Raw genomic sequence first — 55,624 nt, 5'->3', positions numbered from 1 at the left:
GATGCCAGGGCGAACATCAACATGACAACGGACAAAAGCACCATTGCACCTGGATTGCCCGACTGCGGATCGGCACCACCCGTCGCCAGCCTGATCAGCATCATCAGCGCGAATTGCAGTACGAACCAGCTGCCGCAAACCTTGAACACAGTCTCAAGGTTCCCAAAAACGAGGGAGACCGAGTCGCCCAGCAATCGCTTCAACATACAAAAGTCCTCAAGCCTTCATGAAGCCCCGACAATTGCGGCTCCTTGCCATTGCGTTTAATTGCTAAAATCTGCAATTGCAACGACGCCACCCGCACCCTGAACGCCCCATGATACGGTCAAGGATTGCCGTTTTTCGACGCAGAACCAAATCATTCGCTGGAAAGTTGGGACAATATCCCTCATATGGTGGGCAAAAGCGTGTAACCGGTTGGTTCCTGTCATGATTGATGATTTCGCAAAAGCCCTGCCCCGCCGCAAGTCCGTTGGAGTTCCGGTCGGCAACGTCATGGTCGGTGGCGATGCGCCGATTGTCGTCCAGTCGATGACCAATACCGACACTGCCGATGCGGATGCGACCGTTGCGCAGGTCGCGGCCCTTGCGCGTGCGGGGTCCGAGATCGTGCGCATTACCGTGGACCGGCCGGAAGCGGCGGCGCAGGTGGCCCGCATCAAGGAGCGGCTGGACCGTATTGGCATCAATGTGCCCCTCGTCGGCGACTTCCACTATATCGGCCACAAGCTCCTGACCGATTACCCGGACTGCGCCGCAGCACTGGACAAATACCGGATCAATCCCGGCAATGTCGGCTTCAAGGCCAAGCGCGACACACAGTTTTCCCAGATCATCGATATCGCGCTCAAACACGACAAGCCGGTGCGGATCGGCGTTAACTGGGGCTCGCTCGACCAGGAGCTCCTGACCAAGCTGATGGATGAAAACGCCGGGAGCGAAAAGCCTGTTTCCGCCGCAGCCGTGATGCGTGAAGCGATCATCCAGTCCGGCCTCCTTTCCGCCGAGCGGGCTGAAGGTCTCGGCATGGGCCGGGACAAAATCATCCTGTCTGCCAAGGTCAGTCAGGTGCAGGACCTGATTGCAGTCTATGCCGATCTTGCACGCCGCTGCGATTACGCCCTGCATCTGGGCCTGACCGAAGCCGGCATGGGCACAAAGGGCATCGTCTCATCCTCGGCCTCCATGGGCATATTGCTGCAGCAGGGCATTGGAGACACAGTTCGCGTCTCGTTGACACCGGAACCGGGCGGTGACCGCACACGCGAAGTTCAGGTGGCCCAGGAACTGCTCCAGGTCATGGGGTTCCGTGCGTTCGTACCGGTTGTTGCAGCCTGTCCCGGATGCGGCCGGACCACGTCCACCGTCTTCCAGGAACTGGCCAGCGAGATCCAGGACCATATCCGCGAATCGATGCCGATCTGGCGCGAGCAGTATCCGGGCGTGGAAAGTCTCAACGTTGCCGTTATGGGCTGTATCGTCAACGGTCCGGGTGAATCCAAACATGCCGACATCGGCATTTCCCTGCCAGGCACCGGCGAGACACCGTCGGCACCTGTCTTTGTCGACGGCGAAAAAGTGACTACTCTCCGCGGCCCTGGCATTGCCGACGAGTTCAAGCAAATGGTTTTGGACTATATCGAAAAGCGCTACGGGACCGGTTCCTCTTCTTCCGACGCCGCCTGAACCAGCTGAGGGGCTTTCACAATGATGCAGCAGCCGGGTGCACCCGAGCCACGTAAGAAGCCGATCCTGGTGATCACGTCACAGGTGGTACGGGGCGGCATCAGTGGCCGCGGCCTGACTTTTGCGCTGGAACGGATTGGTCATGACGTCTGGTTTTTGCCCACGATCCTCCTGCCCTGGCATCCGGGCCACGGAAAAGGTACTCGGATCGTCGCCTCTTCCGAAGATTTCGCGGCAATTGTGAACGATCTTGTGACGTCACCAAAGCTGGAAGAGCTTGGTGGCATCATCTCCGGCTATCTTGGAAATGCGGAACAGGCGCACGCCATTGCCAAACTGGTAAAGGCCGTCAAAACGGTAAATCCCGAAGCGCCTTATCTTTGCGATCCGGTCATGGGAGATCATGTCAGCGCGTCCGGTGGTGGACTTTACGTGCCAAAGGCAACGGCAGAAGCCATACGGGACGAACTGGTCCCGTTGGCCGATATCGTGACACCCAATGCCTTTGAACTTGGCTGGCTGACACAGCGCGAAGTTGAAAGCGAACTTCAGGCCCTCTCTGCCGCCCGTGCCCTTGGCAACAAACGCGTGCTGATCACGTCTTCGCCGGCGCTGCGCCGCAATGCCATTGCAAATCTTCTGGCGGGCCCGCGCGGAGCGGTTGCCGCCGAACATGCCGCGATTACCAATCCACCACACGGCACCGGTGACCTGATCGCAGGTCTTTTCCTGTCAAATCACCTTCAAGGCTTCGATGACGAAGAAGCCCTGAAACGGGCATCCGCATCGGTGTTCGAACTTGTTGCGCGCAGCGTCAAAAAGGGCGCGGATGAGCTGCTGTTTGCCGAGGAACAGCAATCGGTGGTCAAGGCGATGGCGCTGGTAACCTCCCGCCGGGTTCTGGAAACCAAGGTTCGTGCCTGAGGACATCGATATCTGGGTCGCCGGAGCCGATGGCTGCAAGGCCGGCTGGGCAACCGTCCTTCGAAACCTGAGCAAGCCGGGCGATGTACGACTCGAGATCTTTCCCGGATTTGCGGATTTGCTCGGTTTTGTTCCGCTTCTTTCCATCATTGCGGTCGACATGCCGATCGGATTACCTGATCGGATTCCTCCCGAAGGTCGTGGCCCAGAAAAAGCAGTGCGCAAACATCTGGGCATGCGTCAGTCATCTGTCTTCACAGTTCCGTCCCGTGCCGCGGTCCATGAAGACGACTACAGGCAGGCTTGCTCCACGGCGCTTCGCACGTCCGAACCGGCAAGGAAAGTTTCCAAGCAGTGCTTTTATCTGTTTCCGAAGATCCGCGAAATCGATGCGCTGATGACCCCGGAACTGGAAACCCGCGTATTTGAAGTTCACCCGGAACTCGCTTTCTGGCGGCTGAACGGCGAACGGGAAATGAGCCTGCCGAAAAAAATCAAGAGCCGGGCCAACCCGGAAGGCCTCGATCAACGCAGGGATCTTCTGGTGTCAAAAGGTCTGCCGCACGACTTTCTGGACCAGAAGCCTCCGAAGGGCTGCGGACGCGACGACCTGCTGGATGCCGCCGCCAACAGCCTCATTGCCGAGCGTATCTTGGAAGGTTGGGCGGAACCGTTTCCCAAGAAGTATCGAAGAGACGGCAAGGGCCTCAGAATGGCGATCTGGGCGTGAATAAAAGTTTCAGAAAGGGCAAACGGGATATCATCGGGAAACCAATCGACGGGAAGCAGCTGGAACATAGATGAAGATTGCTTTTCACATCTTGGTTGTTTTGGCCCTGACACTTTTGAGTCAGCTCGGTGGTATCGCCTGGATTGTTGCCCTATTCTTCAAACGAAGATTTGTAGTCTTTTTCATCTCCTACGTATTTTTGAGTTTCGCGGCAGTTTGGCTTGCCCCGGTAACAAGCGGCAGAGTTGCCTTGTCCTGTTTCGAGCGCGGTTCTCTGGAGATGCAGTCCTGGATCTTCTGCGCTCTGAACAGAAATTATGTCTCTCCGAACGTCAAGAATGTTCTGAAAGACCTTGCGACTGCGACGGATGCAGCGTTTCCCGGAAGCAAAACTCTTGTTCTGGATGGAAATTTTCCTTTCATTGAGGGCTTTCCGCTGATACCGCACCTGTCCCACGACGATGGAGACAAAGTGGATCTTGCTCTTTTTTACCGAAAGGACAGCAAGTACCTGCCGGGCGCAACTCGATCGCCCATAGGCTATTTTGCTTTTGAGCAAGGCACCACCGAGTGCCCGCAGGAACCGATTTCACTTCGATGGGATCTCGACGTGTTGCAGCCCCTTTGGCGCAATCTTGAACTGGACCCGAAACGAACACGCTACGCCGTTAATTGGCTCGCCTCTGATCCTCGCGTGAGCAAAGTTTTCTTGGAGCCCCATCTGAAAAGGCTCCTGAGCATTTCAGGATCGAAAGTTCGCTTTCAAGGGTGCCGGGCAGCGCGCCACGACGATCACATCCACTTTCAGCTCTAACTGCTGTTGCTGGTGGAAGCTGGCCTGATCCTGTGTGTAGGCAAACACCTTGCTGAATCTCAATCTACCAAGGGTGATTTCCACCAACTTTCAGTTTCACGCAAGACTCGCAAAACTTCCCTTACGTAAGTTATGGTGACCAAGTACCCTATTGGTCACAAGACCACTTCGCAGGTCTCCTTGCAGAGGATTAATGTCATGCGATTGAAATTTGTTTTTGCATTCATGGTCGCCTTCGGCCTCTCCTATTCAGGACCGATTGATTTCAAAGAACTTTCTGCCGGAACTTCGATGTTTCTGGGAATCGGATCAGCCAAAGCCCAGAACCCGACACGCAACACGGCACGGCGCACTGCGCGCCGAACTACACGACGGGTCAATTACCGCCAATCGGTCGCGGGTTGCACGCCCTACAACGCCTATTACAACTGCGGCGGTGTCTATTACCAAGCCGTGGTTCAGGACGGTGCCACCGTCTACATCGTTGTAAATCCCTGATTTTTTAACATGGAGTTTCCAATGAATATTGCCCGTTTGTTGGCCTTCACCGTCGGCATCTTTCTGCTTGGCTCTGTTTCCCAGGCGCAAGGTCCGGTGCAAGGCGTTCTGGAAGCCTGCGAAACCGAAATTACGACCTACTGCGATCAGGTTACTCCGGGTCACGGCCGTATCCTGTCCTGCATGTACGCCCACGAAGACAAGATCAGCGACACATGCGCGGCGTCGATCGTTGATCTCGCCGACGCGCTCGACTTCATGTTCGCCAATGTCACCAATGCGGTTGCCCTGTGCGCTGCTGATATCGAAGCCAATTGCTCTTCGGTCGAATTTGGTGGCGGGCGCGTCCTGTCCTGTCTGAAAGAGAATGCGGACAAGGTATCCCCTGAGTGCCAGCCGGTCGTAAATGCGTTCAGCGAGAAGTTCGGCCTGGAAGACTGACTGAAAGAGAGCCTTATTCCGCTAGGCGTCAGGGTGGCGCAGCTGTTTAAGCGCTGCGTCACCGACTTGGCCGAAATCTGAGTAAGTTGCTTGAAATGGCGCCTAAAGCTGGTCCAGCAATGCAGCAATGTCAGATTTGAGATCTCCTCTTCTGACGGCATTGCCGTGACAGGGCACGACGAGCGTCGGAGCGTCTTCCTCAACACGCTCTCGAACCCAGGCAGAAAAACGGTCAGCATTCTGAATTCCGTATTTGGGAAAAGTCTTCAGAAAACCGAGGGCGCCACTTTCATTGTCACCGCTGTCCAGACCGCAAAACGCATCCGTGACGACCCAGGCTACTCCGGCTTCTCCCTCAACCCTTAACCAGATCTCTCCCGTCTTGAGACCGTCGGGTTCCAGGAACGAAGCATTTTCAGGCAAGGCCGCCTTCAACACGTCGAGCCCCTGGAACTCGCGTGAAGTGATCTTTTCCAGCCTTGGCCTTGCCAATTCACCACTGATCAGCCCTGCATCAGGGTAAGCCTCGGTAAATTCCGCAATCGCCTTGTTGTGATAGTGGTTCGGGGCGAACAGAAACTTTACCGGTGCCATCTCTTCAAACCGGGAGCTTGTATTTTCGACCGGGCTGTAAAGACAAACTCCCCCCGCCCGCAAACTGACAGCGATACAACTCAGATTTCCCCGCCGGGTGGTCCACAGGTCCGAGAACCCCTGCACTCGCGTGGGTGGCTCCTGCATTTTGCTCATGGTCTTTCCAGGCTCTTCAGCTGATTACAGAGAATTTCGACCAGATGCGTTCCGGCATCATGCCGGCGCTCCACCCGGTTTTTCGTGTGAACACCCATGACGCCTGAAACCAGGCCGTTGGCCATCGCATCAATGTCGATTGTCGGATCAATTCGCTTGACGGCCCGGGCGTTGCGAAGGCTCGCCGCGAAACGATCCTCAAGCGTGTTCCAGTACTTTGATACTGCCTCCTCCAGCCTGGGGCTTTTGACGCGCGCATTTTCGATCCCCGTGTTGACGACAAGACAGCCGAATTGACTGGATGTCATCGATCCTTTCGTCACGAGCGACTGTAAAAAGGCGACTATCTCCGGAATACCACCGTTGATCATCGGTGCCATCGCAGATGAAATTGCCCTGTCGGAGTACATTTCCAACGCCGCCAGATAGAGGCCTTCCTTGCCACCAAATTCGGTCCGGATGGCATATTGATTGAGACCAGTCAGCTCTTCGAGTTCACGAACGCCAAGTGCCTGGTAGCCATGTTGCCAGAATGCGAAAACGACGCGTTCAACAACGTCATCGACTGAATAGTTTTTTGGGCGTGCCATGGCCAATCACAATTTCCATACGAGTGTATTGAAATAATACCTATACACTCGTATGGAAATGTCAATCCGGGAATGTTCAAATTTTTCCGATTGCCCTTCCCTTTTCGTCAGAACCTGCTAAAACCCGCGCCGCTCGCCTGACAGCGGGCCACCGGTCGCAGCCTACCCGGTGACGAACGTCTCAACGGGCGTTCACAGCGAAAACAAGGGACCACATCGTTGAAAGCACTTGTCATCTGTTCTGGCGGAATGGATTCCGTCACCCTTGCGCACAAAATTGCGCAGGATCATGAGCTCACCGGTCTGATCTCCTTTGATTATGGCCAGCGGCACAAAAAGGAATTGGACTACGCCAAGGCCTGTGCCGAAGAGCTGAAAACCGAGCATATCCTGATGGACATCTCCAATATCGGCCGCCAGCTGACCGGCTCGGCGCTGACCGATGACGTGGATGTTCCCGACGGGCACTATGCCGAGGACACCATGAAGATCACCGTTGTGCCGAACCGCAACGCGATCATGCTCACCATCGCCTATGGAATTGCCGCATCCCGCGGAGCGGATGCCGTTGCAACCGCAGTTCACGGCGGTGACCACTTCATCTATCCGGATTGTCGCCCGAGCTTCACCCAAAGTTTCGAAGCGATGCAACGGCACGCTCTCGAAGGTGTCGCAGACATCCGGCTCTACACACCCTACGTCCATATCAGCAAGGCTGACATTGCAGCCGAAGGCCTGAAGCTTGGCGTCGACTATCGCAAGACTTGGTCCTGCTACAAGGGCGGCGACATTCATTGTGGCCGCTGCGGAACCTGCGTCGAGCGGCGAGAGGCTTTCCACCTGGCCGGCGGGATCGATCCGACCGAATACGCGGATCCGGACTTCTGGAAGGCGGCCTGCAATGTTTAGGATCACCAAAGAGTTCCACTTTTCCGCCTCGCACCAGCTGAAGGGGCTTGGCGACGACCATCCTTGCTCACGCTTTCACGGCCACAACTACGTGGTCGAGGTTGAACTGGCCTCCAACGAGCTTAACACCATCGGCTTCGTGCGCGACTACAACGAACTCAAGACGCTGAAAGCCTATATCGACGACACGCTGGACCATCGTCACCTAAACGATGTCCTGGGCGACGACTGTGTCACCGCCGAACGCCTTGCAAAGCACCTGTACGACTGGTGCAAGGCCGAATGGCCGGAAACGATGGCTGTCAGCGTCAGGGAAACCCCGAAAACCTGCGCCGAATACCGGCCACTTCTGTATGTTCCGGTGGAGGCACGGTCATGACCCTGGAAACCATTCGCGTAAACGAGATTTTCGGACCCACCATTCAGGGAGAAGGTGCCCTGATTGGCCAACCGACCGTGTTCGTGCGCACGGGCGGCTGCGACTATCGCTGCAGCTGGTGCGACACGCTCCACGCCGTTGACAGTGCGTATCGGGACGAATGGCACCCGATGACATCACAGGCGATCATGATGCAGGTTGAGATCCTTTCCGGCGGCCAGCCACTGACGATCTCCTTGTCCGGCGGCAATCCGGCCATTCAACCGCTCGGAGGTCTGATCGAACTGGGCCGCAAGGAAGGATACCGGTTTGCCCTGGAAACCCAGGGCAGTCTCGGCAAGGACTGGTTCGAAATGCTGGACGTGCTGACACTCAGTCCGAAGCCACCCTCAAGCGGCATGGAAACCGACTGGCAGAAACTGGCCGAATGTGTCGAGGCCGCGGGCTCTGAAACCAAGACGGTCATGAAAGTTGTGATCTTCGACGATGAGGATTACGCCTATGCCAGGGACGTCGCCGCGCGCTATCCGGAATTGCAGCTCTATCTGCAGCCGGGCAACCACACACCACCGCAACCAGAAGAAGCCGACAGCGCCATCGACATGGCGGGCATCATGGAGCGTATGCGCTGGCTGGTGGAGAAGGTCACGTCCGACAAACTCTACACCGCCACGGTTCTTCCTCAATTGCACACCCTGATCTGGGGCAACCTGAGAGGCGTTTGACACCATGTCTGACAAAAGCATCTACGAAAACCTGACCCAGCTCGGCTCTTCCACCGAAATTCCGGACGATCCGGAAAAGGCGGTTCTGGAAAAAGTGCCGAATCCACAAGCCGGAACCAAATACATGGTCCGGTTCGTGGCTCCGGAATTCACATCGCTTTGCCCGATCACCGGCGCACCCGACTTCGCGCATCTGGTTATCGACTACGTGCCGCGCGACTTTCTGGTAGAAAGCAAGTCCCTGAAGCTGTTTCTCGGCTCCTTCCGCAATCACGGCGCCTTTCACGAAGACTGCACGGTGTCCATCGGCAAGCGTCTTGTCGACCTGTTGGATCCCGAGTGGTTGCGCATCGGCGGCTACTGGTATCCGCGCGGCGGCATTCCGATAGACGTCTTCTACCAGACCGGCCCGGCACCGGAAGGCGTCTGGATACCCGAACAGGGCGTCGCGCCCTATAGAGGCAGGGGTTAACTCGGCGCGGTCGGCAAGCGTTGCACGACCGCAACAAAAGCTGGACGGTCAACCTAGGGCCTCTTGTTCAAGGTTGCGACCTTTGGCCCGATAAAGTGGAAAATTACCTCTTTCAAGAGGGGCCCGGGACAAGATATCTAAAGCGCCAATCGGCTGACTGAGTTCGTATTCGCGACAGATTAGCCGGATTGGATCACAGCAGAACGCCAAACCGATAGACAGACGACCGCCGTATTGAACCTGTGAGGTTTCAAACGCCGGAACACTGCAGCCGGGATTGGTCAGATTGCATCGGGAAAGGGTTGTCATGTCCAAGACGGGCATCATGATTTGCGGCCATGGTAGCCGCGCCAAGTCTGCCGAAGAAGAATTCGCCCTGCTGGCGAAAGGTGTCCGCGAGCGTTACCCGGATACGCCAGTGGAATACGGCTTTCTGGAGTATTCGGCGCCCAACATCCACATGGGCCTCAATGCCCTGCGGGATGCCGGAGTGACCAACATCATTGCCGTACCCGGCATGCTGTTTGCCGCGACCCACGCCAAGAACGACATTCCTTCCGTGCTGACGACCTATCAGGACAAGAACCCGGGTCTGACGGTTCAGTATGGCCGCGAGCTCGGCCTGCACCCCAAGATGGTCGCCGCTTTTGAAGCGCGCATTCTGGAAACACTTGGCGTCGATCATGTACATGACGGCGATCTTTACGACACGATGCTGGTTGTCGTCGGCCGCGGAACATCAGACACGCTCGCCAACGCGGAAGCTGCACGACTGACCCGCATCGTCGCGGAAAACCTCGGTTTCGGCTGGTCCGAAACCGTCTATTCCGGTGTCACCTATCCGTCAGTCGGTCGCGGCCTGGAGATGGCCCTGAAGCTCGGCTACAAGAAGATCGTCGTTGCGCCCTACTTCCTGTTCTCCGGCAAGCTGATCGACCGGATCTACAATTATGTCGACCGGGTCGCCGGAACGGCCCCTGATGTGACCTTCTACAAGGCGCATTATCTTGCCGATCAGGACCATGTCATCGACACGTTCGTTGAGCGGATCGAAGAGGCCGGTTCCGGAACGATCGTCGAAACCCAGGACTTGATGGCGTCCTTCAAGGATCGGCTGGCCAAGGGTGAAGTGGAAATCCACCATCACCACGCCGAATTCCGTGATCCCCTGGATGACGAAAACCCTGACGCCCATGATCACGATCACAGCCATGGCCATCACCACCACCATCATGGCCACGATCACCATCACCACGGGCATGACCATCACCATGGCCACAGCCACGGCATCTACCGTCATATCGGTCACCCGAATGGCCCGCGCACCATGATCGACCAGGGAGTCTGCTGCTGCTTCATGAGCCAGTTCCCCCAGGAAGTGATCGATGAGGAGCGTGCATTGAGGAATCAGGCAAAGTCGGTTTAACACGCCTGAGCCAACCTGGATCCAGTCAGCCCTCCACGATATCTGAGGTCATCCCGGACTGGATCCGGGATCCGTTCCCCAAGCCAAGGTGAGTGCAACACAAGCATTTTGCAACCAAACCAAAGAGTTGACCGCAGCACTCGGCCAATCACCCGACGCGTTCCGGACAAGCGCACCTGAGAGTGCGCGCTGATCCGGAAGCCGGATCTCAGTCGCGCTTCAGCGCGTCATCTCTCTCGATAAAAAACGTGCTCGTTTCATGCGCGTTTTAACGCTGGATTCCGGATCGGCGCGCCGCTTCACAACTCTCGTCCGGAATGACGGAAGTGGACGCTGAATTATGCCTCAGCTCTATCCAGATGCTCCCCGAACAGCAGCACATTGCCGTCCGGATCGACGGTCTCGAACTCACGCATCTGCCAGGGCTGGTCGGCGATGTCCTCGGTGATGTTTGCACCGGCCTTCTTCGCCAGTGCGTAGTAACCGTCGATGCCATCGACAAAACAATACGCCGTTGCCTGACGTGCCTGGTCGCTCTGAGTCAGATGCAGTCCCACGTTCTCGCGTCCAAGAACGGCGTAGCGCACCGGCTCTCCCTCCTTGTCCGCCCATTCGAACCGCACCTCGAACAGAAGCTTGTCACGGTAATAGGCAATTGACGCTGCAATATCCGTCACCGGGAAAACCGGTGCCATGTGAGAGAGTTGGGAAGGCTTCGCATCTGACATGTTCGGTCCTTTCATGGAACTGACCTTGAAGGCTGATCCTCAGCCAAAGAGTAGCGTATGCAACCAATTTGTCATACCTGCGAGAAAAGAAGTCCTGGATCTTGCAAGAGCTACGTTCAATCTAATTACTTCTCACATTCCCGGGTTCAAGCGACACCATCCTGCATCGAGAACGAAGAAACTTATTCTCACATACAAAGAAACGGGCCCCAAAGGGCCCGTTCCAATGTCATTTGCAAAGTCTTAGGTGCTTAGCTCGTCACAAGGTTCCTGAGCACATATTGCAGGATGCCGCCGGCCTTGATGTATTCCAGCTCGTCCTCGGTATCGACGCGGCACAGGCACTCGATGATCTTGGTCGTGCCGTCCTCGTAGGTGACTTCCACATCCATCATCTGGCGCGGCTTTATGTCCGCGATGCCCTTGATGGTCACGCGCTCCTTGCCGGTGATGCCATGGGACTGCCAGCTCTCGCCTTCCTTGAAGGTGAGCGGAATGACGCCCATGCCGACAAGGTTGGAACGGTGAATACGCTCAAAGGACTGGGCGATGACGGCGCGCACGCCGAGCAGGTTGGTGCCCTTCGCGGCCCAGTCACGCGATGACCCGGTGCCGTATTCCTTGCCGGCAAAGACAACCAGCGGCGTGCCGGCGGCCTTGTATTCCATGCAGGCGTCGTAGATCCACTCCTTCTTGCCATCCTTCATGGTGACACCGCCTTCAACACCCGGAACCATCTGGTTCTTGATGCGAATATTGGCGAAGGTACCGCGCATCATGACTTCATGGTTGCCACGGCGTGAGCCGTAGGAGTTGAAGTCTTTCTGGGCAACCTGATGTTCGCTGAGATACTTGCCTGCCGGGCTGTCCAGCTTGATGGCACCGGCGGGCGAAATGTGGTCGGTGGTGATGGAATCGAGGAACAAACCCATGACCGCGGCATCATTGATGTCCTGAAGCGGCTTCGGCTCCATGGTCATGCCTTCGAAATAGGGCGGATTTCGCACATAGGTGGAGGAGACCGGCCATCCGTAGGTCAGGCCGCCTTCAACCTTGATCGACTGCCAGTGCGCATCACCCTTGAAGACGTCACCATAGCGCTCGCGGAACATTTCCTCGGTGATCGAGGACCGTATGAGGTCGGTGATCTCTTCCGTGGTCGGCCAGATATCCTTGAGGTAGACCGGGTTGCCATCCTGGTCTTCACCAAGCGGGTCCTTGGTGATGTCGACATTGAGGTTGCCGGCGATGGCATAGGCGACGACCAGTGGCGGCGAAGCCAGGTAGTTCGCGCGCACATCCGGGTTGACGCGGCCCTCGAAGTTCCGGTTGCCCGAAAGAACCGAACAGGCAATCAGGTCGTTGTCATTGATCGCAGCGGAATATGCCGGATCCAGCGGACCGGAGTTACCGATACAGGTGGTGCAGCCGTAACCGGCAAGCGTGAAGCCAAGCGCATCGAGGTCCTCCTGAACGCCGGCTTTGTCCAGATAGTCGGTCACCACCTGGGAGCCTGGTGCAAGCGAGGTTTTCACCCACGGCTTGACCTTCAGGCCTTTATTAAGAGCGTTGCGGGCAACAAGACCAGCACCGATCAGGACGGAAGGGTTGGAAGTGTTGGTACAGGAGGTGATCGCGGCAATCACGACATCGCCGTTGCCAAGATCGTGGTCTTTGCCTTCAACCGCAACACGCTTGTGAAGTTCGTCTGCCTTCTTGAACTCATCCGCCATGGTTTTTGCAAAACCGGTCGCGGCGTCAGAAAGGTTGATGCGGTCCTGCGGACGCTTCGGTCCTGAAATCGCCGGGACGACCGTGGAAATGTCGAGTTCCAACGTGTCGGTGAATTCCGGCTCTTCACCACCGGTGCGGAACATGCCCTGAGCCCTGGAATATTCTTCGACCAGCGCTACGCGATCCTTGTCGCGGCCTGTGGCTTCCAGATATTTCAGCGTGTCGCGGTCAACCGGGAAGAAGCCACAGGTCGCGCCATATTCGGGAGCCATGTTGGCGATCGTTGCTTCGTCTTCCAGCGACAGGCTGTCGAGGCCCGGACCATAAAATTCGACGAACTTGCCGACCACACCTTTCTGGCGCAGCATTTCAACAACGCGCAGAACCAGATCGGTCGCGGTGATGCCGTCATTCAGTTCGCCAGTCAGCTTGAACCCGACGACTTCAGGAATCAGCATGGAAATCGGCTGGCCGAGCATCGCCGCTTCCGCTTCAATGCCGCCAACACCCCAACCGAGAACGGCAAGACCGTTGATCATGGTTGTGTGACTGTCGGTACCAACCAGCGTATCCGGGTAGGCGATGGTTTCGCCGTTCTCTTCCTTGGTCCACACAGTTTGGGCCAGATACTCCAGGTTCACCTGGTGGCAGATACCGGTTCCCGGAGGCACAGCGCGGAAATTGTCAAACGCGGACTGCCCCCAACGCAGAAACTCGTACCGCTCCTTGTTGCGCTCATACTCCAGTTCGACGTTTTTCTTGAACGCGTCCTTGGTGCCAAAGAAATCGATCATGACCGAGTGGTCGATGACGAGGTCGACCGAAACCTGCGGATTGACCTTCTTCGGGTCTCCGCCGAGCTTCACGGCTGCATCGCGCATTGCCGCCAGATCGACCACTGCAGGAACGCCCGTGAAGTCCTGCATCAGAACACGGGCGGGACGATAGGAAATCTCATGGGACGACTTGCGGGTCTTCAGCCATTCGGCGCAAGCGACAATGTCTTCTTTGGTGACCGTACGCCCGTCTTCGAAGCGCAGCAGGTTTTCCAGAACGACCTTCAGCGAGAACGGCAGTCTGGAAACACCTTCCAGGCCGTTCTTTTCCGCTTCGGGTATTGAGAAATAAGTATAAGTCTTGTCGCCGACCTGAAGGGTCTTTTTGGCTTTGAAACTGTCGAGGGACTGGGTCACGACGCGCGATCTCCTTAAAGGTCCGTGGCAGCCGGGCCGCATCTGACAGGCTGCCGGTCAAAGTATCTCTGGCTGGTTCCTTTTCGGAACCGAATGCGCCCTTTCCGGGCTCTTTGTGTTTACGCTGCTTTGTTTTGCAGCCGGATTTGGGTCCGACCTTTTCTTAGCACCGCCTGGTCGCTCCTGTACAAAACTTTGGTTGCGATCACCAGCAATGACACACATGGGCTTTCTTTCGGCGAAAGCAAATGCGCATTGAAATTCCATGATCGAAACGAAGGCTTTAGGGCATTCATCTATATTATATACATTTGTATACAATATTCAAACCTCTTGCTTGAAGGCTTTTGGAATCGACCCAAAGGGCAGCAGGAATTCCGATGAGCCATATCCTTTCGGGCACCGGGAAACGCACAGAATTGCAACCGCTGATCCGATCATCCAGGAAGTGCAGCCCATTATTGCGCACGCAGGAGCTTCCCGCTATTAAAACGATCATGCACCGCTTTTTTTTGATGTTCGTTTTCATAGGTTTCCTGGCGTCGCTTTCCTCATCGCACGCACAGGAACCGGTGCACGAACCATTCGAAATCGGTGAATCGGGCGAGGAATATCTTCGTTCGCTGCCCTGGCGTGGAATAGAGACCGATGTTGTCTATTTCGACCCGTCCGGACCGCCTCCCGAACTGGATACAAAACAAAGACTTGAATCGACACCGTCCGGCGGAACCGGTCAGAACCAGGACCTCAACGCCCGTCTGACCACAGGCCTGATCGCCGGTGCCATCCTCGTGTTGATCGCCTACCTGTTCTTGCGTTTCGGAGGGGGCATTGCCGTTTCGCTGAAGCGGGATGCAGTCAATCCCAGCAGCCGCCGCGCCGCGAAGCAGGACTCTGCCCCGCCCTGGGCAGAAAAGCTGAGTACCTTTGACGAAATCTTGCGAACCTCGGACCGGCGACGGGCTCTGGTGCTGTTGACCCAAAAGGTTCTGGCAACAGCGATCAATGCCAACGGAATCCTGATGCAACGCAGCTGGACCGCGCGCGAGGCTCTTCTGCACCTTCCGCAGGAACAGCGCAAGCTCGACGCGCTCCGCTCACTGGTTTTGACAAGCGAACGGGTGCAGTTCGGCGGGCGCGATGTCACTGAAGACGAATTCCGGGACCATTTTGCAAATAGCAGACAGATCGTCGGACCGGGTGTTTCATGAGCAGTACCGCCAACATCTCGACATTGAAAGCACCACGGCTCGAGACCGTGGTCATAGCGGTAATCTGCGTAATTGTTCTGGCCGTCGGCGCCTATCTTGTTTCGCAACGACAGCAGGCCCTGCGAAGCTCACCTGCCGGTCACGACGGATTGCAGGTCTGGCTAACGTCCAGCGGACTGAGTGCACGGAACTTTATTGGTGGCTGGCCCATGGATCAGACCGCGGTCGGCCTGCTGGTCGTGCCGCTCTACGATACGGCGCTCGACAAGGATCGTGCCCTTGCCTCGTCCAAGGAAGAACTCCTGCAGCAACAGGATGAGTACGACCTTGATCTCGCCCCCATTTTGGAAAAGGCGCAAAGGGCACAGACGCTCGTCATTTTGCCGAAATGGCGAACCGGCATGCGCCTGACCGGCCGTGCTCATCCCGTTTTAAGAGCCGAGCCGAACAGACTGGCCGGGACACTCGGCAAGCTGCTCGACGACAACCAGCCTGAACTGATTTTCCCAGAAGTCCCTTTCACGGAATTCGATTATCAATCAGCGAACGGGGATATGCTTCAGGCAAAGATCTATGCCGCGCAACTGTTCAAGGCACGAGGTTGCACACCGCTGATTGGCGCTGAAGAAGCGATGCTGCTCGGCGATTGCGCGCTCGGTGAAACTGCGGCGAACGGCAACGAACGGGTTCTCGTGTTGTCGGATCCCGATCTTCTGAACAATCACGGCCTCCGTCTCGGCGACAATGCAAGGATCGCGGTGGATTTCCTCGGCGCGAAAGCAGGCGACCGCAATATCATCATCGACTACAGCCGGGCGTCCTGGCTGCGCGATCCGGCCCGGGAACCCGAACGGGAACGAACCTGGGCCGACCTGCTGCGTTTTTTCGACCAGCCCTTTCTGACACTCTGGATCGGTTCTGCCACCTTGTTCCTGCTGTTTCTCTGGCGCGCGGCCTTCAGATACGGCCCGATCAGTCCCGATACAGCAAAGCCGGGCGCCAGCAAGTCGCTTGCGATCCGCGCAAGGGCGCGCCTCATGCGCCTGTCGGGTCAGGACGGTGCCTTGACGGCCGAGTATGCCGCGGCACGAATTGCGGCCACTGCAGAGAGCCTGTTCGGCGTCGCCCATGCCCGCCATTTCACGAACGAAGACGAATTCCTCAAATATGTGGAGCGGCGGCATGCACCATATGCCCCGCGCCTGAAGGCTGTATTGTCAGAAATTCGGAAGTTGCCCGCTCATTTGCCCGCTCACGAGGCAATCCACCATATCGATGAACTGGAACAGGTTTTGGAGCAAATCACTCATGACGCTTGAGGCTCTTCGCGAACGGACGGACGCCCTGAGGATGGAGATTGGCCGCACCGTTCTCGGCCAGAACGAAACAGTTGATCTTCTACTCACCGCCCTCTTCGCCCGAGGACATATTCTGCTCGAAGGACCGCCGGGAACAGCCAAGACGTTGCTGGCCCGCAGTTTCGCCGCCGCCCTGGCGCTAGATTTCGGCCGCATCCAGTTCACTCCGGACCTGATGCCCGGTGACGTGTTGGGAACGTCGATTTTCGACTTCCGCACCAATGCTTTCGTATTGACCAAGGGCCCCGTCTTTTCGCAGGTTCTGCTGGCCGACGAGATCAATCGCGCACCACCAAAAACCCAGGCAGCTCTTCTTCAGGCGATGAACGAGCGAACAGTCAGCATCGACGGAACCGATCATTCTCTCGGCAGCGAATTCATCGTCGTCGCCACTCAGAACCCGATCGAACAGCAGGGAACCTACCCCCTTCCCGAGGCTCAGCTGGACAGATTCCTGTTCAAGCTTGTGATTGATTTTCCACCCGAAGACATCGAGATGGCCATTCTTCGCCAACATGCCGCCGAGCCCATCGAGGCAGGGCTGGAAACCAATACGCTGACCAGGGTTCTGGATGCAGCAGCACTGGCGGACACCCGGTCTCTGGTCGACAGCATCATTCTGAAGGACGACATTCTCGCCTACATTCTGCGTCTGGTACGAGCCACCAGGGAAAGCTCTGAAATTGCATATGGTGCCTCGACGCGCGCAGCCGATGCGCTTGCCAGCGCGGCCCGGGCAACGGCGGCGCTCAACGGGCGCGACTTTGCCATCCCCGATGACGTCAAACGGCTCTTTGTGCCTGCACTGCGTCACCGCATCGTCCTGGGCCCCGCCGCGGAGATTGAAGGCCGAAGTCCTGAACAGGTTCTGGAGAACATTCTCAACCAGATCGAGGCCCCACGCTGATACGGCCATCCAAAAGATTGCTTGCACTCGGCTCTGCCGCGCTGTGCCTTTCGGTCATCGCTGTGGTGGTTGGCGATGCCTGGCGCGAGTTGGTGTTGCTGCCCTGGATCCTGCTTGCCGTAGTGGTCCTGATTGACTTTGCCGTCTCCTTCAGGCGGCCGAGGGCACTGGCATTCGAAGCGCCGCCGGAAATCTTTGTCGGCGAAACCGCTTCGCTAAAACTGGAGCTGGATCGGGCGCCGAAAACGCTGACGGCAAAACTCGACTGGCCTGATGGTCTGAAAGGTGGTGAAGAGTTTGCGTTTCAAACCAACCCGCAAAATACCGCACACGCAGACGTAAGCTGCCGTGCCGTCCGCCGGGGGCTTTGGCACCTTGAACATCTCTGGCTGTTTTGGCGCTCGCGCCTGAAGTTGCTGGAATTCGTCCCGCGCCTCAACATTGGCGCTGAGGTCCGGGTCGTGCCGAACATTCGCCTCGTCCAGTCAGGGCAGATCACCACGACGGTTCTGTCAACGCTCTACGGCGTCAAGGAAAACCGCGCCATCGGCGAAGGGTCGGAGTTTCACCAACTCCGCGATTTCGTTTCCGGCATGGACATCAGGTCGATCGACTGGAAACGCTCGGCCCGGCGCCGGTCGCTTGTCGCCAAGGAGCTGCGCGCGGAACGGAACCACCATGTCATCGTTGCACTCGACAACGGGTATCTGATGCGCGAGGAGATCGGCGGACTGCCGAAGATCGATCACGCGGTCACTGCTGCGCTGGCAACGGCTTGGGCCGCGGCAATCGGCGGCGACCTGGTCGGCTATTATTCCTACGATGTGCGCCCGCGTACATTCGCCGCCCCGGCTCCCGGACGCACAGCCTTTGCCCGCTTGCGCAACTGGACGGCATGTCTTTCCTATGTCAGCCGCGAGACCAATCACACACTCGCCTTGACGGAGTTGAACGCCCGCACCCCGAAACGAAGTCTCATCATCATCTTCACGGATTTTATCGACACGACTTCGGCGGAGCTTCTGATTGAGAACATCGGCATCCTCGCCAAGCGCCACCTGCTCATTTTCGTCGCCATCCGGGACCCGGATCTTGAAACCCTGGTGGAATCCGCGCCCGGCGACCTGGACGGCGCAGCCACCCTTGTGGCGGCCAACCAGTCCATCAACGAGCGCCGCCTGGTCCTGGAGCGCCTTGCCCGCAAGGGCGTGACGATTGTTGACGCCAAGCCCGATGCGATCACCGCACGGCTGATTTCCGCCTATCTGGAAATCAAGGCACGGGAGCAGATCTAGATGACTTCCGTTCCTCTTCACCCATCCGGCTCCGGGCAGACTGTGACAGACGCTCATATGCTCTCGCCCGCCGGCACGCGAACGGTGGACAGCAGCGAACTCATGCGTTCGGCGCGGTTCCGCAAGGAACGGGAAGCCGATTGGCAACGACTTGAAACCCTGGTTCTGCGGGCGGAACGCAAGGGGCTTCAAAAAATGAGTTTCGCCGAAACGAGAGACCTTGCGTCTCTCTATCGCCAGGCGACCACATCACTCGCCATCGCTCGCGAGATCTCTCTGGACAAGGCTCTGCTGGGTTATCTGGAAGCCCTGACGGCACGCGCCTATCTTTGCGTCTATGCGCCTCAGCAACGACTGGGTGGCCTGTTTCAAAGATTCATGTCCGCAGGCGCGCCACAAGCCATGCGAAGATCCTGGCTTTATATCCTGCTGGGATTTCTATGCCTGGGGATGGGTGCACTCGCAGGTTATCTGCTCTACTTTGAAAATGCTGACTGGTTCTATGTGTTCATGCCGGGCGAATTGGCCGACGGCCGGGGACCGGACACCCCGACCGGGGACTTGAGGTCTGTCATCTACGGACATGACACAGGCACAACCGGGCTCGGTGCTTTCGCCACATATCTCTTTTCCCACAACACCCGGATCGCGATCTTCGTCTTCGGACTGGGTGTCTTTGCGTGTGCCCCGGCCATTCTCCTCACTTTTTACAACGGGCTCATTCTGGGAGCCTTTTTTGCGCTCCACGTAGATCGCGGCCTGGGTCTGGATATCGCCGGCTGGCTTTCGGTGCATGGAGTAACGGAGCTTTCGGCGATCTGCATCGCATGCGGCGGCGGCTTGAAACTGGGAACAGCAGTGCTCTTTCCCGGCAACAAATCGCGTGTGGCAGCCTTGCGGCGTGCCGGACATGATGCGGTGAAGCTGGCGCTTGTTGCAGCGCTCATGCTTGTGGTCGCTGCACTTCTTGAAGGGTTCGCCCGTCAGCTGGTCCAGGACATGTCAGCCCGTTTTCTCATAGGCTGGGGCGTCGGCGCACTCTGGCTCACCTGGTTTGCCCTTGGCGGCAGGAGGCGCACGTGATCCTCCAACGCTGGAAAAAGCGCAAGAAACTGCGCCCCTCACCCGATCAGGTCATGCCGCCCGAAGGCGTTGCCCTGAACCTGCCTGTTACCGGGGTCGGAATACGCCTTGCTGCACAGATCACCGATTTGCTCCTGACCACGATTGGCGCAGTCTGCCTCATGGTTCTGCTCTTTGCGATCGGTTTGACCGAACCCCAGACCATGGTCGCCATCGGTGCCATGGTCTTCTTTCTGATCCGCATTCCCTACTATGTCCTGAGCGAAATTGGCTGGAACGGCCAGACCCTCGGCAAGCGCCTGATGAAGATCAAGGTGGTGTCCCACGACGGCGGTTCGCTGACCGCACACGCACTCGTTCTGCGCAACCTCATGAAAGAAGCGGAAGTCTTTCTGCCGGCGACCCTTCTTCTGACGCTGGATACGGCTTCGCCGATAGCTTCGCTCGCCTCTCTTGGCTGGGTCTCGATCTGCCTTATCATACCGGTGCTTGACCGTTACCGTCGCCGGCTCGGTGACATGATGGCCGGAACGCATGTGATCCACCTTCCCGTACCCGTCCTTCTCAAGGACCTGGCGGGAGAAACGCGAATGCTGACCGCGAACCTCAAACAATTTGTCTTTCTTTCGCATCAACTCGATCACTATGGCGCTTATGAACTGCAGACCCTCGAAGCGCTGCTGCGCGCACAGAGCACGCCGATTTCATCAGATGCAGCCAAGAAAAGAAACGCAACCATCGAGGCCATCATCGACAAGATCCGAAAGAAGATCGGCTATGCCGATCCGGTACCTTCGGCAGACCGATTGCGTTTTCTGCAAGCTTTCTACAACGCCCAGCGTGAACATCTCGAGCAGCGCCAATTGTTTGGCGACAGGCGCGAAAACAAGCACTATGCGAATGAAGTTTCAGATAACGCCCAGGCACCCACGACACGCGATGCTTGAGGCACACAATCAGACAATCTAAGGTGTAGACGACTTAGTAACTTCAATAAACGGCAAGCGGGCTAGGGCAATTGCAAAATCTGGACAGTCATCCTGCTGAGAAAACCGATGAAGCACCTGACATTCAGGAATATGGAACACCAGCTGGTTCTTCCAAACTCTCTCTCGGAGTGGGTACGCTCCTCGGGGAAAGCTTTTCGGTGATCTTCAGGCATATCGTGCTGGTGGTTCTGCTCGGTTTCGTGCCGGTTCTTCTCGGTCAGATCGTGACGGGACTGTTGGCCGGATATGAGATCCAGGTCGGCTCGGCGGATTATCAGTCCAGTGGTCTCGACAACGGATTGGCGACGTTTCTGGCGGCGTTGATCAGCATTGCGGCTTACACCATCACCATAGCCCTCCTGGTTCAGCTGGCCTATGACGCCAAGCTTCGGCGGCGGATACGGGTCAGACATTACTTCACGAACGCCGTCAGAACCGTTGTGCCCATCGCCGTTCTCAATATCGTCATTGTCGCAATCCTGGCCACTGCCGGCTTTGCGATTGTCTATCCGGGAGGCGTCGCCGGAATTTCCCCCTTGATGACATTGCCGGTTCTTTTCGCCTTGCTGGCGTGGATCTATTCCCTGTTCTCCGTGACGGCGCCAGCAGTCGTGATTGAAAACGCAGGCTTTCGGGGACTGGGCCGCAGCCTAGCGCTTACCAAAGACTATCGCTGGCCAATCGTGGGCTGTCTGTTTCTGGCGATGATTTTTGCCGTGATCATTTTCTTTGTCGGCGGGCTCATCGTCGCGCTCCTTGCAGCAGTGGGCGGCATCCCCGGTACAATCCTGGCCCTCATTGGACTATCGGTCCTTTACGCTGTGGGCACGGGCCTGTTCAGCATCCTGACCGCACTCATCTATGCGCGTCTACGAGAGATCAAGGAAGGTATCGGCATTGAGGAGATAGCAGCGGTTTTCGATTGACCGAATGGGGCCTCGAAGTTTCAGCCGTGAGATGGAAGGAAAGCCCCACGCATCGTTTCATGGTAAGTTTTCACGAGGAGTATCGGGGCCGCAATTGTTTGTGCCCTGTCGAATTTCACCACTCCACACATCTTTACTTTGTCATTTGACCAAAACGGAGAAACTGAATGTCAGACACGACCGCAGGCCAGATCAAGCCGCCCCTGGGTGTTGGCGCACTGGTGAGTGACAGCTTCTCGATCTTCTTCGGGAAGTTTTTCAAGGTGTTCCTGATTGCCTATGGCCCCACTTTCATCGGCTTGCTGATTTCCGGAGCACTGATGGGATTTGGCACAATCACCGGCACGGCAACACCTGATCTCGACGGCTCGATAAGCTTTGTCGCAATCATTCTCACCATTCTCGTCCAGCTGGTCGTCTATGCGGTGACCACGGCGCTCCTGGTTCAATTGGCGTATGACGCGAAACTGGGACGGCACATACGGCTTGGTAAATACGTGGGCCCGGCTTTCGCGGCCGTGGTGCCAATCATCCTTCTCGGCATTGTCGCGGCTATTCTTTTCATGATCGGCTTCGCCATTTTTGTGGTTCCCGGATTGTGGATTTACGCCGTGTTCTGCGTCATGGTCCCGGCCGTTGTGATCGAAAGAGCCGGTTTCAGCGGACTGGGTCGAAGCGCCAGCCTGACCAAGGAATATCGCTGGCCGATCGTTGGTGCGATTTGCCTGCTCATCATCATCGCAATTGTGATTAACGTCGCTGCCAGCTTCCTGGTCGACATCATCTCGTCGATTTTCGGCAGCGTTGCCCTGGACATCATCCTGACCGCAGCTGTTTCAACGATCAGCGCCAGTATCGGCAGCATCCTGATCGCCCTCATCTATGCGCGCCTGCGCGAGATAAAGGAAGGCGTCAGCGTCGACCAGATTGCAGCGGTTTTCGACTGAGAAACATTTCGGAACGCGGGTGCACCATCCGCGTTCCCGATTCCGGGACGAGGGAAATTCAAAGTGGACGCCATTTGACAAATATTAAGGCAGCTGAATTCGCTTGCATGATAGCTGTCCGGCTGACTAGGGTCCGACCCCTGACAAGGTGACCATCCACTTTCCTTCGGAGCACTCCCCTGAAACTGATTGCAAAAAACCTGACTATCGACCGCGGCGGACGCCGGGTGTTTCAGGATCTGTCCTTTTCACTGGAACACTCCACGGCACTTGTGGTGACCGGCGCCAACGGCATCGGCAAATCCTCGCTGCTGCGAACATTGGCCGGTCTCGTTCCGCTTTCAGCCGGAGAATTCCGCCTGGAAGGCGGTGAGGAAGAAAAACTCCCACAGGAACAGACACACTATTTCGGCCATCAGGACGCCGTAAAACCGGCTCTGTCAGTTCTGGAAAACCTCCGCTTCTGGCAAAGCTTCGCAGCCGCATCTGTCACCGGCGCTTTCTCCGGTGAGGTCATGTCTCCGATTGAAGCTCTCGAGACGCTTGGCATTGCTCATACAGCGCATTTGCCGGCGGCCTATCTTTCCGCCGGTCAGAAACGCCGTTTGTCGCTGTCGCGCCTGCTGGTCACGCCCCGTCCGATCTGGCTCATGGACGAGCCGACCTCCGCACTCGACAAGGCTTCCGAAGCGCAATTGCTGGGCTTGATGAACGCCCATCTGGCATCCGGCGGCTTGATCGTCACGGCGACGCACACGGATCTCGCGCTCGACAATATCAAGGTCCTTCACCTGCAGGCGAACGATCCGGTATCGCAAACACCAGAGGAGGCGATGATATGACCGGCTGGGCCCTCGCTCTGTTCCAGCGCGACCTGCGCCTCTCCGTTCGTGTCGGCGGCAGCGCGCTTGTCGGGGTGCTGTTCTTCCTCGCGGTGGTCACCGTCATTCCTTTCGGCGTAGGGCCGGATCTCAATCTGCTTGCTCGTATCGGTCCCGCGATCCTCTGGATCGGCGCGTTGCTGGCAACGCTGCTCGGACTTGACCGCCTGTTTCAGGCCGACAGGGACGATGGCACGCTGGATCTTATGCTGATGGCCGGCCGCCCACTTGAGCTGGTGGTCCTGATCAAATGCCTGGCCCACTGGATCGCAACCGGTTTGCCCTTGGTTGTAGCGGCTCCGCTTCTGGCAATTTTTCTCAACCTCGACCCGATCGCCATGGGGGCGGTCACGCTCACCCTGCTGGTCGGCACTCCGGCACTCACGCTGATCGGTGCGATCGGCGCTTCACTTACCGTCTCGTTGCGCCGCGGCGGATTGCTGCTCGCCGTTCTGGTCATACCGTTGGCAATTCCGGTTCTGATTTTCGGAGTTAGCGCCGCTGACGCGGCGATTCACGATCCGGTACCGTTCATGACGCCGTTCCTGATCCTGTGCGCTTTGTCGCTGATCGCTGCCGTGATCGGTCCGATCGCGTCCGCTACAGCACTCAGATTCGCGGCGGACTAGCCACAATCGGATATTGCGGAGGCATCGCGCCTCCGCCGCTTTCCTTCTCATCAAATCTGCATATGACAATGCTCAGTTTCGACTTCCGAGTGCGAGCCGACAAGCCAGGCCGACAAAAACCGTGGCAAGCAGGTATCTCGGCAAGCCGGAGAAGCGGCCCTTCGCCGCAAAAAAGGACCGGATGTGCCCGCCGAGGAGTATGACGGCGCCATTCACGAGAAAGCCTATGGCGTTGATAACGGTGGCAAGTACCAGCATCTGTAGCATGATCGAACCGTTTGCCGGACTGACGAACTGCGGAAACAGGGCAAGCACGAAAAGAACCATTTTCGGATTGAGAAGATTGGTCAAAAGACCTTCGGTAAAGATGCGCCGACCGCCCAGATCCGCCAGAGCGGTATTGGTGCCAGTCGAATTGTCCGGTGACCGCAATGTCTTGAAGGCCAGATAGATCAGATAGGCGCAGCCCGCCCAACGAACGACCTCAAAGGCAGCCGGAATTGCTGCAAACAACTGCGACAATCCAAACGCGGCAGCCAGTGCATGGCAGTATGTGCCCGCCGCTATTCCAAAATAGGTCAGAAATCCGGCACCGCGCCCCTGGCTGACCGATCGCGATGCGATTAGCAACATGTCAGGTCCCGGTGTCGCGGTCAGCACAAGCGACGCGGAAGCAAAAAGCACAATCGTGGAGAGGTCCGGCATATTCAATCCTTCAGGGTTATGGCCGGGAATTCTGTTTATCACGATTTCTTCAGGCGACAATCCTGGTTCTCGGGAGGAGGGAAATACCCACAATTTCAAACCGAAGCAGAGATTTTCCTGTATCTTCAAACATCCGACGACAGTCGCTGAGGGAGGGAATTCGTTTCCGTGTTTGACCAAACGCAAGGCATTCTGCGACCCTTCGGTGCATTGATGAGCAAAGAAGACTGAAGTAAAAGGCTCCCATGGCATTCTGGGACTACGCAAATCCGACGCGATTTCTGAGACTGGTGCAGGTGGTCCTGCCCTGGCTCATCGGCTTGTGCATCATTGCTTTTGCGGCCGGGCTTTACATGGCCTTCTTCACGGCGCCGCAAGACTATCAGCAGGGCAACACGGTCCGGATCATGTACATTCATGTTCCCGCCGCTTGGCTGTGCATGATGTGCTACTCCATCATGTCCATCTCCTCCATCGGCACTCTGGTGTGGAAGCACCCGCTTGCTGATGTTTCAGCCAAGGCGGCTGCACCCATCGGCGCGGCATTCACGTTCATGGCTCTGGTGACCGGGTCCCTGTGGGGTAAACCCATGTGGGGTACCTACTGGGTCTGGGACGCGCGGCTGACATCGGTTCTTGTGCTGCTGATCATGTATCTGGGTCTCATGACCCTGTGGCGGACGATGGATGACCCGATCAAGGCCGGCAAGGCAGCCGCAGTTCTGACACTTGTCGGCGCGCTCAACCTGCCGGTGATCAAGTTCTCGGTCGATTGGTGGAACACGCTTCATCAGCCGGCCAGTGTCGTGCGCATGGACGGTCCGACCATTCACCCGGACATTCTGTGGCCGCTGCTGATCATGGCGACCGCCTTCACCTTGCTGTTCTTCGTTCTGCACCTGATGGCGATGCGCAACGAGATCCTGCGCCGCCGGGTCCGCGCCCTGCGCTTGCGCGCGGCAAGTGTCTCTCACCCCGGAACCGCCGCCGCGACGGCCCAGCCTGCGGAGTAAACTCATGGATTTTGGTCCACACGCCGGTTTCATCATGGCTTCCTACGGCCTGTGCCTGTTTACCGTTCTTGCGCTGATCGCATGGGTCAGGATCGACAAGGCCAATCAGGAACGCGCCCTCAGAGAGCTGGCAGAACAGGGTTTCTCCCGCGCGCGTCCGGGTAGCAGGAGCAATTAGTCAAGATGAGCGCCTCTCATTTCGAAGCTGATAGCGGCAAACCGCAAAAACGTGGCTTCCCTGTTCTCGTTCTGCTGCCGCTTGTCGTGTTCACGGGCCTGGCAGCGTTGTTTCTCTTCCAGCTGACGCTTGGAGGCGACCCCAAGAAAATCCCGTCCGCGCTGATCAACAAACCCGCTCCCGAATTCGCTCTTGGACCGGTAGAAGGCCTGACCAGGGACGGCAACGGCATACCCGGCTTCTCCCGGGAAGATCTTCTCGGCAAGATTTCTGTGGTGAACGTATTTGCCTCCTGGTGCGTGCCTTGCCGGCAGGAGCATCCGATCATGGAAGAGCTGGGAACGCTGGACGACATCCAGCTCATCGGCATCAACTACAAGGACAAGCCGGAAAATGCCCGCCGTTTCCTCGGCAGCCTCGGCAATCCGTATGACCTGATCGGCGCGGACGATGCCGGACGCGCGGCGATCGAATGGGGTGTGTATGGTGTCCCGGAAACCTTCGTCGTCGATGAGAAAGGCATGATCCGCTACAAGTTCATCGGTCCGTTGAGCCCAAGCACCTACAAGGACACTTTCCTGCCCGAACTGAAAAAGGTGATGGACGGCGCCTGAAGCTCCGAGCCTTTGGTCACGGGACCTCCATTTGAAGTCACATTCCCGCGAAATCTCAGGATAGCGGCCAAAGTCACCGGCTCGTGACTCGCGATTGAAAGCCCGATTGCATATTTTATGGTCGAGCAAATAAGGAATTGAACCAAATGGTGGGTCTTCACTCCCGGAAGGCAGGTCAGGCTTTCCGGACGAGCGCGATTGTCATCGCCGGATTACTTGTTGCTATCACGTCGTGGGACGGCGTCATGGCCGCATCACAGCCGCAGAAAGTCGTTGAGCTGTTTACCAGTCAGGGTTGTTCCTCCTGCCCGCCCGCCGATGAGTTGGCTGAGCGGCTGGTGGAGGAAAACGAAAACGTTCTGACAGTTCTCATGCCTGTCGACTATTGGGACTACCTAGGCTGGAAGGACACTCTGGCCAGCCCGATCTATTCTCAACGCCAGCGCGCCTATGCAGCGCGGCGCGGAGACAGGTCTGTCTACACGCCGCAAATGGTCATCAACGGTGAGGAGCACGTGGTCGGCAGTCGCGAAGGCCAGGTCCGCTCCGCGCTCGAGCGAACGGAACCGTTCACGGCCGATGTTGACCTGAAAATTTCCGATATGGTGGTTCAGGCAACCGTCGACGGCGCATTGCCACGCGGCGCCAAGATGGCGACCGTCTATTTCCTGCGCATTGACGACGAAGCGACCGTCGATATCGGTCGCGGAGAAAATGCGGGCCGCAAGATCAAGTACGTCAATGTTGTCCGTAACCTGCAGCCGATTGGGATGTGGTCCGGGGGAAGTGAAACCTTCCGCATGACCAAGTCACAATTGGATCTCAAAGGCGACGCCAGATGTGCCATTCTCATCCAGATCGAAGATCAGGATGGGCCCGGCAGGATCATCGGCGCTGCCGTCATGGACTGGCGCGGCGGCTTCTAAAGGGCTCGAGACCGAGTTAAAGAGATTGGTCAACAGCTCTTTGGATCTGCCCCAAAAGCCGCCGCGCACTTTTTGCAGCTATTGAACAGCCTGCCCACATGCAGGTTTGACGGCCAACGGGCCGTCAACTGCAGTCAACTCCTTGCCGCTTCGCGACTGGCGTCTGGCAATGTTCTGTTCACGCAAAAGCCGCAGTTTTTTATTGCCAGTCGAGCTCATGCATAACTTGATAATGTTTCATTCGCTTCGATGAAGAGGCATTTTGCCAATCGGTGCGCACTTTCGACAGACGCCCCTCCAAGCAGCGGCCAGCTCTGGGTCAGACCTTCAAAGATAAACAGAATATCCGCTGACCGCTCCTCAACCCCGGCGACAGCTGCCGCCCTCTCGGCAACACAGGTCTTGTGCCGGCTCAATAGCTCCTTGAGGTTTTCGTCTTGTGGAGCCGCTGCTACAGCCGCATGAAACAAGCACCCCTGGGGCGCTTCCTGCGTCATCCAGCCCGCAATGCGATCGATGATGCCGCCGAGAGCGACTGGGCCATTTTCTGGAACGTCGCTGAAGATGTGATCCATATACCGGCGATGGCGGTATTCCAGGGCACTCAGCACCATGTCATCTCGAGATGGTGTGTACTTGTACAGGGTCCGGAGACTTACCCCTGCAGCCTCCCGCAATGTTTCAACATTCGGCTCGGCAAATCCGTGAATGACAAAGGCTTCTTCCAGCCCGGCGGCAATCTTTGTTCCAGTGTCCATCATGGTTGACAAAGTAGAATGATCATTCTACCAAGACAAGTAGAAAGATCATTCTACCTGGAGGCGTTCCGGCATGACTCAAGACGACAAGATGGTTGGCGTGGTCCTGACAGGACATGGCGGCCCGGAAAAGCTGGAGTGGCGGTCTGACTTGCCGAAGCCGCAACCGGGACCCTGGGATGTGATCGTCCGGGTGCGCGCTGCGGCCGTCAACAACACCGACATCAACACCCGGATCGCCTGGTATTCGAAAAGCGACCGTAAGGACGATGATGCAACATGGTCTGGCAAGCCGCTGGACTTTCCGCGCATTCAGGGTGCCGACGTCTGCGGCGAGATCGTGGCTGTTGGCCGGGAAATAAGCCCGGAGAGAATCGGTGAACGCGTATTGATAGAACCGTGCCTGCGCGAAGCGGACGGCAAAGAACAGAAGATGCCCTGGTACTTCGGCTCGGAAACCGATGGCGGATTTGCTCAGTTTACTCGTGTTGCATCCCGACATGCCATTCGGATCAACAGCGATCTGACAGATGTGGAGCTCGCATCATTTCCGTGTTCGTACTCAACCGCGGAGAATATGTTGACCCGTGCAAGGGTCGAAAAAGGAGACACCGTTCTCGTTACAGGCGCGTCGGGCGGAGTTGGTACGGCAGCTGTACAGCTGGCCAAGGCCAGGGGTGCAGATGTGATCGCCATTACCAGCCCCTCGAAATCCGATGCACTGCACGAGCTTGGCGCAGCAACAACGCTTGGCCGGGAAGACGATGTTGTGTTGAAGCTCGGCGCAAACAGCGTCGACGTGGTGATCGACCTGGTCGCCGGACCCAAATGGCCAGCCCTTTTGAACGTCTTGCGCCCCGGTGGGCGCTATGCCGTGGCAGGTGCCATCGGCGGGGCAATGGTCGAGTTGGACGTCCGCACGCTCTATCTGAAGGATCTCAGCTTATACGGCTGCACGGTTCTCGAACCCGAGGTTTTCGAAAATCTGGTTGGGAGGATTGAGCGGAATGAGATCAAACCATTGGTCGCGGAAACCTATGCCCTAGAAGATATTGGAGAAGCTCAAGCGAGTTTTGGCAGGAAAGGTCATATCGGAAAGATTGTTCTTCAGGTTCCATGAGCTGCAACTCTAAAAAGCCCGTCAGTTGATGGTCAAACCGAAGAGACCATACTGAACTCATCCGAAATACCCCGAAGGGGCTTTGCTGCCTGCATCTCGCTGAGTCACGGCGAAAAACAGCGGGAATAAAGCCCCGCCCCTGTTTGTAACCTCGTCAAAAACTGCTACCCCTTGCGCCACGAGATCGGTCCCGCCAGGCGCGCTTTTTGGAAAATCGCTGCCACGTTTCTGAGACAGACCGGTCGACCAGCGCCGCCGCTGTCATGCTTTTTTGATGGCAGTTGACCCCGGGGGATTGGCATGAACCTTAAATCGAGGCTCCGCATCGCCTTTGCCAGCATTTTTGTCGGGGTCCTCGTTCTGGGGCTCAAGGTCGGCGCTTATCTTCTGACCGGCTCTGTTGCGCTTTATTCCGACGCTCTTGAGACCACGGTCAATATTGCTTCGTCAGTCGCGGCTTTAGCGGCTGTCTGGTTCGCGTCCAAGCCCGCCGACAGCAATCACCCTTACGGCCACGACAAGGCGGAGTATTTTGCCGCCGTTCTGGTCGGGGTCATGATTGTTCTGGCGGCAATCTCCATTTTCCACGCAGCCTGGATCGGCTTCATCCAGGGCGACAGCCCCGAGTATTCCCTCGAAGGGATCGCAATGAACCTGGCCGCAGCGTTCATCAACGGTGCCTGGGCACGGTACCTGATGGCATATGGCCGGAAGGAGCGGTCACCTGCGCTGATGGCTGACGGCAAGCACCTCATGACCGACGTCTTCAGTTCTCTCGGCGTTCTTGCCGGAGTGATCCTGGTGCTGGTTACGGGATGGAAGATCCTGGATCCCGTCCTCGCTGTCATAGTCGGCCTTCTCGTCCTGTGGTCGGGCTGGGAGCTGGTCAAGGAATCCGTCGGGGGATTGATGGACGAGGCCGCCTCCGCCGATGTTCTTGCCAAGATCCGGTTGTTGATATCCGAACACGGTGAAGGTGCGCTGGAGGCCCATGACCTCAGAACACGGATCGCCGGCAAGTCTACCTTCGTTGATTTTCATCTTGTGGTTCCCGGAACAATGCCGGTCGAGACGGCGCATGACATCTGCGACCGGATTGAAGAGGCGATCTCAGAAGACGTGCCGGGTGCCCACATCACCATTCATGTCGAACCGGAGCACAAGGCCAAGCATTCCGGGATCGTCGTGCTTTGACCCGCCTCCGCCGCCAGGAACAACGAGCTGAAAATCGCGTCCCTCGCGAAAACAGGAAAATCAGGAATTACAACGATTGCGAGAAATGCTCTAAGTGGTAACCCATCGGCTTGAGTCCAGGAATTTCTGATTATGCTTTCATGGCGGCGCTGGCACGCGCAACTGATTGACCACGTTATTTTGATGACCGGCGCGCTCTTCATGACACTACCGGTCTATTCTCTTTTTGCGGCAACAACTCATGGGCCGGGCAGCCCGATGAAGCCGCGCCTGGACCTCGGCAACAGCACGCTGGAAAACTATGGCACGTTTTTGACTTCCAGTTCCGGTTTTTCCGGTGACATTACGGCACTCGCCATGGTGTGGAACTCCTTTGTTCTGGGAGCCGGTTTTGCCGGCCTGAAGGTTCTGCTGTCCCTTCTTGCTGCCTATGCCCTGATTTACTTTCGCGTGAAGTTTGCCTCGGCCATCTTTGCGATTCTGCTGCTCACATTGATGCTGCCGCTGGAATCCCGGTTCCTGCCAACATTCGATGTCGTGGCAGGGCTTGGACTGGTCAACACGCGCGCCGGTCTTATTTTACCTCTTGTGGCCTCCGGGCTCGGCACGCTTTTTTTCCGCCAGTTCCTGCTGACCGTCCCCGATACGCTTCTGGAATCCAGCCGCCTGGACGGTGCGGGACCGTGGAAATTCTTCAAGGACATACTCCTGCCCTTGTCGCTGCCGACCGCAGGCGCGCTTTTCCTGGTGTCCTTCGTCACCGGCTGGAACCAGTATCTCTGGCCGGTCATCGTGACATCGGAAGAAAGCACCTACACGGTGGTTCGGGGAATGCAGTTTTTCGGACGCGCAAGCCTACCCGGTTTGATGCTTGCGTCCCTGGCAATTCTTCCTCCGGCATTGCTTGTCATACTGTTTCAAAGACAAGTGATTAAGGGACTGTTTGACGGCTCACACTGAAAGGCAAACTGCATATGACATTTCAAGCGATCCTGTTCGATTGCGACGGCGTATTGGTCGATTCGGAAAAGATCTATGTCGACGTGGAACGCGAGCATCTGGCACGGATCGGGCTGCACTACGGTCTTGACGAATACATGGACCGGTTCCAGGGCCTGAGTGGCGTCGACTTCTGGGCTGAACTGGACCGGGATCATCGTGCACTTGGCAAGGGCCCGCTGCCGGAATCCTTCGGCCCTGATCTCGATCAGGCTACGATGGAACGTATCGACAGGGAACTGTCGGAGATATCCGGCATCAAGAAACTTCTGGATGCCCACAAGGGCCCGCGTGCAGTTGCCTCTTCATCGCGCCTTCACCGGCTGGTCCACAAGCTGAAGCACACTGGCCTCTTCGACTATTTCGAACCGCATATTTATTCCGGTGAGCAGGTGGAAAATGGCAAACCCGCACCGGACCTTTTCCTGTTTGCAGCCGAAAAGCTGGGAGTAGAGCCGGCAAACGCGCTGGTGATCGAAGACAGCTCCAACGGTGTCAAAGCCGGGCTTGCAGCAGGCATGACCGTCTGGGGCTTTGTCGGTGGTGGCCACAGTCACGATGGACATACAGAGCAGCTGATGGCTGCGGGAGCGCACAAGGTAGTCGACAGCCACGACAATCTGGCGGACCTGTTGATGGCCGACAAAACCCCCGCCTGACCATTCAGGAAAAAAGGCGCTTCTCTTGGAAGCGCCTTTGAGAGTTGCCACAAATTGCCAACCTTACCGGCCGAGGTCGTGTTCCGGGCTGGAACTGATTTTGTGGATAGAGAGATCAGCGCCCATATGCTCTTCTTCTTGAGACAGGCGCAGCCCCATGGCCGATTTCAAAATGCCGTAGACGACGAAACCTGCTGCTGTGGCATAGGCTGCTCCGGCCACGGTGCCGATGATCTGGCTCATCAGAGCGACGCCGCCAAGTCCGCCGAGAGCTTCCAGGCCAAAAATACCTGCGGCGATGCCCCCCCACGCACCGCAAATCCCGTGCAACGGCCAGACGCCGAGCACGTCATCGATCTTGAGTTTGTTCTGGCAGAACTCAAATCCGGTCACGAAGATTGCGCCGGCCACGCCACCGACGATCAGACTGCCGACCGGATGCATGACATCGGACCCGGCACACACCGCCACCAGTCCGGCAAGTGCACCGTTGTGAACGAAGCCCGGATCGTTTTTGCCGACAACAAGCGCCACCAGAATGCCGCCAACCATCGCCATCAATGAGTTGATTGCAACGAGACCGGACACGCCTTCCAGTGAGCCTGCTGTCATCACGTTGAACCCGAACCAGCCGACGCAAAGCATCCACGACCCCATTGCCAGCCAAGGCAGAGAGGACGGCGGGATACCGATCGGACGGCCATTGCGATCAAAGCGCCCCATGCGGGCACCAAGCAGAAGCACGGCTGAAAGCGCAATCCAGCCACCGACAGCATGCACCACGACCGACCCCGCAAAATCGTGAAAGCCCGCGCCGAACTGCGTTTCAAGCCAGGCCTGGAAACCGAAATTGCCATTCCAGACGATGCCTTCAAACAACGGATAGACAATGCCGACGAGCGCTACCGTTGCCAGGCATTGAGGCCAGAATTTCATCCGCTCGGCGATACCGCCTGAAATGATGGCGGGAATGGCTGCGGCGAATGTGGTCAGAAAGAAAAACTTGACCAGTGTCAGCCCCTGCAGCTCGAACCCTTCTCCGCCACCGGAGAGTGTTGCGGCGCTCACAAAAAAGGTGGTGCCATAGGCGAAAGCATATCCGACAAAGAAATAGGCGACCGTGGAGAGCGCGAAATCCACCAGGATCTTGACCAGCGCGTTGACCTGGTTCTTGTGGCGGACCGTACCGACTTCGAGAAAGGCAAATCCACCATGCATGGCGAACACGAGAATGGCCCCGACCAGGACAAAAAAGACGTCTCCGCCGACTGCAGATGAATTCATGATTGACCCCCAATTAGGCAGATTGCCTCTTGATTTTGCTCATTGGGGATCGAGCACTACAAAATGCATGCCAAACAGGCAAAAGATTTGAAAAAAGGCAGAAACCAGCCAAAAAAATTATCAAGCTCAACAATCGAATCGGCGTTTGACACCAATCACTCGCCTAGATTTTCATCATATGTCCACTTTTTATGCGAGGAGGAAAGCCCGCTACTTCACCAACCTCAACAACACGTGAAACGCTGCCTCAGGTTTTCACGGTATTAACCATGATCTCCGATGCTAAGGACGCGCAAAGAGGCAAGGTTCGCCACACATGATCAAACGGGCATTCATCACGGCAATCGTTGTCGGAACAATTCTGACAATCATCAATCAGGTCGACGCCTTGTTGGGAGAGGCTGAGCTTGTCATCTGGCAGGCACTTCTTTCAACCGTGGTGCCTTTTGTCGTTTCCCTGGTGAGCGCTTCACTAACGTTGCGCCAAGCCAAACGGTTGGAAACAACCCCGTCCGGCGCGTTAGCTGGAGAAGCTGGTCCATCCTCCGGCTCGTCTGTCGCGCCCCTCCCCTCCCGATCAGCGGAACCAGCATCAGGCAGACGGATTGATCAGCTGCAGGAAGCATTCTCCGTCGTTTCCCAAATCGGGCAAAATGCAAAGGCGGTCAACGCTGCCAGCAAGGAGCGCGCCGAATTCCTGGCCGATCTGATTTCAACGGCAGATCAGATTCAAACCGACCTGCAGTCAGTCAGTCGCCAGGCGCTCAGCTGCACCGAAGACCTTGCCAGAGCAGGTGGCAAGATCACGGATGCGCGAACTGGCATTCAATCGATCGCGCAAACGTGTCTCGGCGCCGCAGATCTGATCGCGCAATTGAACTCAGCCACAGCGGACCTTTCCAGGAAATTCGAGGACATTGAACATCTCGCGCAAGAGATATCTTCGATATCGTCCCAGACCAATCTTCTGGCCTTGAACGCAACGATCGAAGCGGCGCGCGCCGGAGATGCGGGAAAGGGTTTTGCCGTGGTTGCCGGTGAGGTCAAATCATTGGCGGGATCGACCGAAAATGCGGTGGTTTCCATTTCCAACATTCTCTCCGAGATGACCGGGTCACTTGCGGAGACACGCCAACTGGTCGGCAATGCGACCGAGAAGCTGCAATTGTCCGATAGCCAGAGCAGCAGCAGCCTGGAGCAGATTTCCTCCGTCGAGCAATATCTGAACGAACTGACAGAGCGCAACGAAACGACTTCCCATCAAATGACCGAACGCACGACTGCCCTCGAGGAAGTCTCCGCCAATTTGCAGAAAATCCGCCTCGACACGGAAAATGCAATCAAGGGATCAGCCAGGAACATCGAGCTGGCTAAGATGGCATCGGATACGGTCACCAGTGTCGCCAATTCCCTGAAGCAGGCGAACTGAGTTCTTAGTCCTTTGAAAGCTCTGCTTCATAGAAAAAGGGCCCGGGTAATCCCGGGCCTTCCAAGTTTGCGGTCTGAGCCAATAGACCGCCAGGGAGATTTTTGAGGTCAGCGCCTTGAACTTAGAGGCGCTGAGAACCTGTGCCAAATTCCGGATAGGCTTCGACACCGATTTCGACCTTGTCGAGACCAAGTGCTTCTTCCTCATCGGAGACCCGTATGCCGATGGTGAGCTTCAAGACGTACCAGACAACACCGCTGGCAACGAAGGTGAAGACGCCATATGCCGCGATACCGACGATCTGGGTGCCGTAGGAAGCGGCATCGTTGGAAAGTGGAACAATCAGCGTGCCCCAGATACCGGCAATCAGGTGAACCGGGATCGCTCCGACAACATCATCGATCTTCAGTTTGTCGAGCATCGGAACCGCGAAGACCACGATGGCACCGCCAACACCGCCGATGAAGACTGCCTGCCAAACGCTCGGAGCAAGGGGTTCTGCGGTGATGGAAACCAGTCCGGCAAGCGCGCCGTTCAGGGCCATGGTCACATCGACCTTCTTGTAGAGCGCCTGAGTGAGACCGACAGCAACCACAACACCGGCTGCAGCAGCCATGTTGGTGTTGGCAAAGATGCGCGAAACATCTGTCACGTCACTGATGGAACCCATGGCAAGCTGAGACGCACCGTTGAAGCCAAACCAACCGAGCCACAGGATGAATGTGCCGAGGGTCGCAAGCGGCATGGAAGAACCAGGGAACGGGTGAACGCTGCCGTCCGGGCCGTATTTGCCTTTACGCGCGCCCAGGATGATGGCACCGGCAAGGGCCGCCCAGCCACCGACGGAGTGAACGATGGTGGATCCTGCAAAATCGGAGAAACCCATTTCAGAGAGCCAGCCGGCGCCCCACTGCCAGGAACCCGAGATCGGATAGAGAACACCGGTCAGAACCGCCGAGAAAATCAGGAACGGCCACAGCTTGATACGCTCGGCAACGGTACCTGACACGATCGAAGCGGTTGCCGCGACAAACACCATCTGGAAGAACCAGTCGGAGGCGGTCGAGTAACCGGTATCCAGCGCATCTCCGCCAACCGGATCGAAGGCATATGGGCCGAAGGAACCGATGAAACCACCGTCAACGCCGGTGTACATGAGGTTGTAACCGGTGATCCAGAACATCAAGCCGGCAACAGAATAGAGGGCGATATTTTTCAGGCACTGCATGGATACGTTCTTGGAACGCACCAGGCCGGCCTCGAGCATGGCAAAACCAGCGGCCATGAACATGACCAGAAAGCCACCGATCAGAAACAGCAGCGTGTTGAAGATGTAGGCGACTTCCGGTGACACCGCCGGCACCTCGGGTGCGGCTGCGGTATCCTGAGCAACAACCGGCAGCACCGAGAGGCTCAGCATGGCCAGTGTCGTCGCGCCCTTAGCGACAAGATTTTTCATGATACGTTTCCTTACCTAAATCACAGAGCTTCGGCGTCGGTTTCGCCGGTTCGAATGCGAACCACCTGATCGATCGAGTGAACGAAGATCTTTCCGTCGCCGATCTGACCGGTTTTGGCCGCACCAGTGATCACTTCGACCACCTTGTCGACGGCACTTGCGTCGACTGCGACTTCGATTTTCAGTTTCGGGAGAAAGCTGACCGCGTATTCCGTGCCGCGGTAAATTTCGGTGTGCCCCTTCTGGCGGCCATAGCCTTTGACTTCGGTCACCGTGAGCCCCTGGATGCCGATGCTGGTCAGGGCATCACGCACTTCGTCGAGCTTGAACGGCTTGATGATGGCCATCACTATTTTCATTGCTCGTTCCATTCCCCTCGTTAGCGCCTCTTCCCTTTGAAGAAGCTCGGCCGGCCGCCCCGGAAACGCGCCTGTTTGGTGTCCCTCTGGAAGGTTCTGTTCAGGTCTTTGGCGTCCCCATGGTCGGGGATCCGGGCCGGCGTCGGCACTTACTAATCAAAGACCGTGCCAGTTTTGGATTTCTGGAGAAAAAACCGCAGAACTCTGCGAAACCAGAGGCTAGAAACCCTGTTTCAACGCCGGAAGCGCTGCTGCTCCTCACGGATGTGCAGGCATAAAAAATGCCCAACTTTTAACCACGCAAAATGAGCATGATCAAAAATTAGGCATCACTGAAGAAAGCTAAGAATACGCTCAAAAAAGCATCACCAGCCACTTCACCCATGTGCGACAGGCAGCTGGAAACGTGGAACGAACCGACAGAATTACGCCGAGAATCCACTTGCTTTCATGTAGGCAATCTCTTCTGGCGTGGAGTCACGTCCAAGTATCTTGTTTCGATGCGGAAAGCGGCCGAACCGGCGGATCACGTCCATGTGGATGAGCGCATAGTGATACAGCTCCTTGTCCCCAAGAACCCGGCACAGATCGACGGCCTTTTCCTGATGCTCGATGTTTTCCGAATGCTCGAACGGCAGAAAGAAGAACCCCCGGACATCCTTCGGGAAAGCCCTGTCATACCCTTTTTCCAAAGCCATCTCGGCAACGGCAACTGCTTTCTCGTCAGCAGAAAACGCTTCCGGCGTTCCCCGGTAGACATTTCTCGTCATCTGGTCGAGCAGCAGCAAAAGCGCCAGGGCACCGTCCGCCGTGTCCATCCAGGAATCGAGATCCCCTGCCTTGGCCGCTTGAATGGCTGCCAGAAATCTGTCCCTGCAACGGCCATCGAACTTGTCGTCATTGGCGAACCACTTGGATGGACCCGCCTGCCACCAGAAATCCAGAATATCCAGCGAAGTAGGAAGTTGATCAGTCATATCTTTTTACCGTTATTGCGAACTGAGGGAGAACGTCTGCATTCCGCTCGTGGAATTCAAGCCCGGACCACTCCGGGAACAAGGACCGCGTACGAGCCCTCGGGACACAGCGGTTCAGCCGCCGCATGCACGCTTTTGCCAACTTGCCGTGTGCAATCGTGTCCGCTGCTCGAGAAACCCTTCTTCCTTGAGCTGCGCCATTTCCGTCTTGAAGGCATCGACAAGATCAGGGTCGGTACCCTTGCTGAACACCGCCCAAAGAGGCTTCGCCAGGTCTTCAACGAAAACCACAGGCTCAAGCTGTGAGCCGTCGTAGCCTTGCATGCAGGCGGAAGCCTCCGCGAGAAACCCCGTGAGCGGAAGAAGATCAATGCGACCAAGATAGAGCATTTCGATACCCTGTCTGTAGTCGGTGAGCGGCATCAGATGCCGGGTGTCATCGAATTGAAGCTGTTGCAGATAAGTATGCAGATTTCCGCCATCCTGCACACCGATCTTCAGGTTCAGATCCAACAGGTCTTCCAGTCGCTCGACCGAGATGTCCGGGCTGGACTTGAGCCGGTAAAGATACTGTCCGTAGGGTGAAACTTCGCCGAGCCAGTGAAACTTTTCCTCCCGGGCTTCGGTCCGAGAAAGCGAGAAAAACAAGACATCGGGCTTCGATTCAGCCAGAAGTATCGCGCGTTTCCAGGGCAGGAACTCAAATGAACCGACGGAAACGGGCATCTGTTTGTTCACCCGATCAACCACCTCAAGAATGTACTCCGCAACATACCCGTCGGGCTTGCCGGCATTATCCCATTGAAGCGGGGCAAATCCCTGGGTGACGATCCGAACATTCCTGGGTTCGGCTTGAGCATGCAAGGCAAAGGACACCGAGACCAAAACCACGGCGACTGCTGCAGTCCACTTCCGAAGGTTCATTAGCTCACCTGTTCTTGCCCTTCCGGCTCTAGGTTCCAGCGGCTCTGGATTGCCCCATCTGAGAAGCCAGCCGCTTTAGCGCAGGTCGCCCAAGATCAGGGATCAATTATCCTGCACTGATCTCCGAATTTTTCGTATTCTCTGGAGGTCAGGCAAAATCAGTTTGCATCCTGCATATTTATGAACTGCTAAACCCATGTGAACATCTGTCATCTGCATTTGTTTTTTATTATGTTGGCAGCTGATTTTCGCCATTGCGCTTAGGAAAGTCTTCTGTGACCGACACAACTCTTGATCTGAAGGGCTTGAAATGCCCTCTGCCGGTGCTCAAAACCCGGAAGGCCATGACCCGACTGTCAGATGGCGACCAATTGACCGTGCTGACGACGGACCCGATGGCGGAAATTGATATTCCCCATTTCTGCCAGGAAAACGGCCATAAGCTGATTGCCAGCGAACGCACCGACACCGGTCACAGGTTTCGGCTTTCCAAGGGCAGCTGAAAAAAGCTGCTGACCGGTTGCTGATGCCTGGAAACCTGCTCAGGCTTTACCCGCGAGCCGGTCGATTTCCGCCGCAAGCTTCAGATCCAATGGGCTCAGCCCCCCGACATCATGGGTCGACAGGGTAATATCCACACTCCGATACACGTTCGACCACTCCGGATGATGGTTCATTTGCTCCGCAGCCAGTGCAACCCGGGTCATGAACCCGAAGGCTTCCTTGAAATCTCTGAACTTGAATGACTTGGAGATAGCCTCGCGGCCTTCGCAAAGATGCCAGTCGGGCAGCGTTGTCAGGCCGGCCGCCCTGTCTTCCGGTTTCAAGCGCTCAACCATCTGCTCCTCCTGAGGTCCGACAATTTCTGTTCGCTGGTCCAATAGTGTATCCGGTTGGCATGTCGATGGCGAACACACGGTTTCCGTTTGACCGAAGCACATCACAAGGCGAAAACAGGTTCGCCTCTTTAAAACCACCTTCAGGATTGCTTCAGGAGCACCCCATTGTCCCACGCCGTCTTGTTCGTCTGTCTTGGCAACATCTGCCGCTCACCTCTCGCCGAAGGCGTTTTCCGGGCGATTGTCGATGAAGCGGGCCTCGCCGACAGGTTTGCAATCGATTCAGCAGGCACCGGAGCCTGGCACGTGGGAAATCCACCCGATCCCCGGTCCATAGAAATCGCAGCCAAACACGGTATCGATATTTCAGGTCAACGCGCACGCCAGGTCGAGGCGCGCGACTTCGAGCGTTTCGACACCATACTGGCGATGGATCACAACAACCTCTCTTCGATGAAGCCGATGGCCAGGCATGGCACCGCAACAGTCAGACTGTTCCTGAATGCCCCTGCACAAGACGTCCCGGACCCCTATTACGGCGGTCCGGACGGGTTTGAAGATGTCTATCAGCTGGTTCGGGCCGGAGGACAGAAATTGCTGGACGATCTCACCTGAGACCGGCGAAGCGTTTTGACTGCGCACACACGTTCATAAATCCGTCTTACAGCTTGCGGTATGGGTGACTGTCCCGCTTCACTGTAACTCGGCAACGGCATGAAACTTCTGTGGTGGTCCCTGGCTGCGGTTCTGATATTGCTCGGATTGGCAACTGTGTGGCTGCCGATTCCGACCGGTGTCCCGCTTCTCGCTCTGGGATTGATCGTCATTGTCGGCACCAGTCGCAGCGCCGCTCGCATGCTGCGCAACCGGCGACGCAACACACCGCAATTGAACGAGGCGATCACCTGGGTGGAAGACAGGTCGCCATTGCGTTTTGCGCGGATCCTGAAGAGAACCCGCCCTCGCAGGAAATAGGCTGAAAGTGAACGTCTGCTATCAGCTGTCGGAGAACTTGCCGACAGCTGTTCTGAAGGACCTGCGGGCTCTGATGAATAAACGCCGGCCAGCGCGCTGCAATTTCCGTCCCTTGACCGTAAACCATTCATCCAGCTTCCGGTCGGTCACGAGAGGCGGATTGTTCTGGTAGAGCAGCCGATAGATGCCCAGGATAAGCAGGAATGTCAGCCCCCAGGAAATCAGCGTGTCGGAGAAAAAGTGTCCGCCGAAGGCCACGCGGTTCGCCGACAGGATTAGACAAAGCGGCAGAACAAAACCCAGAGTAGCCTTGCGCCATGTTGCCGGGACAATGAACGCCAAAGACACCAGCCAGATGCTCGCTGACGCTTCTCCGGAAACAAAGGAGCAGTTGCTCTGGCAATAGTCGGTGATTTTCCAGACCGGCTGAAATGGCAGATCGCCACCGAATTCTTCAACAGATCGCGGCCTCGGGCGTCCCCAGTTGTTCTTCAGGATCAGATTGACCAGAACCCCAGGCCCGAGGATCAACGTGCTGAGCAGGAAAACCGGCTGACGCAGTGGCAGGATGGGAGGCCGGCTGGGTACAAGCAGCTTGAGCAGAAGAACTGCAACACAGACAACCGCGATCACACGAACAAGAAACGGCCCCAGGTGTCTGACCTTGCGCAAAAACGGCTCATGCTGCGCCCAGAACCCGTCGGTCTGCGAAAAGAAAAGTCCACTCGCCCAAAAGTCAACTTTGGGAAAAATCAGAAAAAACGCGGAAACGGCAATGACATACAGGCTGACGGCCGTCATCGGATGCGCAACACACCAATGTCCTGCCTTGCGAAGACCGGACTTCGGATTATTCTCATTGGACTTGGCTTGGTTCATGGCAGCTCTTTAGCGCATCCGGAATTTCTATCCAATCCCCTCTTGTTGTCCCATTCGTTCGACCAAACCGGGGCAGGAAGTCAATCGGGGAAATGTCAGTGGAGTTTAAATCGTGCCGGAAAATCACTCTCACACCGGTGCTGAAATCATTCCCTTGCGGGGAAGCGATCAACCGATTGTTGAATTCTGGTTCGAATTTGCTTCCACCTACAGCTATCTGTCTGCAATGCGAATAGAGACCCGGGCCCGGGAGGCCGGGGTCACAATCGCCTGGCGGCCATTTCTGCTCGGCCCCATCTTCAAGAAGCAGGGGTGGGACACATCTCCGTTCAACCTGCATCCGGCCAAGGGCCGCTACATGTGGCGCGATGTTGCGCGCCAATGCGAACGCTACGGCCTGCCATTGTCCATTCCCAATCCGTTTCCGCAACACAGTCTTCTTGCAACACGCATCGCCTTTTGCGGTCAGGAACAGTCCTGGATCGGAGAGTTCACCCGATCGGTTTATAGCGCCGAATTCGGTCAGGGCCTGGACATTTCCGACGAAGGGCTTTTGGCAAATATGCTCCTCGACGCAGGGGCACCGGCAAAGCGGATTATTGAAGACGCGCGGACGGCGGAAACAAAATCGAACTTGCGGGACACGGTGGAGGAAGCTGAAAAGCACGGTATTTTCGGAGCGCCAAGTTTCATTCTGCCAAATGGAGAACTGTTCTGGGGCGATGACAGGCTCGATCAGGCACTGGAATCCGCAAAGCGGCTTACGGTGAGCTGAAGGACAGGAAACCTCCGGTCGCCTATTCCTTCGCAGGCCCCTTTCCGGACCGGGCCCGTTCCATCGCTTCATAGAGTGTTCTTGGCGCTAGCGGCTTCGCCAGAACGTCCTGAAACCCTGCATCGCGCAGCCTGGTCTCACCGACCGTGTCGGAGGCAGCGGAAACGGCAATGAGCGGCAGCTCCGCCGGAGAACGGACCTTTCTGAGTGCAATGGCGGTATCGACACCACTCATTCCCGGCATGTTCAGATCAAGAAGCACGGCCTCAAAGGCGTTCTCCTCAACAAGAGCAAGCGCCTCTTCTCCGGATTTGGCGATTTCAGCCGTGATACCGAAAGATTCCAGCAATGCGGCAAGCAGCCGGCAATTCGTATCGTTGTCATCAACGATCAGCACGTGTACCGGCAGCTGGCAGGCAGTGAAACCTGTTTCCTGTTCCGCTCGGGCGGAACTGATCGGAAGACCGCCCTCTCCCATTGTTACCGGTATCTGAATCTCAAACCGCGTCCCGCCGAGGTCAGACGGCGTGAGAAGCAACCGCCCGCTCATTTCTTCAACCAGCTGCGCGGTTCCCCAAAGACCGAGGCCGGAGCCCTGCCCGGTTTCCCGCCCTCTTCGGCCACGGACAAACGGCCGGAACAAACGGGCTCGTTCTTCCGCATCAATCCCGGGTCCGCTATCTGAAATCGATAGACTTATCCATTCCGAGGCCCGCTCAGCCGAGACTTGCCCGCCTTCCGCGGTGAGAACCTGCAAGCTCAACTCGACACGTCCGCGCTCCGTGTACTTTATCGCATTGTCCAGAAGCGCCGCGACGACGCGGCGAACGGTACTGCCATGCGGCGTCATGCAAGCGCGCGCTGTGTCTTCAATGCCGACATCAAATGCAAGGGACTTCGCGTCAGCGGCAGCACGAAACAAATCTGCACTCTCGGCGACGATTTCGCTGACCCGGTTCAGTACCTCTCCCGCATCCTTGCCCGGCTCGGCCTTCTGGATCAGCGCAGCGGTCATATCGGTCAACACGTCGATGGATCTGATCAGGGTCGATAGATGTTCTGCCTGGGAAACATCCAGCGGCCCGTTGCCGATGAGTTCGGCGGTCAAACGCATTGCCGACAGCGGGGTTCTGAGGTCATGGGCCAGAAGCGCCAGTTTCACGCCATCGTCGTCATGATCTGCCATGCAGCCCGGTTCCTTCCTCCGGAATGTGTGTCAATGGGGCTTGCCAGACGACCGGCAAAAAGCCACTTTGACCTGTACCGTGCTTACCCCGATGGCAATCGACTGTCCATCTGCCCCACCTCAAGTTGCTTCAACCAACCTTAACCCGTCACTAACAAATCGTATTTCAAAGACGTCTTTCCGCCCGGATTTCTGGATGCTTGCTCAAACACTTACGATTGTCGCCCCTGTTTTCCTGTTGATCGGTATCGGCTACGCCCTCGCCAGATACCAGGTGCTGACGCCATCCGTGAGTGACGCTCTGGGTCAATTCGTCTTTGTCGTTGCCATTCCGGTGCTCATTTTTCGCACACTGACGACCGCGGATCTTTCAGCCGGTGTACCTTTGGCACTGTGGGCGAGTTATTTTCTGGGCGCAGGCGTCGCCTGGGTTCTCGGCAATCTTGTCATCCGAAAGGGGTTCGGCCGGGAAGCGCGCGCCGGTGCAATCGGTGGAATTTCATCAACATTCTCCAATCTTGTGCTGGTCGGACTGCCCCTGATCACGGCGGTTTACGGCCAAGAGGGGCAGGTCCCCCTCTTGCTGATAATATCCGTTCACCTCGCAACCATGACCATCGTCATGGCGGTTGCGATGGAGAGGGCGGCGGCCATCGACAAGGGAGAGGCGACCCCGCCTCTGGCGCAACTGGTCGGTGGAGCTGCCAAGAGCCTTTTGAAGAACCCGCTGATCGTCACGATCGTTTTTGCTTTTGTCTGGAGGCAGACGGGTCTGCAACTACCCGCAATTGGCCAGGACGTGCTCAACCGCATTGCCGCCACGGCATTGCCGCTGGCCCTTCTCTCTCTCGGCATGAGCCTGGTGCAATACGGCATGCGCGGAAATGTGTTTCCGGGTTTCCTGTTGAGCGTGATCAAGATCGCGATCATGCCTTCAGTGGTGTTCCTGACGTCCTATTTCGTGTTCCAGCTGCCACCCTTGTGGACCGCCGTTGCAACCCTCGCAGCCAGTTGCCCAACCGGTGTGAATGCCTACCTTTTTGCCAACCGCTACGGCACCGGTCACGCAATGTCTGCCAACGCCATCACCATGACCACCTTGAGCGCGATTGTGACCACCAGTCTCTGGATCTGGTTCCTCGACCTTTGGTTCGGTCTTGGCTTGTCTTAAAGTCGGCGTTGGACGGCTTTTCGTCAAAGTCCAATCAGCTTGCGCAGCTGAACATGTGTCATCCCGTTCTGGCGCAGAGAACGAAGGCTCGTATCCTGATTGGACTTTGACAATTTGCGTCCGTCTTCACCAAGTATGAGCCGATGGTGCCGATAGCGCGGCTCCGGCAGACCGAGCAACTCCTGCAGAACACGGTGCACGCTGGTGGCATGGTAAAGATCCAGCCCACGAAGAACGTCGGTTATCCCTTGCCTGGCGTCGTCGACCACCACCGACAGATGATAGCTTGTCGGGGTGTCTTTGCGAGCGAGCACAACATCGCCCCAGGCCACGGCCTCGACAGGAATTTTCCGGACCGGTTCGAAGAGTGCCTTGCCTTCAGCTCCGGCCTCGTCCCATGTGAGTTCCCGATCCAGCTTCCGCAGCGCCTTCTTCATATCGAGACGAAGTGCAAACGGCGCATCACTGTCGGCACGCGTTTGACGTTCATCTTCCGTCAGGACAGCGTCGTCTCCGGGATAGACCGGCGCGCCGTCCGGATCCCTTGGCCAGCTCCGTCCATTTTCCTCGAAACGGAAAACAAACCGCTTGATCTCCGCCCGCGTCAGGTAGGCCGGGTAGACAACACCCATGTCCTGGAGCTTCTCAAGCGCAGACCTGTAGTGCGAAAAATTCTCCGACTGGCGCAGAACCGGTTCGTCCAATGGGACCCCGAGCCAGGCCAGATCTTCGAACATCTCCTCTTCCAGCTGAGAAGTGCATCGGGTCTGGTCGATGTCTTCCACCCGAACCAGAAACCGTCCCTTAAGTGCGATGGCAGCGCGGGCATTCAGCAGTGCCGACAGGGCATGACCGATATGCAGATGCCCATTGGGCGACGGGGCGAACCGGAAGACGGGCGTGGTCATGAAGACAGGCAGAACCGGGTTAGGGAGATGACAGAAGGATGATCCTGTCTTACCTATCATTCCCATTCACGCGCAAGAGCGCAAATTCTGGCCACGATACGAATTCTGCAAAAATGAAACCGATTGAAACAATGGCCGACATCCACGCGGGACTGGCGGCTCTCAAAAGTGAAGATCCACGTCTGGTCTCCATTGCGGAGACAGCGGGTGAGCTACCGTTGCGCCGTCGGGCTGCCAATTTTGAAGGGCTGGCACAGATCATCACCGGCCAGCAAGTCTCGGTCGCCAGCGCAGCCGCGATCTTTGCGCGTTTTCAGGCGTTGGTTCTACCACTGACCGCAGAGCGGCTGACGGCTTTTTCCGATGAGGATCTCGCCGGCGCCGGCCTCTCGAAACCCAAAATCAGGACCTTGCGCGCTGTCAGTCTCGCCTGCGAAGAAGGCTTGGACCTTGAACACCTGGCGACTGCTCCTGCAGAAGAAGCCCATGCCAGTCTGTGCGCCATAAAGGGTATTGGACGGTGGACGGCCGATATATTCCTGCTGTTCTGTGCGGGACATCCGGACATCTTTCCAAGCGGCGACCTTGCACTTCAGATCGCCGTTCGCGATGCGCTCGGCCTGCCGGACAAACCTGCCCCCAGAGAGCTGGATGAGATTGCCTCCAGCTGGGCACCGAACCGAGCGGTCGCCGCACGGCTGTTCTGGGCCTGGTACCGTGTCCAGAAACAAGGCCGTGAGACCATGCCGGTGTAAACAGTTCTCAGTCGCCCGACATTTCCGAGACTGTGCGCAACAACAACTCGATGTCCTGTGGTCGTGACAGGCGATGATCGCCATCAGGCACAAGCGAATAGGTCACATCGTCCTGCGGCAGGGCTTCGACCAACCTCTGCGCATGACTTGCCGGGACGTCCGGATCGAGCGCTCCCTGAAGGATTGCGACCGGAGCACCGATTTGGATCGGACTGCCGAACAAAAGATGGTTTCGTCCATCCTCGATCAGCTTTCTGGTGATCACATAAGGGTTTTCGTCGTAAGCGGACGGTTGAGCCCATCTGCCTTGTTCCATGATCGACGTACGGATCTCGTCCGTGAAGCGCTGTTTCCACATCAGCTCTTCTGTAAAATCCACTGCAGGTGCGATCAGGACGAGGCCCTTGATTCTGCCGATCTGTTTTCTGCTGAGCGCCAGCAACAGCGCAATCCATCCTCCCATGGAGGAACCGACAAGTATCGTGTCCTGGGCACAGAACCGGTCGAACACCGCTTCGGCTTCTTCCAACCAGTCGGTAACGCAAGTCTCTTCGAAAACACCGCTGGATCGACCGTGACCGGAATAGTCGAACCGGATGACTTCCTGCCCGTTTTGCGCACCAAAATCAGCAAGTGCCTCGGCTTTTGTCCCAGTCATGTCTGACTTGAACCCTGACAGCCAGAGCAATGAAGGCTTCTTTCCCGGTGTTCTGATCAGCGCAATCCGGCGTTGATCGTCATTTTTTCCCACCGAGATGAATTGCGGATCGCTCACACCCATATTATGGCTCTCGTTCTGTTGACCATCATTCTGGCTCCGGCCCGGGCCTGAACAGCCGTTTGACATAACCGTTTCGTATTGAAAAGACCTTCCGGAGATCTGACTTGGTTCAATTGCCTGCTGCAACCACCATCCTGCAAGTGATCCCGGACCTCAATTCCGGTGGCGCGGAGCGCACGACGCTGGACGTTGCGCGTGCAACCGTTGAAGCAGGCGGCACGGCCCTTGTAGTCAGTCAGGGGGGACAGCTCGTGCCGGAGCTGGAGTCTTGCGGCGCCGAACACATTGTCATGCCGGTAAAGTCAAAGAACCCGCTGACACTATACAAGAACGCTGGCAGATTGAGCGCCCTGATTGCAGAGCGCAAGGTAAGCGTCATTCACGCCAGAAGCCGCGCTCCGGCCTGGTCATCGCTGTGGGCAGCCCGCCGCGCCAAAACACCTTTCGTGACGACCTATCACGGCACCTACAATCAGTCGAACGCACTGAAAGCCTACTACAATTCCGTCATGGCGCGTGGCGACGCAGTCATCGCCAATTCCCATTTCATTGCAAATCTCATCTCGGACCGACACCCATTTGCCAAGGACAGGATCACCGTGATCCAACGCGGTTCCGATCTGAAAGCTCTGGCATCGGAAAATGTAAGTGCCTTGCGGCGGCAAGCCCTCAAGGACAGCTGGGGCATTCCGGCCGGGCACCCAATCATCGTGAATATGGCCCGCCTGACCGCATGGAAGGGCCAGAAGGTACTTATCGAAGCAATGGCGAAACTGAAGGACGCCGGCTTCCGTGCCCCTATCGCCATCCTGGCAGGTGACGCACAGGGGCGCGACAGCTATGTCTCCGAACTGAAGAAGCTGATTGCCGATAACTCCTTGCAGGAACAGGTACGCCTGGTCGGGCACTGTGCTGACGTTCCCGCGGCCCTTGCGTTGGCCGACCTGTCAGTCGTTGCTTCGATAGAACCTGAAGCCTTTGGCCGCGCCGCCGTCGAGGCACAAGCCGCCAGCGTTCCGGTCATCGTTTCCAATCATGGTGCGGTGCCTGAAACGGTTCTCGCACCGCCGCAGGTCGGAGAAGGCGAGCGCACCGGCTGGCGTGTACCACCCGCAGATGTCAATGCGCTCGCGGAGGCGATCGGCAACGCCTTGAACCAGCAAGACGAGGCCCGGGAGGAAATGACGGACCGGGCATTGACCCATGTCCGTCAGAACTTTTCCGTCGAGATCATGTGTGCCCGGACCCTGGACGTCTACAAACGTGTCCTCAACGCCCGGGCCGGCACTTAAGCGGCCCGGATCTGGTTCAGGAACCTGCCGACTTCCTCACGCAACGTGTTTGACTGCTGTGTCAGCTCATCGATGCTGCTGCGCACTTGATGTGTTGCATCGCTAGCTTCCACCGAAGCATCCTTGACCACCTGGATACTGTCCGACACGTCCCGCGTACCCGTTGCGGCCTGAGCAACGTTCTCCGCGACCGATTGCGTGGTAGCCCCCTGCTCTTCCATCGCCGAGGCAATCGCCGTGGACGAGTGCTCAAGATCCCGGATGACATCACCGATCTTGCCAATCGAACCAACCGCAGTCTTGGTTTCAGCCTGAATTTCGGTCACCAGCGTGGAAATGCTCTCGGTTGCCTTTGCCGTTTCATTCGCCAACGCCTTCACTTCGCTCGCGACCACCGCGAAGCCTTTGCCTGCCTCTCCGGCACGCGCAGATTCGATTGTCGCATTGAGCGCCAGCAAGTTGGTCTGCTCGGCTATGTCTGAAATCATCGAGACAACTTCGCCGATCTTGTCGGCCATGCCGGCAAGCATATCCATCTGACTGGCGGTTTGAGAAACGTCCTGCGCAGCATTGCGAGACGCTTCGGAGGCGCGGATAACCTGCTCGTTGATTTCACTGATGGAAGCGGTCATCTCTTCAGCCGCGGAAGCGACAATACTGACATTTTCCGTCGTCTGAGCAGAGGCGTTCGCGGCGTTTTCAGCGCGTTCACTGGTGTTTTCCGAAACCCTGGACATGGTTGCCGCGCTCTGGTCGAGAGAAAATGCGGCATCGGAAACACGTTGCACGATCGCGCCGACAGACGCGTCGAACTGGTTCGCAAGATTTTCCATAAGAGCCCGCTTTTCCTGCTCGGCGCGCTCTGCCTGTTCCTGCTGTTCTCCTTCCAGCTCATGCGTACGCACCGCGTTGGTACGAAACACTTCAACAGCACGTGCCATGCTGCCGATTTCATTGCCCCTATCCGTGAAGGAAACGTCCACCTGGATATTTCCGCCTGCAAGATCACGCATGGTTTCGGTGAGGTTCTTGATCGGACGGGTGATGCTGCGGCCGATCAGCCAACCAAGACCAATCGCCAGAACCAGCGCGATACCCGAAACCGTCAGATAGGTTTTGCGTGACGACGCTTCCGCGACATTCAACGCAGTGCTGGCCGCCTGTTTCCCGGCAAATGCAGCTTCCGACATGACAGTCCAGAGTGGATTGACCTTGGCATAGAGCTCTTCGAGATGCTCCAGATCAACCTCAATTTCCTTTGCTTTTTCGGCGTATTGCTTGAAAGCGGTCTGGTACGTGTCGAGAAGTTGATTGATCTCGGCCTGTTCGTTTGCTGCAAGGCCACTTTGTGTCAACAGACCGGCGAATTCCTCGCGGCGCTTGTCGATGCGGCCGACATACTTGTCCTTGCCACGCAGCATGAAATCCTTTTCGTGCCTGCGCATCATCAGCATCTTGACGGTGAGAGCATCCAGGTTTGCTGCCTTCAGCCTTTCCTCTACGTTATGAACAGCAGATCGCAGCGCACCTTGAAGACCGCTGTTTTCATCAAGCCCCATTTCCTGAAGATCGGCGCTCAGGACTTCAAATTCGGCCTTGTGCTTGTCGAGAACGTTTCGCAGGCTATCGACCTCGCCCTTGATTGCAGCCGACTGCGGTTTGGCCTCGACTTCCTTCAAGTTCGAAACTGCCTTCTCGTATTCGGACCGGTAATAATCGACAAACGCGAGATCCTTTGTCAGCAAGAGATCTTTCTTGCTGCTCCGCATATTTTGCGCGTGAGCCTGCACCTGGGAGACCCGGTAATCCATCTGGGAATAGTCAGCCAGATTGTCGATTTCGGAAGAGACGACATGCTGATTATAGAGCGCTGTGCCCAGCAGCACTCCGATTGCAACGATCGCGATAGCAGACAGGCCGCCCACTCGGGCAGCGATGGGGAGGTTGGCAAGAAACTTCATTATGTTCTCGTTTCAATTTTTTAGACGGCTCACCTGATGAGCTGCACAGCAAAGTCAAAAAAGGGCCCAAGCAATTAACAATTCTTTACACAAATAAAGGTTGAGTTACTGCCGCTTACCACCGATCGATTATGCTTATTGAAATCAAGTTCTTAGACGCGATAACAACGTCCGCACCATACGATTACGCGACGTTCATGGTCTTTCATGACATGACACGATTGGCCGGATCGAACGAATAATTCCGTTCGATTCGAACGTCCGGTTTGGACTTGGTAATTACGTAAACTGGACTTGCCGCAGGTCGTGCGCACTCATCCGAAACTGGCTCTCAGCACCTGCCCGGCTCATTGACTCCAGGGGACTTTCACCCTCACGCTGCGAGCGGGTAAGCCTCTTCAACCAGGTATGGTCCACCACCAACACTGGCCTTGGCGGAAAAAAGTACAAATCTTCCTGCAACAAACGGCGGCGCCTGAAAATTGCCGCGTTCGCTGAGCCACTTTGCAACGTCCTCGTTTGTCGATGTCCTGCAACGGGCTACGGTCACGTGCGGGGTGTATTTTCGCCGTTCAGCCGGCAGATGAAGCCGTTGCAATATGCGCTCCTGCTCGGCCTGCAACTCGGTCAGCTGCACCGTCGGCTCGACCCGGGCCCACACCGCATGCGGCTTTCCGTTGCCGAAAGACCCCAGTCCGGTTAGCCGGATGTCCACCGGATCTCTCCGTATCCGGTCGAGAGCCGCAACGACTTCGTCAGCCGTGCGGTCATCGATATCGCCAATGAAGCGTAAGGTGATGTGGTAGTTTTCCGGATCAATCCAGCGGGCGCCCCGAAGGCCTCCCCGGAGCATTGAAAGCATGAGCGCCGTCTCTGACGGAATCTCAAGGCCTGTAAATAGGCGCGGCATGGGTGTTCCCTCCGCTGTCGCTGATAAATCCCATGAGGAATCAACTTCATGAAATTCGCAAGACAAAAATCTAAGACTTTGGCATTGCGTTGATTTTGCATGTGGACAGCGAAAGGCAGCCGGACCGGCCTGGGCCGATCCGGCACGATGTTCAACTTGATTCTCTGCTGCTGACGCGTCGGGCTGTCAGTTATGGTGCAGGATTGCCATACTCCTGATGGAGGGCGTCGATTTTCTCAATCACGTCCGGGCTAAGCGCAAGATCGGCTGCTGCGATATCCGTTTCAAGCTGATCCATTTTGGTGGCACCGATGATGACGGACGTCATGAAACTGCGCGACTTGGCAAAGGCAAGCGCCATCTGGGCCGGATCAAGTCCTGCCTCTTTCGCCAGGTCCAGATACGCATCCACCGCCTGGAAGGTGCGTGGGTGTTCATAGCGCTGCATACGATTGAACAATGTCTTTCGGGCGCCAGCGGGCAAGGCACCATTGCGGTACTTGCCGGTCAGATAGCCTTGTGCCAGCGCAGAGTATCCCAAAAGGCCGACACCCTCGCGGTGCGCTACCTCGGCCAGGTTGGTTTCGAACGTCCGGTTCACAAGGGAATAGGCATTCTGGATCGACACAATTCGCGGAAAATCCATCATCTCTGCAGCTGTAACATACCGCATGGTACCCCAGGCACTCTCATTGGATATTCCCACATGGCGGACCTTGCCTGACTTCACCAATCCCGCCAGAACCTCAAGTGTCGAATAGATGCTGTTTTCGTCTTCGACCGGCTCCGGGTTGGCCCAGCGAGTCGGATTGGAGCCAAACCGGGAAACGTTGCGGTCTGGCCAATGAACCTGATAGAGGTCGATGTAGTCGGTCTGAAGGTTTCGCAGGCTTCTGTCGACGGCAAATTCGATTTGTGCCGCGTTCAATTGGCCGGGCTCACCGCCCTCGCGAAACCAACCCATTTCCGTGCGTCCGACAACTTTTGTCGCCAGAACCACCTTGTCGCGGTTGCCGGTGTTCTTGAGCCAAGTACCGATGATCCGCTCGGTCCGGCCTTGTGTCTCCTTTTTCGCCGGGATCGGATAGAGCTCCGCGGCGTCGAAGAAATTGATGCCCTTCTCGAAGGCATAATCCATCTGTGCGTGCCCTTCGGCTTCCGAGTTTTGCTCGCCGAAAGTCATGGTTCCAAGACACAGGGCACTCACTTGCACATCAGTGCGGCCAAGGCGGCGCTGTTCCATAGGCGTTCCTTCAAATTTAGAAAAATAGCGGGCCAGATCCCTCAAGCTTGATCGCTTGAAGGACACAGTCTCAAGAGGATTGGGCTTTTGCCAGAAGCTCTTCGACTTTCGGCAGGATATTCTCGACGATAATGCCAACTCCGTCGGCGTTGGGGTGCATGCCGTCGGACAGATTGAGGTCCGGGTTGAGTGCGACACCTTCAAGAAAGAAGGGATAGAGCAACGCATCATGCGCCTTGGCGACATCCGCATAGATCGGATCGAAGGCGTCCGCATACTCCTGCCCGAGATTTCGGGGCGCCAGCATGCCCGCCAGCAGCACTTCAACTCCGCGCTCCTTCAGTCGCTGGGTAATTTCTTCGATATTCTTGCGGGTGATGGTGGGTTCAATGCCGCGAAGCGCATCATTGGCGCCCAGTTCCACGATCACCGCATCGGTATCGGCCCCGACGGACCAATCGAGGCGCGCAAGACCTCCTGTTGACGTATCACCGGAGACGCCCGCATTCACCACATCCACCTGATAGCCTTTCTCGCCAAGCGCCTTTTTTAGCTGCTCGGGAAAGCCTTCTTCGGGTCCGAGCTGGTACCCGGCGGACAGACTGTCCCCCAGCACGACAAGCTTCAAATCGTCTGAATGCGCCGCGATCGGAACGAAGCACAGCACCAGGAAGTTCAGGAATGCAAAAAATCTGTTCACGCTAACATCTTTCAGGACTGGAAGACCCGCCACATCAGGCCCATATGGTCGCAGAGCGTCCAATTGTCGAGGGCATGTATCTGTCAGGAAGACGATCACGCGCCCGTTGTAAAGGCCTGATAATGACAAATTCACCCGCAATCACCCTCAAAAATGTGCACCTGACACTCGGCGAAGGCGCCGGACGCGTACATATTCTGAAGGGCATTGACCTGGATATCGAACAGGGAACCTCAGTCGGTCTGGTCGGCCCTTCCGGTTCGGGAAAATCGACATTGCTCATGGTCATGGCCGGACTGGAGCGGGCAGATGAAGGTTCAGTCGAGGTCGCTGGTTCGCAGCTCGGACCATTGTCGGAAGACCAACTGGCACGCTTCAGAGGCCGCAATGTCGGCATTATCTTTCAATCCTTTCACCTTGTTCCCAACATGACTGCCCTGGAAAACGTCGCTGTTCCGCTTGAACTGGCAGGCGATTCCTCCGCCTTCGAAAAAGCGAAGGCGGAACTTGAGGCTGTCGGCCTTGGGCACAGGATGCATCACTATCCGGCCCAAATGTCAGGGGGCGAACAGCAACGCGTCGCCGTCGCCCGCGCTCTGGTGGTTGAACCGCAAATTCTCATTGCGGACGAGCCGACGGGCAATCTGGATGAATCGACTGGCGCCCAGATCGTCGAACTGATGTTTTCAGCCCAGCGCGATCGAAAGACGACACTTGTTCTCGTGACACACGACCCAAGCCTTGCCGAAAAGTGCGATCGCATGATCCGCATGCGGTCAGGCGAAGTTGAAGAAGACCATGCTGACAGCGCGCACCTTCCTGAAGAGGTGTCTGCATGAGCAGTTTCGTTTCCGGGAGCGCGCACTCCGGCAATCAGACCTTCAAGCTTGCAAGCCGGTTCGCATTGAGGGAACTGCGCGGTGGTCTGAAAGGCTTCTATATTTTCATCGCCTGCATTGCGCTCGGTGTTGCCGCAATTGCCGGCGTTACCTCCGTATCACGCGCCCTCACGGAGGGCATTGCCGAAGAAGGGCAGGCAATTCTGGGCGGTGATCTGTCCTTCTCGATCATTCACAGACAAGTCGAGCCTGACCAGGCGGCGTTTCTGGAAACACTGGGTGATGTTTCCCGTGTCGCCACCCTTCGGGCCATGTCCCGAAGAACCGACACCGGTGATCAGGCCCTTGTCGAACTGAAAGCCGTCGACAACGCTTATCCTTTGTACGGAAGTCTGGATCTGGCCTCAGGCCAGCCGCTGGACGAAGCATTGGCGCCGAAAGACGGTGTATGGGGCGCCGTCGTCGATCTTGCCTTGTTGGCCCGTCTTGATGTCGAGATCGGAGATCAGCTGGCTCTCGGACGCACCACCGTGCGCATTGCCGACGTCATCGAAGGAGAGCCGGACAAGCTTGCCGGTGGCATGGATTTCGGACCCCGGCTGATGATCTCCGACGCCGCTATACCCGATACCGGTCTTGTTCAACCCGGAAGCCTCGTGCGCTGGCACTACCGTGTGCGCATGTCCCCGGCGCCGGACATTCAGGATCTGCAAAGCGTTGTCGAACGCGCCAAGGCGGCTGAACCGGACGCTGGCTGGCGGGTTCGCTCCCGCGCCAACGCCTCCCCGGGGCTTCAGCGCAGCATCGACCGGTTCGCGCAATTCCTGACTCTCGTTGGATTGACGGCTCTTGTGGTCGGCGGCGTCGGCGTTGCCAATGCCGTACGGTCCTACCTGGAAACCAAGCGGGAGGTGATTGCCAGCTTCAAATGTCTTGGATCCACCGGCGGTTTCGTTTTCAGGATTTATCTTGTGCAGATGCTGATCATTGCGCTGATCGGCATCCTCATCGGGCTGGTGCTCGGAGCCATAATTCCCTTCGCAGCCGGGGCAGCTCTTTCGAGCGTGCTTCCGGTACAGTTGGCCGCGAGCATTTATCCCGCCGAACTTGGCCTGGGCCTGCTTTACGGCCTGCTTACAGCTCTCGCCTTCGCATTGTGGCCACTTGGGCGCGCACATGACGTGCCGCCAACGGCGCTCTTTCGTGACATCGTCACCGGCGGTTCCAAACTGCCGCGCAAGCGCTATCTGTTCGCGACCGCGATCACGGTACTTGTTCTTGTCACCATCGCGATTTTCCTGTCCCACGACAAGGATCTTGCCGTTGTCTACATAGGAGCAACGGCTGGGGCCTTTGTCTTGCTGGTGGCCGTTGCGCGCCTGATCATGTCCGCAGCCAGGCGGCTGCCGAGCGTCCGCTCGACCGAACTCCGTCTGGCCATTGCCAACATCCATCGCCCTGGAGCCCTGACACCATCGGTTGTCCTGTCCCTCGGACTTGGCTTGTCTCTCCTGGTGGCGCTGGCCCTTATCGATGGCAATCTGCGCCGCGAGCTGAGCGCAACGATCTCCGACAGGGCGCCGAGCT

The 55,624-nt window shown here is 57.0% G+C and carries 60 protein-coding genes (2 of these 60 running past the window's edge); 39 read left to right on the top strand and 21 right to left on the bottom strand.

Going from position 1 to position 55,624, the window contains the following annotated elements:
* Positions 1-206 carry the beginning of a hypothetical protein gene (locus tag ABLO27_RS25125; protein WP_353036841.1) on the bottom strand. The gene continues 565 nt to the left of window position 1, outside the view, so 206 of the gene's 771 nt are visible here — the first part of the coding sequence; the start codon lies at positions 204-206; its stop codon lies off the left edge, out of view.
* A 223-nt stretch (positions 207-429) separates the two neighbouring features.
* On the opposite strand from ABLO27_RS25125, the gene ispG reads away from it, so the two are divergent.
* The 6 genes from ispG (at position 430) to ABLO27_RS25095 (ending at position 5,093) form a co-directional block, all read left to right on the top strand.
* The gene (gene ispG / locus ABLO27_RS25120) at positions 430-1,686 is read left to right on the top strand and encodes a flavodoxin-dependent (E)-4-hydroxy-3-methylbut-2-enyl-diphosphate synthase (RefSeq protein WP_353036840.1); all 1,257 of its coding nucleotides are present in this window, start codon (positions 430-432) and stop codon (positions 1,684-1,686) included.
* A gap of 21 nt (positions 1,687-1,707) precedes the next feature.
* Positions 1,708-2,610, top strand: coding sequence for a pyridoxal kinase (gene pdxY / locus ABLO27_RS25115; protein WP_417714845.1), 903 nt, complete (start codon positions 1,708-1,710; stop codon positions 2,608-2,610).
* Complete coding sequence (locus ABLO27_RS25110; RefSeq protein ID WP_353036839.1) at positions 2,603-3,340, top strand: DUF429 domain-containing protein; 738 nt, start codon at positions 2,603-2,605, stop codon at positions 3,338-3,340. Before pdxY ends, ABLO27_RS25110 begins: the two co-directional genes overlap by 8 nt.
* A gap of 70 nt (positions 3,341-3,410) precedes the next feature.
* Positions 3,411-4,154: a hypothetical protein gene (locus ABLO27_RS25105; RefSeq protein ID WP_353036838.1), complete on the top strand. Its 744-nt coding sequence runs from the start codon at positions 3,411-3,413 to the stop codon at positions 4,152-4,154.
* Positions 4,155-4,352: 198 nt separating this feature from the next.
* The gene (locus ABLO27_RS25100) at positions 4,353-4,652 is read left to right on the top strand and encodes a hypothetical protein (protein ID WP_353036837.1); all 300 of its coding nucleotides are present in this window, start codon (positions 4,353-4,355) and stop codon (positions 4,650-4,652) included.
* A 21-nt stretch (positions 4,653-4,673) separates the two neighbouring features.
* Entirely contained in the window at positions 4,674-5,093 is a 420-nt protein-coding gene (locus ABLO27_RS25095; RefSeq protein ID WP_353036836.1) for a cysteine rich repeat-containing protein, read from the top strand.
* A gap of 102 nt (positions 5,094-5,195) precedes the next feature.
* Here the strand turns inward: ABLO27_RS25095 and ABLO27_RS25090 are convergent, their stop codons facing one another.
* Positions 5,196-5,843 carry a hypothetical protein gene (locus ABLO27_RS25090; protein ID WP_353036835.1) on the bottom strand — a complete coding sequence of 216 codons (648 nt, stop codon included), beginning with the start codon at positions 5,841-5,843 and terminating at the stop codon, positions 5,196-5,198.
* Positions 5,840-6,433: a TetR/AcrR family transcriptional regulator gene (locus ABLO27_RS25085; RefSeq protein ID WP_353036834.1), complete on the bottom strand. Its 594-nt coding sequence runs from the start codon at positions 6,431-6,433 to the stop codon at positions 5,840-5,842. The genes ABLO27_RS25090 and ABLO27_RS25085 overlap by 4 nt, the downstream gene beginning before the upstream one ends.
* A gap of 219 nt (positions 6,434-6,652) precedes the next feature.
* Between ABLO27_RS25085 and queC the strand changes: the two genes are divergently transcribed.
* The 5 genes from queC (at position 6,653) to ABLO27_RS25060 (ending at position 10,344) form a co-directional block, all read left to right on the top strand.
* On the top strand, positions 6,653-7,342 hold the full coding sequence (gene queC / locus ABLO27_RS25080; protein WP_353036833.1) for a 7-cyano-7-deazaguanine synthase QueC: 690 nt from the start codon (positions 6,653-6,655) through the stop codon (positions 7,340-7,342).
* On the top strand, positions 7,335-7,721 hold the full coding sequence (gene queD / locus ABLO27_RS25075) for a 6-carboxytetrahydropterin synthase QueD (protein ID WP_353036832.1): 387 nt from the start codon (positions 7,335-7,337) through the stop codon (positions 7,719-7,721). Before queC ends, queD begins: the two co-directional genes overlap by 8 nt.
* Positions 7,718-8,446, top strand: a complete 729-nt coding sequence (gene queE / locus ABLO27_RS25070; protein WP_353036831.1) for a 7-carboxy-7-deazaguanine synthase QueE — start codon at positions 7,718-7,720, stop codon at positions 8,444-8,446. Before queD ends, queE begins: the two co-directional genes overlap by 4 nt.
* A gap of 4 nt (positions 8,447-8,450) precedes the next feature.
* Positions 8,451-8,918 carry a preQ(1) synthase gene (queF, locus tag ABLO27_RS25065; RefSeq protein WP_353036830.1) on the top strand — a complete coding sequence of 156 codons (468 nt, stop codon included), beginning with the start codon at positions 8,451-8,453 and terminating at the stop codon, positions 8,916-8,918.
* Positions 8,919-9,225: 307 nt separating this feature from the next.
* The gene (locus tag ABLO27_RS25060) at positions 9,226-10,344 is read left to right on the top strand and encodes a sirohydrochlorin chelatase (RefSeq protein ID WP_353036829.1); all 1,119 of its coding nucleotides are present in this window, start codon (positions 9,226-9,228) and stop codon (positions 10,342-10,344) included.
* 338 nt (positions 10,345-10,682) lie between these two features.
* On the opposite strand, the gene ABLO27_RS25055 is transcribed toward ABLO27_RS25060, so the two are convergent.
* Positions 10,683-11,072, bottom strand: a complete 390-nt coding sequence (locus ABLO27_RS25055) for a bleomycin resistance protein (protein ID WP_353036828.1) — start codon at positions 11,070-11,072, stop codon at positions 10,683-10,685.
* Between the two features lie 251 nt (positions 11,073-11,323).
* Positions 11,324-13,999 (bottom strand): aconitate hydratase AcnA, encoded by a 2,676-nt coding sequence (gene acnA, locus ABLO27_RS25050; RefSeq protein ID WP_353036827.1) that lies wholly within the window; start codon positions 13,997-13,999, stop codon positions 11,324-11,326.
* A 497-nt stretch (positions 14,000-14,496) separates the two neighbouring features.
* Between acnA and ABLO27_RS25045 the strand changes: the two genes are divergently transcribed.
* From ABLO27_RS25045 to ccmB, 10 genes are all read left to right on the top strand, one after another.
* Positions 14,497-15,210 (top strand): DUF4129 domain-containing protein, encoded by a 714-nt coding sequence (locus ABLO27_RS25045; protein WP_353036826.1) that lies wholly within the window; start codon positions 14,497-14,499, stop codon positions 15,208-15,210.
* Positions 15,207-16,529, top strand: coding sequence for a hypothetical protein (locus ABLO27_RS25040; RefSeq protein WP_353036825.1), 1,323 nt, complete (start codon positions 15,207-15,209; stop codon positions 16,527-16,529). Before ABLO27_RS25045 ends, ABLO27_RS25040 begins: the two co-directional genes overlap by 4 nt.
* Positions 16,519-17,475, top strand: coding sequence for an AAA family ATPase (locus ABLO27_RS25035; RefSeq protein ID WP_353036824.1), 957 nt, complete (start codon positions 16,519-16,521; stop codon positions 17,473-17,475). The genes ABLO27_RS25040 and ABLO27_RS25035 overlap by 11 nt, the downstream gene beginning before the upstream one ends.
* Positions 17,476-17,492: 17 nt before the next feature.
* Positions 17,493-18,770, top strand: coding sequence for a DUF58 domain-containing protein (locus ABLO27_RS25030; protein WP_353036823.1), 1,278 nt, complete (start codon positions 17,493-17,495; stop codon positions 18,768-18,770).
* Entirely contained in the window at positions 18,771-19,853 is a 1,083-nt protein-coding gene (locus ABLO27_RS25025) for a stage II sporulation protein M (protein ID WP_353036822.1), read from the top strand.
* The gene (locus ABLO27_RS25020; protein WP_353036821.1) at positions 19,850-20,800 is read left to right on the top strand and encodes an RDD family protein; all 951 of its coding nucleotides are present in this window, start codon (positions 19,850-19,852) and stop codon (positions 20,798-20,800) included. Before ABLO27_RS25025 ends, ABLO27_RS25020 begins: the two co-directional genes overlap by 4 nt.
* Before the next feature lie 71 nt (positions 20,801-20,871).
* A complete protein-coding gene (locus ABLO27_RS25015; protein WP_353036820.1) occupies positions 20,872-21,768 on the top strand; it encodes a hypothetical protein in 897 nt (298 codons plus the stop codon).
* Positions 21,769-21,935: 167 nt separating this feature from the next.
* Complete coding sequence (locus tag ABLO27_RS25010) at positions 21,936-22,715, top strand: hypothetical protein (RefSeq protein WP_353036819.1); 780 nt, start codon at positions 21,936-21,938, stop codon at positions 22,713-22,715.
* 179 nt (positions 22,716-22,894) lie between these two features.
* Positions 22,895-23,557, top strand: coding sequence for a heme ABC exporter ATP-binding protein CcmA (gene ccmA / locus ABLO27_RS25005; protein WP_353037032.1), 663 nt, complete (start codon positions 22,895-22,897; stop codon positions 23,555-23,557).
* Entirely contained in the window at positions 23,554-24,225 is a 672-nt protein-coding gene (ccmB, locus tag ABLO27_RS25000) for a heme exporter protein CcmB (RefSeq protein ID WP_353036817.1), read from the top strand. The genes ccmA and ccmB overlap by 4 nt, the downstream gene beginning before the upstream one ends.
* A 72-nt stretch (positions 24,226-24,297) precedes the next feature.
* Here ccmB and ABLO27_RS24995 read toward each other — a convergent pair whose 3' ends face one another.
* Entirely contained in the window at positions 24,298-24,930 is a 633-nt protein-coding gene (locus ABLO27_RS24995) for a LysE family translocator (protein ID WP_353036816.1), read from the bottom strand.
* Positions 24,931-25,175: 245 nt separating this feature from the next.
* Between ABLO27_RS24995 and ABLO27_RS24990 the strand changes: the two genes are divergently transcribed.
* From ABLO27_RS24990 to ABLO27_RS24975, 4 genes are all read left to right on the top strand, one after another.
* The gene (locus tag ABLO27_RS24990) at positions 25,176-25,943 is read left to right on the top strand and encodes a heme ABC transporter permease (RefSeq protein WP_353036814.1); all 768 of its coding nucleotides are present in this window, start codon (positions 25,176-25,178) and stop codon (positions 25,941-25,943) included.
* A 4-nt stretch (positions 25,944-25,947) separates the two neighbouring features.
* Entirely contained in the window at positions 25,948-26,121 is a 174-nt protein-coding gene (gene ccmD, locus ABLO27_RS24985; RefSeq protein WP_353036812.1) for a heme exporter protein CcmD, read from the top strand.
* A gap of 5 nt (positions 26,122-26,126) precedes the next feature.
* Positions 26,127-26,735 (top strand): DsbE family thiol:disulfide interchange protein, encoded by a 609-nt coding sequence (locus tag ABLO27_RS24980; protein WP_353036810.1) that lies wholly within the window; start codon positions 26,127-26,129, stop codon positions 26,733-26,735.
* 146 nt (positions 26,736-26,881) lie between these two features.
* On the top strand, positions 26,882-27,661 hold the full coding sequence (locus tag ABLO27_RS24975; RefSeq protein WP_353036808.1) for a DUF1223 domain-containing protein: 780 nt from the start codon (positions 26,882-26,884) through the stop codon (positions 27,659-27,661).
* 215 nt (positions 27,662-27,876) lie between these two features.
* Here ABLO27_RS24975 and ABLO27_RS24970 read toward each other — a convergent pair whose 3' ends face one another.
* Complete coding sequence (locus tag ABLO27_RS24970; protein ID WP_353036806.1) at positions 27,877-28,419, bottom strand: TetR/AcrR family transcriptional regulator; 543 nt, start codon at positions 28,417-28,419, stop codon at positions 27,877-27,879.
* A 73-nt stretch (positions 28,420-28,492) separates the two neighbouring features.
* Between ABLO27_RS24970 and ABLO27_RS24965 the strand changes: the two genes are divergently transcribed.
* The 4 genes from ABLO27_RS24965 (at position 28,493) to ABLO27_RS24950 (ending at position 32,391) form a co-directional block, all read left to right on the top strand.
* Positions 28,493-29,539, top strand: coding sequence for an alcohol dehydrogenase family protein (locus ABLO27_RS24965; protein WP_353036804.1), 1,047 nt, complete (start codon positions 28,493-28,495; stop codon positions 29,537-29,539).
* Positions 29,540-29,839: 300 nt separating this feature from the next.
* Positions 29,840-30,733 (top strand): cation diffusion facilitator family transporter, encoded by an 894-nt coding sequence (locus ABLO27_RS24960; protein WP_353036802.1) that lies wholly within the window; start codon positions 29,840-29,842, stop codon positions 30,731-30,733.
* Between the two features lie 132 nt (positions 30,734-30,865).
* Positions 30,866-31,693 (top strand): ABC transporter permease subunit, encoded by an 828-nt coding sequence (locus tag ABLO27_RS24955; RefSeq protein ID WP_353036800.1) that lies wholly within the window; start codon positions 30,866-30,868, stop codon positions 31,691-31,693.
* A gap of 14 nt (positions 31,694-31,707) precedes the next feature.
* A complete protein-coding gene (locus ABLO27_RS24950) occupies positions 31,708-32,391 on the top strand; it encodes an HAD family hydrolase (protein WP_353036798.1) in 684 nt (227 codons plus the stop codon).
* A 63-nt stretch (positions 32,392-32,454) separates the two neighbouring features.
* Here ABLO27_RS24950 and ABLO27_RS24945 read toward each other — a convergent pair whose 3' ends face one another.
* Positions 32,455-33,675 (bottom strand): ammonium transporter, encoded by a 1,221-nt coding sequence (locus ABLO27_RS24945; RefSeq protein ID WP_353036796.1) that lies wholly within the window; start codon positions 33,673-33,675, stop codon positions 32,455-32,457.
* Between the two features lie 316 nt (positions 33,676-33,991).
* Here ABLO27_RS24945 and ABLO27_RS24940 point away from each other — a divergent pair, with 316 nt between their 5' ends.
* Entirely contained in the window at positions 33,992-35,104 is a 1,113-nt protein-coding gene (locus tag ABLO27_RS24940) for a methyl-accepting chemotaxis protein (protein ID WP_353036794.1), read from the top strand.
* Between the two features lie 121 nt (positions 35,105-35,225).
* Here the strand turns inward: ABLO27_RS24940 and ABLO27_RS24935 are convergent, their stop codons facing one another.
* The 4 genes from ABLO27_RS24935 to ABLO27_RS24920 all read right to left on the bottom strand — a co-directional run bounded on the left by ABLO27_RS24935 (position 35,226) and on the right by ABLO27_RS24920 (position 38,823).
* Positions 35,226-36,563, bottom strand: coding sequence for an ammonium transporter (locus ABLO27_RS24935; protein WP_353036792.1), 1,338 nt, complete (start codon positions 36,561-36,563; stop codon positions 35,226-35,228).
* 20 nt (positions 36,564-36,583) lie between these two features.
* Positions 36,584-36,922: a P-II family nitrogen regulator gene (locus ABLO27_RS24930; RefSeq protein WP_353036790.1), complete on the bottom strand. Its 339-nt coding sequence runs from the start codon at positions 36,920-36,922 to the stop codon at positions 36,584-36,586.
* A gap of 425 nt (positions 36,923-37,347) precedes the next feature.
* On the bottom strand, positions 37,348-37,899 hold the full coding sequence (locus tag ABLO27_RS24925; protein WP_353036788.1) for a DUF924 family protein: 552 nt from the start codon (positions 37,897-37,899) through the stop codon (positions 37,348-37,350).
* A 114-nt stretch (positions 37,900-38,013) separates the two neighbouring features.
* Positions 38,014-38,823: a substrate-binding periplasmic protein gene (locus ABLO27_RS24920; RefSeq protein WP_353036786.1), complete on the bottom strand. Its 810-nt coding sequence runs from the start codon at positions 38,821-38,823 to the stop codon at positions 38,014-38,016.
* 275 nt (positions 38,824-39,098) lie between these two features.
* On the opposite strand from ABLO27_RS24920, the gene ABLO27_RS24915 reads away from it, so the two are divergent.
* Entirely contained in the window at positions 39,099-39,326 is a 228-nt protein-coding gene (locus ABLO27_RS24915; RefSeq protein WP_353036784.1) for a sulfurtransferase TusA family protein, read from the top strand.
* 39 nt (positions 39,327-39,365) lie between these two features.
* Here the strand turns inward: ABLO27_RS24915 and ABLO27_RS24910 are convergent, their stop codons facing one another.
* Complete coding sequence (locus ABLO27_RS24910; RefSeq protein WP_353036782.1) at positions 39,366-39,662, bottom strand: 4a-hydroxytetrahydrobiopterin dehydratase; 297 nt, start codon at positions 39,660-39,662, stop codon at positions 39,366-39,368.
* Positions 39,663-39,827: 165 nt separating this feature from the next.
* On the opposite strand from ABLO27_RS24910, the gene ABLO27_RS24905 reads away from it, so the two are divergent.
* Positions 39,828-40,277 carry a low molecular weight protein-tyrosine-phosphatase gene (locus tag ABLO27_RS24905; protein ID WP_353036780.1) on the top strand — a complete coding sequence of 150 codons (450 nt, stop codon included), beginning with the start codon at positions 39,828-39,830 and terminating at the stop codon, positions 40,275-40,277.
* 99 nt (positions 40,278-40,376) lie between these two features.
* On the top strand, positions 40,377-40,637 hold the full coding sequence (locus tag ABLO27_RS24900) for a hypothetical protein (protein WP_353036778.1): 261 nt from the start codon (positions 40,377-40,379) through the stop codon (positions 40,635-40,637).
* A 21-nt stretch (positions 40,638-40,658) separates the two neighbouring features.
* On the opposite strand, the gene ABLO27_RS24895 is transcribed toward ABLO27_RS24900, so the two are convergent.
* Positions 40,659-41,516, bottom strand: a complete 858-nt coding sequence (locus tag ABLO27_RS24895; RefSeq protein WP_353036776.1) for a phosphatase PAP2 family protein — start codon at positions 41,514-41,516, stop codon at positions 40,659-40,661.
* Positions 41,517-41,742: 226 nt separating this feature from the next.
* Between ABLO27_RS24895 and ABLO27_RS24890 the strand changes: the two genes are divergently transcribed.
* Complete coding sequence (locus tag ABLO27_RS24890) at positions 41,743-42,291, top strand: 2-hydroxychromene-2-carboxylate isomerase (protein ID WP_417714853.1); 549 nt, start codon at positions 41,743-41,745, stop codon at positions 42,289-42,291.
* Positions 42,292-42,313: 22 nt separating this feature from the next.
* Here the strand turns inward: ABLO27_RS24890 and ABLO27_RS24885 are convergent, their stop codons facing one another.
* On the bottom strand, positions 42,314-43,477 hold the full coding sequence (locus ABLO27_RS24885) for an ATP-binding response regulator (RefSeq protein WP_353036772.1): 1,164 nt from the start codon (positions 43,475-43,477) through the stop codon (positions 42,314-42,316).
* A 196-nt stretch (positions 43,478-43,673) separates the two neighbouring features.
* Here ABLO27_RS24885 and ABLO27_RS24880 point away from each other — a divergent pair, with 196 nt between their 5' ends.
* Positions 43,674-44,648 (top strand): AEC family transporter, encoded by a 975-nt coding sequence (locus ABLO27_RS24880; protein WP_353036770.1) that lies wholly within the window; start codon positions 43,674-43,676, stop codon positions 44,646-44,648.
* A gap of 23 nt (positions 44,649-44,671) precedes the next feature.
* On the opposite strand, the gene gluQRS is transcribed toward ABLO27_RS24880, so the two are convergent.
* A complete protein-coding gene (gluQRS, locus tag ABLO27_RS24875) occupies positions 44,672-45,556 on the bottom strand; it encodes a tRNA glutamyl-Q(34) synthetase GluQRS (RefSeq protein ID WP_353037031.1) in 885 nt (294 codons plus the stop codon).
* A gap of 113 nt (positions 45,557-45,669) precedes the next feature.
* On the opposite strand from gluQRS, the gene ABLO27_RS24870 reads away from it, so the two are divergent.
* Positions 45,670-46,311, top strand: a complete 642-nt coding sequence (locus tag ABLO27_RS24870; RefSeq protein ID WP_353036768.1) for a DNA-3-methyladenine glycosylase family protein — start codon at positions 45,670-45,672, stop codon at positions 46,309-46,311.
* A 7-nt stretch (positions 46,312-46,318) separates the two neighbouring features.
* Here ABLO27_RS24870 and ABLO27_RS24865 read toward each other — a convergent pair whose 3' ends face one another.
* Positions 46,319-47,092, bottom strand: a complete 774-nt coding sequence (locus tag ABLO27_RS24865) for an alpha/beta hydrolase (RefSeq protein ID WP_417714843.1) — start codon at positions 47,090-47,092, stop codon at positions 46,319-46,321.
* A gap of 104 nt (positions 47,093-47,196) precedes the next feature.
* Here ABLO27_RS24865 and ABLO27_RS24860 point away from each other — a divergent pair, with 104 nt between their 5' ends.
* Complete coding sequence (locus tag ABLO27_RS24860; RefSeq protein WP_353036764.1) at positions 47,197-48,384, top strand: glycosyltransferase family 4 protein; 1,188 nt, start codon at positions 47,197-47,199, stop codon at positions 48,382-48,384.
* Here the strand turns inward: ABLO27_RS24860 and ABLO27_RS24855 are convergent.
* The 4 genes from ABLO27_RS24855 to ABLO27_RS24840 form a co-directional block, all read right to left on the bottom strand.
* Complete coding sequence (locus ABLO27_RS24855; protein ID WP_353036762.1) at positions 48,381-50,345, bottom strand: methyl-accepting chemotaxis protein; 1,965 nt, start codon at positions 50,343-50,345, stop codon at positions 48,381-48,383. The genes ABLO27_RS24860 and ABLO27_RS24855 overlap by 4 nt on opposite strands.
* A gap of 373 nt (positions 50,346-50,718) precedes the next feature.
* Positions 50,719-51,255: an RNA 2',3'-cyclic phosphodiesterase gene (gene thpR / locus ABLO27_RS24850; protein WP_353036760.1), complete on the bottom strand. Its 537-nt coding sequence runs from the start codon at positions 51,253-51,255 to the stop codon at positions 50,719-50,721.
* 190 nt (positions 51,256-51,445) lie between these two features.
* Entirely contained in the window at positions 51,446-52,498 is a 1,053-nt protein-coding gene (locus ABLO27_RS24845) for an NADP(H)-dependent aldo-keto reductase (RefSeq protein ID WP_353036759.1), read from the bottom strand.
* 70 nt (positions 52,499-52,568) lie between these two features.
* Positions 52,569-53,198, bottom strand: coding sequence for an arylesterase (locus tag ABLO27_RS24840; RefSeq protein ID WP_353036757.1), 630 nt, complete (start codon positions 53,196-53,198; stop codon positions 52,569-52,571).
* A 122-nt stretch (positions 53,199-53,320) separates the two neighbouring features.
* Between ABLO27_RS24840 and ABLO27_RS24835 the strand changes: the two genes are divergently transcribed.
* Both ABLO27_RS24835 and ABLO27_RS24830 read left to right on the top strand, forming a co-directional pair.
* Entirely contained in the window at positions 53,321-54,037 is a 717-nt protein-coding gene (locus ABLO27_RS24835) for an ABC transporter ATP-binding protein (protein ID WP_353036755.1), read from the top strand.
* Positions 54,034-55,624, top strand: the 5' portion of a protein-coding gene (locus ABLO27_RS24830; RefSeq protein ID WP_353036754.1) for an ABC transporter permease. 992 nt of this gene lie beyond the right edge of the window; 1,591 of the gene's 2,583 nt are visible here — the first part of the coding sequence; the start codon lies at positions 54,034-54,036; its stop codon lies off the right edge, out of view. Before ABLO27_RS24835 ends, ABLO27_RS24830 begins: the two co-directional genes overlap by 4 nt.

The sequence above is a fragment of the Roseibium sp. SCP15 genome, from assembly GCF_040329435.1.
Taxonomy (GTDB): Bacteria; Pseudomonadota; Alphaproteobacteria; order Rhizobiales; family Stappiaceae; genus Roseibium.
This window is presented reverse-complemented; position numbering and strand designations above follow the sequence as displayed.

Bases quoted from the DNA above. Each gene is read 5' to 3' on its own strand.
- ispG (WP_353036840.1), top strand. From the start codon at position 430: ATGATTGATGATTTCGCAAAAGCCCTGCCCCGCCGCAAGTCCGTTGGA.
- pdxY (WP_417714845.1), top strand. From the start codon at position 1,708: ATGATGCAGCAGCCGGGTGCACCCGAGCCACGTAAGAAGCCGATCCTG.
- ABLO27_RS25105 (WP_353036838.1), top strand. From the start codon at position 3,411: ATGAAGATTGCTTTTCACATCTTGGTTGTTTTGGCCCTGACACTTTTG.
- ABLO27_RS25100 (WP_353036837.1), top strand. From the start codon at position 4,353: ATGCGATTGAAATTTGTTTTTGCATTCATGGTCGCCTTCGGCCTCTCC.
- ABLO27_RS25095 (WP_353036836.1), top strand. From the start codon at position 4,674: ATGAATATTGCCCGTTTGTTGGCCTTCACCGTCGGCATCTTTCTGCTT.
- ABLO27_RS25090 (WP_353036835.1), bottom strand. From the start codon at position 5,843: ATGAGCAAAATGCAGGAGCCACCCACGCGAGTGCAGGGGTTCTCGGAC.
- ABLO27_RS25085 (WP_353036834.1), bottom strand. From the start codon at position 6,433: ATGGCACGCCCAAAAAACTATTCAGTCGATGACGTTGTTGAACGCGTC.
- queD (WP_353036832.1), top strand. From the start codon at position 7,335: ATGTTTAGGATCACCAAAGAGTTCCACTTTTCCGCCTCGCACCAGCTG.
- queE (WP_353036831.1), top strand. From the start codon at position 7,718: ATGACCCTGGAAACCATTCGCGTAAACGAGATTTTCGGACCCACCATT.
- queF (WP_353036830.1), top strand. From the start codon at position 8,451: ATGTCTGACAAAAGCATCTACGAAAACCTGACCCAGCTCGGCTCTTCC.
- ABLO27_RS25060 (WP_353036829.1), top strand. From the start codon at position 9,226: ATGTCCAAGACGGGCATCATGATTTGCGGCCATGGTAGCCGCGCCAAG.
- ABLO27_RS25055 (WP_353036828.1), bottom strand. From the start codon at position 11,072: ATGTCAGATGCGAAGCCTTCCCAACTCTCTCACATGGCACCGGTTTTC.
- ABLO27_RS25045 (WP_353036826.1), top strand. From the start codon at position 14,497: ATGCACCGCTTTTTTTTGATGTTCGTTTTCATAGGTTTCCTGGCGTCG.
- ABLO27_RS25040 (WP_353036825.1), top strand. From the start codon at position 15,207: ATGAGCAGTACCGCCAACATCTCGACATTGAAAGCACCACGGCTCGAG.
- ABLO27_RS25035 (WP_353036824.1), top strand. From the start codon at position 16,519: ATGACGCTTGAGGCTCTTCGCGAACGGACGGACGCCCTGAGGATGGAG.
- ABLO27_RS25025 (WP_353036822.1), top strand. From the start codon at position 18,771: ATGACTTCCGTTCCTCTTCACCCATCCGGCTCCGGGCAGACTGTGACA.
- ABLO27_RS25010 (WP_353036819.1), top strand. From the start codon at position 21,936: ATGTCAGACACGACCGCAGGCCAGATCAAGCCGCCCCTGGGTGTTGGC.
- ccmB (WP_353036817.1), top strand. From the start codon at position 23,554: ATGACCGGCTGGGCCCTCGCTCTGTTCCAGCGCGACCTGCGCCTCTCC.
- ABLO27_RS24995 (WP_353036816.1), bottom strand. From the start codon at position 24,930: ATGCCGGACCTCTCCACGATTGTGCTTTTTGCTTCCGCGTCGCTTGTG.
- ABLO27_RS24990 (WP_353036814.1), top strand. From the start codon at position 25,176: ATGGCATTCTGGGACTACGCAAATCCGACGCGATTTCTGAGACTGGTG.
- ccmD (WP_353036812.1), top strand. From the start codon at position 25,948: ATGGATTTTGGTCCACACGCCGGTTTCATCATGGCTTCCTACGGCCTG.
- ABLO27_RS24980 (WP_353036810.1), top strand. From the start codon at position 26,127: ATGAGCGCCTCTCATTTCGAAGCTGATAGCGGCAAACCGCAAAAACGT.
- ABLO27_RS24975 (WP_353036808.1), top strand. From the start codon at position 26,882: ATGGTGGGTCTTCACTCCCGGAAGGCAGGTCAGGCTTTCCGGACGAGC.
- ABLO27_RS24970 (WP_353036806.1), bottom strand. From the start codon at position 28,419: ATGGACACTGGAACAAAGATTGCCGCCGGGCTGGAAGAAGCCTTTGTC.
- ABLO27_RS24965 (WP_353036804.1), top strand. From the start codon at position 28,493: ATGACTCAAGACGACAAGATGGTTGGCGTGGTCCTGACAGGACATGGC.
- ABLO27_RS24960 (WP_353036802.1), top strand. From the start codon at position 29,840: ATGAACCTTAAATCGAGGCTCCGCATCGCCTTTGCCAGCATTTTTGTC.
- ABLO27_RS24955 (WP_353036800.1), top strand. From the start codon at position 30,866: ATGCTTTCATGGCGGCGCTGGCACGCGCAACTGATTGACCACGTTATT.
- ABLO27_RS24950 (WP_353036798.1), top strand. From the start codon at position 31,708: ATGACATTTCAAGCGATCCTGTTCGATTGCGACGGCGTATTGGTCGAT.
- ABLO27_RS24945 (WP_353036796.1), bottom strand. From the start codon at position 33,675: ATGAATTCATCTGCAGTCGGCGGAGACGTCTTTTTTGTCCTGGTCGGG.
- ABLO27_RS24940 (WP_353036794.1), top strand. From the start codon at position 33,992: ATGATCAAACGGGCATTCATCACGGCAATCGTTGTCGGAACAATTCTG.
- ABLO27_RS24935 (WP_353036792.1), bottom strand. From the start codon at position 36,563: ATGAAAAATCTTGTCGCTAAGGGCGCGACGACACTGGCCATGCTGAGC.
- ABLO27_RS24930 (WP_353036790.1), bottom strand. From the start codon at position 36,922: ATGAAAATAGTGATGGCCATCATCAAGCCGTTCAAGCTCGACGAAGTG.
- ABLO27_RS24925 (WP_353036788.1), bottom strand. From the start codon at position 37,899: ATGACTGATCAACTTCCTACTTCGCTGGATATTCTGGATTTCTGGTGG.
- ABLO27_RS24920 (WP_353036786.1), bottom strand. From the start codon at position 38,823: ATGAACCTTCGGAAGTGGACTGCAGCAGTCGCCGTGGTTTTGGTCTCG.
- ABLO27_RS24910 (WP_353036782.1), bottom strand. From the start codon at position 39,662: ATGGTTGAGCGCTTGAAACCGGAAGACAGGGCGGCCGGCCTGACAACG.
- ABLO27_RS24900 (WP_353036778.1), top strand. From the start codon at position 40,377: ATGAAACTTCTGTGGTGGTCCCTGGCTGCGGTTCTGATATTGCTCGGA.
- ABLO27_RS24895 (WP_353036776.1), bottom strand. From the start codon at position 41,516: ATGAACCAAGCCAAGTCCAATGAGAATAATCCGAAGTCCGGTCTTCGC.
- ABLO27_RS24890 (WP_417714853.1), top strand. From the start codon at position 41,743: ATGCGAATAGAGACCCGGGCCCGGGAGGCCGGGGTCACAATCGCCTGG.
- ABLO27_RS24885 (WP_353036772.1), bottom strand. From the start codon at position 43,477: ATGGCAGATCATGACGACGATGGCGTGAAACTGGCGCTTCTGGCCCAT.
- ABLO27_RS24880 (WP_353036770.1), top strand. From the start codon at position 43,674: ATGCTTGCTCAAACACTTACGATTGTCGCCCCTGTTTTCCTGTTGATC.
- gluQRS (WP_353037031.1), bottom strand. From the start codon at position 45,556: ATGACCACGCCCGTCTTCCGGTTCGCCCCGTCGCCCAATGGGCATCTG.
- ABLO27_RS24870 (WP_353036768.1), top strand. From the start codon at position 45,670: ATGAAACCGATTGAAACAATGGCCGACATCCACGCGGGACTGGCGGCT.
- ABLO27_RS24865 (WP_417714843.1), bottom strand. From the start codon at position 47,092: ATGGGTGTGAGCGATCCGCAATTCATCTCGGTGGGAAAAAATGACGAT.
- ABLO27_RS24855 (WP_353036762.1), bottom strand. From the start codon at position 50,345: ATGAAGTTTCTTGCCAACCTCCCCATCGCTGCCCGAGTGGGCGGCCTG.
- thpR (WP_353036760.1), bottom strand. From the start codon at position 51,255: ATGCCGCGCCTATTTACAGGCCTTGAGATTCCGTCAGAGACGGCGCTC.
- ABLO27_RS24845 (WP_353036759.1), bottom strand. From the start codon at position 52,498: ATGGAACAGCGCCGCCTTGGCCGCACTGATGTGCAAGTGAGTGCCCTG.
- ABLO27_RS24835 (WP_353036755.1), top strand. From the start codon at position 53,321: ATGACAAATTCACCCGCAATCACCCTCAAAAATGTGCACCTGACACTC.